At 60.9% G+C, this 57,671-nt stretch carries 49 protein-coding genes and 3 pseudogenes (1 of these 52 running past the window's edge); 20 read left to right on the forward strand and 32 right to left on the reverse strand.

Annotated features, from left to right (window positions below):
* The first annotated feature begins 337 nt into the window (after positions 1-337).
* On the forward strand, positions 338-745 hold the full coding sequence (locus DFO47_RS19730) for a cupin domain-containing protein (protein WP_133832811.1): 408 nt from the start codon (positions 338-340) through the stop codon (positions 743-745).
* A gap of 76 nt (positions 746-821) precedes the next feature.
* Here the strand turns inward: DFO47_RS19730 and DFO47_RS19735 are convergent, their stop codons facing one another.
* Positions 822-1,262 carry a VOC family protein gene (locus tag DFO47_RS19735; protein WP_133832726.1) on the reverse strand — a complete coding sequence of 147 codons (441 nt, stop codon included), beginning with the start codon at positions 1,260-1,262 and terminating at the stop codon, positions 822-824.
* A gap of 221 nt (positions 1,263-1,483) precedes the next feature.
* Here DFO47_RS19735 and DFO47_RS21455 point away from each other — a divergent pair, with 221 nt between their 5' ends.
* From DFO47_RS21455 to DFO47_RS19760, 5 genes are all read left to right on the forward strand, one after another.
* On the forward strand, positions 1,484-1,843 hold the full coding sequence (locus tag DFO47_RS21455) for an alpha/beta hydrolase (protein ID WP_133832727.1): 360 nt from the start codon (positions 1,484-1,486) through the stop codon (positions 1,841-1,843).
* Positions 1,844-1,864: 21 nt separating this feature from the next.
* A complete protein-coding gene (locus DFO47_RS19745) occupies positions 1,865-2,419 on the forward strand; it encodes a hypothetical protein (RefSeq protein WP_133832728.1) in 555 nt (184 codons plus the stop codon).
* Positions 2,420-2,686: 267 nt separating this feature from the next.
* The gene (locus DFO47_RS19750; RefSeq protein WP_133832729.1) at positions 2,687-3,250 is read left to right on the forward strand and encodes a TetR/AcrR family transcriptional regulator; all 564 of its coding nucleotides are present in this window, start codon (positions 2,687-2,689) and stop codon (positions 3,248-3,250) included.
* A gap of 38 nt (positions 3,251-3,288) precedes the next feature.
* The gene (locus DFO47_RS19755; RefSeq protein ID WP_166651760.1) at positions 3,289-4,734 is read left to right on the forward strand and encodes an MFS transporter; all 1,446 of its coding nucleotides are present in this window, start codon (positions 3,289-3,291) and stop codon (positions 4,732-4,734) included.
* Between the two features lie 146 nt (positions 4,735-4,880).
* Positions 4,881-5,336 carry a GNAT family N-acetyltransferase gene (locus tag DFO47_RS19760; protein WP_133832731.1) on the forward strand — a complete coding sequence of 152 codons (456 nt, stop codon included), beginning with the start codon at positions 4,881-4,883 and terminating at the stop codon, positions 5,334-5,336.
* A gap of 206 nt (positions 5,337-5,542) precedes the next feature.
* On the opposite strand, the gene DFO47_RS19765 is transcribed toward DFO47_RS19760, so the two are convergent.
* Entirely contained in the window at positions 5,543-5,779 is a 237-nt protein-coding gene (locus tag DFO47_RS19765; protein WP_081818936.1) for a DUF2188 domain-containing protein, read from the reverse strand.
* A 1,339-nt stretch (positions 5,780-7,118) separates the two neighbouring features.
* Here DFO47_RS19765 and DFO47_RS21370 point away from each other — a divergent pair.
* Positions 7,119-7,265 (forward strand): hypothetical protein, encoded by a 147-nt coding sequence (locus DFO47_RS21370; RefSeq protein ID WP_243835560.1) that lies wholly within the window; start codon positions 7,119-7,121, stop codon positions 7,263-7,265.
* Positions 7,266-7,285: 20 nt separating this feature from the next.
* Here DFO47_RS21370 and DFO47_RS19775 read toward each other — a convergent pair whose 3' ends face one another.
* On the reverse strand, positions 7,286-8,167 hold the full coding sequence (locus DFO47_RS19775; RefSeq protein ID WP_166651761.1) for a LacI family DNA-binding transcriptional regulator: 882 nt from the start codon (positions 8,165-8,167) through the stop codon (positions 7,286-7,288).
* Positions 8,168-8,291: 124 nt separating this feature from the next.
* On the opposite strand from DFO47_RS19775, the gene DFO47_RS19780 reads away from it, so the two are divergent.
* A complete protein-coding gene (locus DFO47_RS19780) occupies positions 8,292-9,560 on the forward strand; it encodes an ROK family transcriptional regulator (RefSeq protein WP_133832733.1) in 1,269 nt (422 codons plus the stop codon).
* A 38-nt stretch (positions 9,561-9,598) separates the two neighbouring features.
* Here DFO47_RS19780 and manA (DFO47_RS19785) read toward each other — a convergent pair whose 3' ends face one another.
* The 9 genes from manA (DFO47_RS19785) to DFO47_RS19825 all read right to left on the reverse strand — a co-directional run bounded on the left by manA (DFO47_RS19785) (position 9,599) and on the right by DFO47_RS19825 (position 21,178).
* The gene (gene manA / locus DFO47_RS19785) at positions 9,599-10,801 is read right to left on the reverse strand and encodes a mannose-6-phosphate isomerase, class I (protein ID WP_166651762.1); all 1,203 of its coding nucleotides are present in this window, start codon (positions 10,799-10,801) and stop codon (positions 9,599-9,601) included.
* A gap of 31 nt (positions 10,802-10,832) precedes the next feature.
* Positions 10,833-12,599 carry an ABC transporter ATP-binding protein gene (locus DFO47_RS19790; protein WP_133832735.1) on the reverse strand — a complete coding sequence of 589 codons (1,767 nt, stop codon included), beginning with the start codon at positions 12,597-12,599 and terminating at the stop codon, positions 10,833-10,835.
* Positions 12,596-13,582 carry an acetylxylan esterase gene (locus tag DFO47_RS19795; protein WP_133832736.1) on the reverse strand — a complete coding sequence of 329 codons (987 nt, stop codon included), beginning with the start codon at positions 13,580-13,582 and terminating at the stop codon, positions 12,596-12,598. The genes DFO47_RS19790 and DFO47_RS19795 overlap by 4 nt, the downstream gene beginning before the upstream one ends.
* Positions 13,569-14,537, reverse strand: coding sequence for a BadF/BadG/BcrA/BcrD ATPase family protein (locus DFO47_RS19800; RefSeq protein ID WP_166651763.1), 969 nt, complete (start codon positions 14,535-14,537; stop codon positions 13,569-13,571). Before DFO47_RS19800 ends, DFO47_RS19795 begins: the two co-directional genes overlap by 14 nt.
* Positions 14,534-15,508, reverse strand: coding sequence for a 1,4-beta-xylanase (locus DFO47_RS19805; protein ID WP_133832738.1), 975 nt, complete (start codon positions 15,506-15,508; stop codon positions 14,534-14,536). Before DFO47_RS19805 ends, DFO47_RS19800 begins: the two co-directional genes overlap by 4 nt.
* Before the next feature lies 1 nt (position 15,509).
* The gene (locus DFO47_RS19810) at positions 15,510-18,023 is read right to left on the reverse strand and encodes a glycoside hydrolase family 2 TIM barrel-domain containing protein (protein WP_133832739.1); all 2,514 of its coding nucleotides are present in this window, start codon (positions 18,021-18,023) and stop codon (positions 15,510-15,512) included.
* Between the two features lie 2 nt (positions 18,024-18,025).
* Positions 18,026-18,850 (reverse strand): carbohydrate ABC transporter permease, encoded by an 825-nt coding sequence (locus DFO47_RS19815; protein ID WP_133832740.1) that lies wholly within the window; start codon positions 18,848-18,850, stop codon positions 18,026-18,028.
* Positions 18,847-19,773, reverse strand: coding sequence for a sugar ABC transporter permease (locus DFO47_RS19820; protein ID WP_133832741.1), 927 nt, complete (start codon positions 19,771-19,773; stop codon positions 18,847-18,849). The genes DFO47_RS19815 and DFO47_RS19820 overlap by 4 nt, the downstream gene beginning before the upstream one ends.
* A gap of 79 nt (positions 19,774-19,852) precedes the next feature.
* On the reverse strand, positions 19,853-21,178 hold the full coding sequence (locus DFO47_RS19825) for an extracellular solute-binding protein (protein ID WP_133832742.1): 1,326 nt from the start codon (positions 21,176-21,178) through the stop codon (positions 19,853-19,855).
* A gap of 291 nt (positions 21,179-21,469) precedes the next feature.
* On the opposite strand from DFO47_RS19825, the gene DFO47_RS19830 reads away from it, so the two are divergent.
* Positions 21,470-22,465 carry a LacI family DNA-binding transcriptional regulator gene (locus tag DFO47_RS19830; RefSeq protein WP_133832743.1) on the forward strand — a complete coding sequence of 332 codons (996 nt, stop codon included), beginning with the start codon at positions 21,470-21,472 and terminating at the stop codon, positions 22,463-22,465.
* A 537-nt stretch (positions 22,466-23,002) separates the two neighbouring features.
* Here the strand turns inward: DFO47_RS19830 and DFO47_RS19835 are convergent.
* From DFO47_RS19835 to DFO47_RS19895, 13 genes and pseudogenes are all read right to left on the reverse strand, one after another.
* Positions 23,003-23,575 (reverse strand): annotated as a pseudogene (locus tag DFO47_RS19835) (recombinase family protein).
* A 261-nt stretch (positions 23,576-23,836) separates the two neighbouring features.
* Positions 23,837-24,601 carry a sugar phosphate isomerase/epimerase gene (locus DFO47_RS19840; protein WP_133832744.1) on the reverse strand — a complete coding sequence of 255 codons (765 nt, stop codon included), beginning with the start codon at positions 24,599-24,601 and terminating at the stop codon, positions 23,837-23,839.
* 457 nt (positions 24,602-25,058) lie between these two features.
* Positions 25,059-25,199, reverse strand: a pseudogene (locus DFO47_RS19845) (6-phosphofructokinase); the annotation flags it as partial.
* A 26-nt stretch (positions 25,200-25,225) separates the two neighbouring features.
* The gene (gene manA, locus DFO47_RS19850) at positions 25,226-26,419 is read right to left on the reverse strand and encodes a mannose-6-phosphate isomerase, class I (protein WP_133832745.1); all 1,194 of its coding nucleotides are present in this window, start codon (positions 26,417-26,419) and stop codon (positions 25,226-25,228) included.
* A gap of 36 nt (positions 26,420-26,455) precedes the next feature.
* Entirely contained in the window at positions 26,456-26,908 is a 453-nt protein-coding gene (locus DFO47_RS19855; RefSeq protein ID WP_133832746.1) for a hypothetical protein, read from the reverse strand.
* Between the two features lie 17 nt (positions 26,909-26,925).
* Positions 26,926-27,609: a ThuA domain-containing protein gene (locus tag DFO47_RS19860; RefSeq protein WP_133832747.1), complete on the reverse strand. Its 684-nt coding sequence runs from the start codon at positions 27,607-27,609 to the stop codon at positions 26,926-26,928.
* 129 nt (positions 27,610-27,738) lie between these two features.
* Positions 27,739-28,890, reverse strand: coding sequence for a lactonase family protein (locus DFO47_RS19865; RefSeq protein ID WP_166651764.1), 1,152 nt, complete (start codon positions 28,888-28,890; stop codon positions 27,739-27,741).
* A 67-nt stretch (positions 28,891-28,957) separates the two neighbouring features.
* Positions 28,958-29,938, reverse strand: coding sequence for an acetylxylan esterase (locus tag DFO47_RS19870; protein ID WP_133832749.1), 981 nt, complete (start codon positions 29,936-29,938; stop codon positions 28,958-28,960).
* 125 nt (positions 29,939-30,063) lie between these two features.
* The gene (locus tag DFO47_RS19875; RefSeq protein ID WP_166651765.1) at positions 30,064-30,855 is read right to left on the reverse strand and encodes a carbohydrate ABC transporter permease; all 792 of its coding nucleotides are present in this window, start codon (positions 30,853-30,855) and stop codon (positions 30,064-30,066) included.
* A 101-nt stretch (positions 30,856-30,956) separates the two neighbouring features.
* Positions 30,957-31,946, reverse strand: a complete 990-nt coding sequence (locus tag DFO47_RS19880) for a sugar ABC transporter permease (protein ID WP_133832751.1) — start codon at positions 31,944-31,946, stop codon at positions 30,957-30,959.
* Positions 31,947-32,008: 62 nt separating this feature from the next.
* Complete coding sequence (locus tag DFO47_RS19885) at positions 32,009-33,358, reverse strand: extracellular solute-binding protein (protein WP_166651766.1); 1,350 nt, start codon at positions 33,356-33,358, stop codon at positions 32,009-32,011.
* Positions 33,359-33,565: 207 nt separating this feature from the next.
* A complete protein-coding gene (locus DFO47_RS19890; protein ID WP_243835561.1) occupies positions 33,566-34,597 on the reverse strand; it encodes a LacI family DNA-binding transcriptional regulator in 1,032 nt (343 codons plus the stop codon).
* A 26-nt stretch (positions 34,598-34,623) separates the two neighbouring features.
* A complete protein-coding gene (locus DFO47_RS19895) occupies positions 34,624-37,131 on the reverse strand; it encodes a glycoside hydrolase family 2 protein (protein ID WP_133832753.1) in 2,508 nt (835 codons plus the stop codon).
* A 148-nt stretch (positions 37,132-37,279) separates the two neighbouring features.
* On the opposite strand from DFO47_RS19895, the gene DFO47_RS19900 reads away from it, so the two are divergent.
* From DFO47_RS19900 to DFO47_RS19925, 6 genes are all read left to right on the forward strand, one after another.
* Complete coding sequence (locus DFO47_RS19900) at positions 37,280-38,170, forward strand: NAD(P)-dependent oxidoreductase (protein ID WP_166651767.1); 891 nt, start codon at positions 37,280-37,282, stop codon at positions 38,168-38,170.
* Positions 38,167-39,135, forward strand: a complete 969-nt coding sequence (locus tag DFO47_RS19905) for a mannonate dehydratase (RefSeq protein ID WP_133832755.1) — start codon at positions 38,167-38,169, stop codon at positions 39,133-39,135. The genes DFO47_RS19900 and DFO47_RS19905 overlap by 4 nt, the downstream gene beginning before the upstream one ends.
* The gene (locus DFO47_RS19910; protein ID WP_133832756.1) at positions 39,132-40,172 is read left to right on the forward strand and encodes a hydroxyacid dehydrogenase; all 1,041 of its coding nucleotides are present in this window, start codon (positions 39,132-39,134) and stop codon (positions 40,170-40,172) included. Before DFO47_RS19905 ends, DFO47_RS19910 begins: the two co-directional genes overlap by 4 nt.
* On the forward strand, positions 40,169-41,104 hold the full coding sequence (locus tag DFO47_RS19915) for a BadF/BadG/BcrA/BcrD ATPase family protein (RefSeq protein ID WP_133832757.1): 936 nt from the start codon (positions 40,169-40,171) through the stop codon (positions 41,102-41,104). Before DFO47_RS19910 ends, DFO47_RS19915 begins: the two co-directional genes overlap by 4 nt.
* Before the next feature lie 63 nt (positions 41,105-41,167).
* The gene (locus DFO47_RS19920; RefSeq protein ID WP_133832758.1) at positions 41,168-41,836 is read left to right on the forward strand and encodes a bifunctional 4-hydroxy-2-oxoglutarate aldolase/2-dehydro-3-deoxy-phosphogluconate aldolase; all 669 of its coding nucleotides are present in this window, start codon (positions 41,168-41,170) and stop codon (positions 41,834-41,836) included.
* Positions 41,833-42,807: a sugar kinase gene (locus tag DFO47_RS19925; RefSeq protein WP_243835562.1), complete on the forward strand. Its 975-nt coding sequence runs from the start codon at positions 41,833-41,835 to the stop codon at positions 42,805-42,807. The genes DFO47_RS19920 and DFO47_RS19925 overlap by 4 nt, the downstream gene beginning before the upstream one ends.
* Positions 42,808-43,289: 482 nt before the next feature.
* Here DFO47_RS19925 and DFO47_RS19930 read toward each other — a convergent pair whose 3' ends face one another.
* Positions 43,290-47,084, reverse strand: coding sequence for a polysaccharide lyase 8 family protein (locus tag DFO47_RS19930; RefSeq protein WP_166651768.1), 3,795 nt, complete (start codon positions 47,082-47,084; stop codon positions 43,290-43,292).
* A 368-nt stretch (positions 47,085-47,452) separates the two neighbouring features.
* Here DFO47_RS19930 and DFO47_RS19935 point away from each other — a divergent pair, with 368 nt between their 5' ends.
* The gene (locus DFO47_RS19935) at positions 47,453-48,565 is read left to right on the forward strand and encodes a LacI family DNA-binding transcriptional regulator (protein ID WP_166651769.1); all 1,113 of its coding nucleotides are present in this window, start codon (positions 47,453-47,455) and stop codon (positions 48,563-48,565) included.
* Between the two features lie 284 nt (positions 48,566-48,849).
* Here the strand turns inward: DFO47_RS19935 and DFO47_RS21375 are convergent.
* Positions 48,850-49,241 (reverse strand): annotated as a pseudogene (locus tag DFO47_RS21375) (integrase core domain-containing protein); the annotation flags it as partial.
* 25 nt (positions 49,242-49,266) lie between these two features.
* On the opposite strand from DFO47_RS21375, the gene DFO47_RS19945 reads away from it, so the two are divergent.
* Entirely contained in the window at positions 49,267-50,259 is a 993-nt protein-coding gene (locus DFO47_RS19945; protein WP_166651770.1) for a zinc-binding dehydrogenase, read from the forward strand.
* A 253-nt stretch (positions 50,260-50,512) separates the two neighbouring features.
* On the opposite strand, the gene DFO47_RS19950 is transcribed toward DFO47_RS19945, so the two are convergent.
* Complete coding sequence (locus DFO47_RS19950) at positions 50,513-51,169, reverse strand: flavin reductase family protein (protein WP_133832762.1); 657 nt, start codon at positions 51,167-51,169, stop codon at positions 50,513-50,515.
* A complete protein-coding gene (locus DFO47_RS19955; RefSeq protein ID WP_133832763.1) occupies positions 51,166-52,608 on the reverse strand; it encodes a cytosine permease in 1,443 nt (480 codons plus the stop codon). Before DFO47_RS19955 ends, DFO47_RS19950 begins: the two co-directional genes overlap by 4 nt.
* Positions 52,609-52,712: 104 nt before the next feature.
* Here DFO47_RS19955 and DFO47_RS19960 point away from each other — a divergent pair, with 104 nt between their 5' ends.
* From DFO47_RS19960 to DFO47_RS19970, 3 genes are all read left to right on the forward strand, one after another.
* The gene (locus DFO47_RS19960) at positions 52,713-53,366 is read left to right on the forward strand and encodes a GntR family transcriptional regulator (protein ID WP_133832764.1); all 654 of its coding nucleotides are present in this window, start codon (positions 52,713-52,715) and stop codon (positions 53,364-53,366) included.
* Positions 53,367-53,600: 234 nt separating this feature from the next.
* On the forward strand, positions 53,601-54,362 hold the full coding sequence (locus DFO47_RS19965) for a hypothetical protein (RefSeq protein WP_133832765.1): 762 nt from the start codon (positions 53,601-53,603) through the stop codon (positions 54,360-54,362).
* Positions 54,363-54,690: 328 nt separating this feature from the next.
* Complete coding sequence (locus tag DFO47_RS19970) at positions 54,691-55,290, forward strand: recombinase family protein (protein WP_133832815.1); 600 nt, start codon at positions 54,691-54,693, stop codon at positions 55,288-55,290.
* A gap of 83 nt (positions 55,291-55,373) precedes the next feature.
* Here the strand turns inward: DFO47_RS19970 and DFO47_RS19975 are convergent, their stop codons facing one another.
* From DFO47_RS19975 to DFO47_RS19985, 3 genes are all read right to left on the reverse strand, one after another.
* Positions 55,374-56,105: a hypothetical protein gene (locus DFO47_RS19975; RefSeq protein WP_133832766.1), complete on the reverse strand. Its 732-nt coding sequence runs from the start codon at positions 56,103-56,105 to the stop codon at positions 55,374-55,376.
* Positions 56,106-56,199: 94 nt separating this feature from the next.
* Positions 56,200-57,117, reverse strand: a complete 918-nt coding sequence (locus tag DFO47_RS19980; RefSeq protein ID WP_133832767.1) for a hypothetical protein — start codon at positions 57,115-57,117, stop codon at positions 56,200-56,202.
* Between the two features lie 230 nt (positions 57,118-57,347).
* A protein-coding gene (locus DFO47_RS19985) for a hypothetical protein (RefSeq protein ID WP_133832768.1) crosses the window boundary here: on the reverse strand, positions 57,348-57,671 show its 3' end. The gene runs 450 nt beyond the window's last position; only the last 324 of its 774 coding nucleotides appear in the window; the start codon falls outside the window, past its right edge; it ends in the stop codon at positions 57,348-57,350.

Consider the following 57,671-nt stretch of genomic DNA (forward strand, 5'->3'; position numbering starts at 1 on the left):
GTAACGGACATCGCCCTGCAGACCGGAGACATCACAAGTACCTGGCGATGGACCCTCATGATCAGCAGCGACATCATCCTCCTCACCTACGGGCTCGTGCTGCTCAGTCCGAAGCGCCGACAGCCCTTGGCCCCTACCAGCCGTCCAACGAGAACGACTTGCAACCGGGTCTGAACAGACGAAAGGGATGCGGGCAGCGCAGCAACACAACGCACTGCCAAGCCGCCCGCTCCAGCAATGGACCAGATTTTGGCGAAGCTTGCAATTACTGTCGCTGGCGTTGCTTTCCAGCAGCAAAATCCCGGATCGCAGAAGAAGAAACAGGAAGGACAAGAACGTGAAATATACGAAGAGCGGCGGCCGCACTGAAGCGGGCCCAAGCGATTGGTTCACCGGAGCGGTGCAGATCGATGCTATCCGTTCCCCCGACAAGCAGTCGGCCGTTGGTTGCGCACACGTCAGGTTCGGCCCCGGCGCCCGCACTGCATGGCACTCCCACCCCCGCGGCCAAACTCTCTATGTCACCGACGGAATTGGGATAGTCGCGGTACGGGGAGGAAGAATCCAGGAAATCCGCCCCGGTGACGTTGTCTACATCGAGCCCGGAGAGGAACACTGGCACGGGGCCACTCCGGACCGCTTTATGGCACACGTTGCAGTGCAGGAAGCCGACGGGAACGGAATCTTCATCACCTGGCTCGAGCATGTGACGGACGAAGAATACGCAACTCCTCCATCTCCGTAGGACTACCACGCGCCCAGCCAAACAGTCTCGAGTCGGTTACCGAAAACAAGCATCTCCAGAAACGGCTCCGCAGCCACTAGTAGATGCAGAACTCGTTGCCCTCGGGGTCGGCCATGGTGTGCCAGGAATGTGTTCCCTCAACGGCTGTATAAAGAAACGTCGCCCCACGGGCTGCAAGTTCATCACGAACGATGTCCTTGTCCCGGCCAGCAACGTCAACGTCCCAGTGGATTCTGTTTTTGGAAGTCTTGACCTCCGGAACACGTTGGAAGAGTACTCGGCCGGGCTGCACCTCAGCGACAACCTCCTGCGGAGGGAAAATCGCAGCACCGGTGCGCCACACAACCCTGCCGTTGTAGATCTCCACATCCGCCGAGCTGGCCCGCCCCTGCTCGACCAAGGTGCGGACCGCCTCGGGATTCGGGTAATCCACCACCCACCCCAGAGTGTCGGCCCACCACTCCGCCAGCTGATACGGAGACCTGCAGTCGACTGCAAGATGAATATTCAGATGCATGAGAGAAGGCTATGACAAGAACACCATCTTTCCCATGAATTTCGGGCCCCACTACGTGTGCGCTATTGCAGGGTCGTTCAGAGAACCAGCATCAACAGATACTCTGTCCGGTGCGCCACGCACCGGTCAGCCCACCGGGGCGTCCGGCAACTCGCGGGCTCGCTCCGACACCTGCCGTCTGCACGTGCACCCTGCCAACTCCCAGAAAGCCAAATCGAACCATGGATCACCCGTCAGCACACCCACAAGATCAGGCGGCACCAGTCGAGAAAACGATCCGCCATGAGGGTCGAAATCTTCTTACCCGCAGTTCAGGAGAGGCAAGCGCTCAAGCTCCCACGATCATCCTCCTCACCGGTGCTGGTGACACGGACGTATCGTGGGCTGCCGTGAGGGCGCAGCTCCATAGCCATGCCAACGTCATCAGCTATGACCGCAGCGGGATGGGAAAGAGTGACCCGGGCGGTGAACGCTCATACCGGGGCTACATCGCCGAACTCCATGCCGTGGTGAGTGCGCTCAGCACGAACCCGGTTGTCCTGGTTGGTCACTCCTTGGGAGGCCTGATTGCCCTGTGCTAAGCCGCTCAGCACCCAAACTCAGTGGCCGGCCTCGTGCTTATTGATGCCACACCCAAGGAAATCTGCAGTAACAAGGCGGTCCAGGCAGGCTTCACGCTCTCGGCAATGCTCACCCGCCTGTTCAAGGTGCTTACCCCCATCGGTGTCGTGTCATTTTTGTTGGCGATAGACAATCTGCCGTTTTACCCGGAACAAGCCGCATTCCGCGGCAAAGTTTCGCAGGAAGACTATCGAAACTGGGTATGGGCGGTCGGACGAAACCTAGCCGGCAACGCCGGCGACGAACTGACATCCGTGCTTGACCTGGCGGCATCAAGCAAGCACATCGACGCAGCCCGTAGCCAACAGCCGGAGCATGCATTGCCAACAACGGTTCTTACCAGCCACGCCTACGGTCGAAAGTGGGTGGCGATGCAGCAACGGATGGCATCCCAGTTCCAAAATGTGTTGCACCTGATTCTTCCCGACCGGTCGCACAACATGCATATGTCCCAACCGGAGCTTGTGGCAGAGGCAGCCATGAAGATGGGTTTGCGGCATGACACTGAGCCCGCAGGCACATTGCGATTCATCTGAGTGCTACGCGCGAACCAAATGCTGCCCGTTAATCCAAGGCTTATAAGTCTACTTTTCAGCACGGAAGTAGTCTGGGTCATCCCGTGTTCAGGGGCGCGGGAAATCAAAGCCCTTCCGCCATACTCGTAACTGCGCGTCACGGTTGACCTGCGGCACCAGGTGATGCCGGCTACCCGGGCTCTCCCTCGAAGTCGTCGCTGAGCTAACGGGACACAGAAGAATTACAAGAAGTTCGGTTCTGTACCTACTAGTATGTACAATACATCCATGAACACACGAGACATCTTGGTGGAGGCGACGCGGGAGTTGCTGTGGGCGAAGGGCTACGCGGCGACGAGCCCTCGCGCGATCATGGATGCTTCCGGTGTCGGGCAAGGCAGCATGTATCACCACTTCCGCGGCAAAGAGGCATTGGCCTACGAGGCCATCGAGCGCAACGCCGAAGAAATGCGCGCTCAAGTGGTAGCGGACCTGGCAGCTGAGGGGAGCTCGCTGGAGAAAATACGGACCTATCTGGGCCGCAAGCGGGAAGTGCTGAAAGGCTGCCGTTTCGGAAAACTCGTGCAGGATGCAGACGTCGTCAAATCCCCGAGGCTGAGCAGTCAGGTCGACGACACGTTGGCGTGGGTCCAGGCCCAGCTGGCCGCAGTTATCTCAGACGGCGTAGAGCGTGGTGAATTTCCTAGCGAGCTGAACCCGATACGCACAGCGGCCGCGATCGCAGCAACTCTCCAAGGCGCCTACGTACTTGCCCGTGCCGCGCAGGATCCTAACGTTTTCGAGAACGCGGTTGGAGGCGTACTCGACCTACTGGCTTTCGCGCGAATATGAGAGCCCTAGCCCTACATTCGGAGACTTCCTGGTCTGCAGTGGCCTGGGCGATTTACCTCGGCTGGATAGCCATCACTCTAGACGCTGGCGCCCTGAACCTCGCCCTGCCGACGATCGGCAACCAGCTGCACGCGGATACCGGCAGTATCTCCTGGGTAATTGACGCTTACACGCTGCCGCTGGCTTCACTGCTACTCCTAGGGGGAAGCCTCGGTGACCGGATTGGCGCCGAACGCATGTTTCGCATGGGAGCAATCGGCTTTGCGGTGGCCTCCGTCATTTGCGCCCTTAGCCCCTCACTGGGACTTCTCATCGCCAGCCGGGCAGCGCAAGGCGTGTCCGCCGCACTCCTGCTTCCTATGGTGCTCGCCCTGGTTAGCAAGAGTTTCATTGATCCCACGCAGCGGTCCCGTGTCGTGAACATGATGACCGTATTCGGGGGAGCCGGCATGGCCGCAGGACCGTTCCTTGGCGGACTGATGACAGATACGGCCGGATGGCGTGCCGTGTTCTGGCTCACGGCACCCATCGCCGTCGCCGCCGCGATATTGGTAGGCAAAATGCCGGCCAAGACAGCCGGGAAGCCACACCGCGTGCAGTTCGACGCCGTCGGACAGGTCACCGGATCAGCGGGCCTTATCGCATTAGTGGCCGGGCTGGTCGAGTCAGGTCGAGATACGAGTTCTGCCATCACCTTGACGTTGCTAGTCGCCGGGGTAACCCTGCTTGCCGCCTTCATACTGCTGGAGCGCCAGTCACATGCTCCAATGATGCCCATGAGCGTTTTTCGTGCGCCAAATTTTACCGCTGCCGTCACTGGAGGCTTCGCATTCCAGTTCGCCGCCTATGGGCTGCAGTTCTTCCTTGCCCTTTACGTTCAAGGCGCCTGGCAGCTCTCCGCGCTGGCCGGAGGAATGCTGCTGGCGTCCTTCGCGATCGGCGCTGTCTTGGCAAGTGTGCTGGTGAACCCGTTCTTGCTACCTCGAGGTACGCACCCAATGATCATCATGGGCGCCAGCGCAGCTACTGTCGGGACATTTACACTAATGGCTGCAGGGGCAGCCGATCGCTGGTGGCTGCTCGCAGCGGCCGAGCTAGTCATTGGCGCTGGCACTGGAATTTACTCCACCGCCCTGAACAAAACGGCAAGCGCAGCTCTTGGCGCACAATCAGCGGGTTTGGCTTCCGGCATCTATAACACCGCCCGGCAGGTCGGGCAAGCCGTTGGAATCGCCGTCCTGGGAGCCCTCAGCGCGCTAGGGGACCAATCCATCGGATTCCTGATCGCCATAATCCTTACTGCCTGCTGTAACGCTGCAGTCGCTGGCACGGCCGTCCGCTCACATATGCTCGAACGGTTGGGATCAACCGGCAAAACATCTGCTGCAGAATGGACGGACTGGACCCAACGGACCTCCACGCTCATTGACGACACCTCGCTAGGGTCCGCACCTTCTACCGGTGACGTGACTGCGAGGGCCTGACCGGACTGCCCCTCCAGGGACAACAGCACGTACCTTCCTGGGCGTACCCCTCAGAACCTGCGAACGTCCCAGGAAACAGCGAACATGGAAACTGTACTTCTGCGTAGGCAAACATACGACACAAGGCATCCTGGAAAGGAACCGACTTGCAGAACCTAGAAATTCGCCGCGCCACTTGGAGGGACGCGTCCTCGCTTGCAGCCCTGTTTGACGCTTATCGCGTCTTCTATGGGCAATGCTCAAACGCAAAGGCCGCCAAAGCCTTTATCGAATCTCGTCTCAAACATGATGAGAGCGTGATCTTTCTAGCCACATGTGGTGCCGGCGTGGCTCCAGTCGGCTTTACTCAGCTCTACCCGACCTTCTCGTCGATTTCTATGTCGCGGAGGCTGATACTCAACGACCTTTTTGTTCAACCCACTGCCAGAGGCCGCGGCATCGGACGACTCCTGATCACTGCTGCACGAGATTTTGCGGTAGCGACTGAAGTTCACGGCATGCAGCTTGAGACAGCCGTCGGGAACGTTGGGGCCCGAGCACTATATGAATCCGAGGGATGGAAGCTGCAGCAGGCGTTTTGTTCCTACGAGCTGATGACCTGAACTCGGATCGACTACGACCTGCATCCGCCCGCAGGGTCAAACGAAACAGCCGTCCACTTCCCGCTACCGAGAACGCCCATGAAGAAGATTTCGTAAACCAAGGCTCGCCTCTGAGCGGGGGCAAGGCCGAGGCGAGTCCGATGGCACTTAGTGCTTCGCCGGACGTGAGCTCGAGGTCCCCGCGTTCCGGCGGGGACCTCGATACTCTATCCAGGCGTATTCCGTGGATCGTTACCAGGAGCAATGGTGTCCTTTGCCCTGATCTTGTTGTCCTTACCGTGGATGTTTAATTCGCCGCCACCAGAACGGGACAGATAGCCACGAGCAGCATCGATAGCCGCAGATTGGGTGTCGTGAACAGACGAAGCGCGGGACGAGCCCTCGCGCTCGGCCTTCCAGCCGTCTTCACCCGGAACCACGTGGTAGGAATTTCGTTCAGCCATGTTAATCACCCCCAGACTTTTGCTGATGGAAGCAAAGTACCAAACGGGACCGACAATTCGGCCGCGTCTTGTGGATGCCCAGACGACTAACGAAAACCAACCACTTCTGCAGCTGCGCAAAAGAGACGACAGTGGACCTTCCGTCAAGCTACGACCGCTGGGGCTAGGCACAACGACGTCGGACGATAGCCCGCTCACCCTTACCGTCGACGCTCGTGGTACCGCTGCGAGCCGGCCCTCGAGGCAGGGCTGACCGCGTGGTAAGGGAAAGCATTGTGAAGGCGAAACCTCCGCCTATTGGGGGACCTGCGGAGGCTTCGCCAGACAACGGTACCCCTTGAACAACGGCGGTCTTCCCCCGCAACGGGCGGCCGGCCTGTCTCTGCCAAGATTCCTGTTGTTACTGGACGCCAGCCAGCGTATTTCGTCTGCTGCTAAACCCCCGGCTGATCGCTATGACGGCAGCGGCTGTGGCGGCGTCAGGATAGTACGAGGTCCTGTTTTATTGACACCAGTTTTTGGCCTCCTCAGATCTCACCCTGACAGTGGCTGGCAAGGAAATACGCGTGGCTAAGCTTGAGAATGATCGGAAAACTCCTAAGATTCCTGCCCTGAAGAGTCCGCCTGGCGCATTTGGTTCATCCGTCACCAATTGCAACCGGGACAGGCATCGGAGAACGAGTGGGAGCTCCATCCGCCGGCCAAGTCCTCCCTTGTCAGGCGGTAACGACGCCAAGTTGGGGTGTACTCGGCCGGACCACGAGGGTGTGTCGGTGACCAGGGCCAATCGGTGAGCGAGACGCCTCTTACTGACTTCCCGTTGTCGAATGTGGGTCGGCGGGTCGTTCCCCACCTGAAGTCCCAGCCACTCCGGACTCACGTCGAGATACGCGCGGCTATCACCATTGACTCCGACGATTCTGCATTTTCCGGGGGATATCGGCGCCAAAATAACCGCGGGGAGCCCCTGGCCTCCCGATCCCGACTATCGGCACTTGATGCATTGCTTAGATCGGCTTTGCGGCCCCGAGGGGGCGTCCGTCGGAGTAGCAGCGCAGGTCAGAACTAGATCCGCTACAGGCCGCAGCCTGCGCACTGCATAACGTGGAAGCCAGGCAACCGAATGTCCAGGTCCGAGCGCCGAAAGACAACTGGCGTGTGCGTCCGCGGAGATCGCTGGTAACGATCCCGGCATCAAGCAGCACTTTTATCTGATGCGAGCGAGTGGACTTCGGGTTGTTAGGTCCAAGCGAAGAGCATTCGACCATGTCCAGTGGGCCCTGAGACAGTTGTCGGACCAACGCAGTCGCGCCTCATCACTGAGTGCGAAGAGCTTCGCGTGCGGGCCGATTCGCACTGCATCCACGGCGACACCCCCGGCGGGGTGGAACTCGCGGCCTCGGTGCGGCGCGGACTCGAGGACGCAGGCATGGAGATCACGCGGCGTTTGCCCGATTTCCGCGCGGTTTGTGGCCCCCCTGGCTGAGGATGCGCGCTTGGGGCGGGTCAATCCCGGAGCGGGGGCGGGGCGGTAGTGTCCCTGACCACCAGATGCGGAACCTCGCCCGGAAGCCGTTTGTCCGGCGAGCCCTCAACGCCGCCCAGCAGGACCTTGGCGGCGAGTTCGCCATAGGCGGCAATGTCACGGCTCAGCACGGAAAGCCCGGCACGCTGGCAACGCAACGAGTCATCCCAGGCGAGGAGCGAGATGTCCCCGGGGACCAGATATCCCGAATCGAGGGCTTCGCGGCGGCCACCCAGCGCCATCAGGTCGTTGTCGTAGATAATCGCAGTTGGCTGGTTGCCGCGCGGCTGCGCCAGGAGCGCCGCTGTTTCCCTTGCCCCGCCGGCCGCTGTGTAATCGGCGTGGACCGCGCGGCCATACATGCCGTGCACCCGCGCGGCGTCAAAAAAGGCCGCGTTCCGTTCCTGGGTGTGGAAAAGCCTTTCAGGTCCGCCCACGTGGGCGATCTGCTGGTGTCCCAGTGATGCCAGGTAGTCCACGGCGGAACGCATCGCTGAACCGTCGTCCGTCCATACAGCGGGGAAGCCTCCGCCGAGGGACGGATTACCCAGGACCACCGCCGTGAGCCCCAGTTCACGGACCACGCCCGGCCGGGCATCGGCCCGCTGGAGGTCCACAAGGAAGACGCCGGCCACCGCTTCCGTTCGGGACCAATGCCGGTAGCAGTCGATCTCTTCCTCTATGGATTCCCGGACCTGCACCACCAGGTTGATTCCGGCTTCCAGGAGCACGGTCTCCAGGCCCCTGATGAACTCGACGTAGAACGGATCCAGACTCCCCTCGCCAGGGTGTCGCTGCACCACCATGCCCACGGCCCGGAACGCCCGACTACTTGCACCGCCGTCAAACAGTGGCTGGTTCACGGCAGTTCCTTCCGGCGTCGTTTTTCGTTGCTCGGTTCGAGGCGGCCGCCACAACGGCTGCCGCGGTACCGCTTGATTGTTTCTTGGGACGGCCTGTTTTGCCAGCCGGGCTATTGTTAGTTCTATGCCAACAGCAGCCAAACCGCCGCGCTTCGGCGCCCGGGGACGGGTCCTGGAACTCGTCCGGTCTGCGGGACCGACAAGCCGGACCGAGCTCGCGGAAGCATCCGGGCTGACCCAGGCAGCGATCTCGAACATCGTCAAGGAACTCCTGCGCGATGGCCTCATCTCCGAGGTGGGGCAATCGGCATCCACGGGAGGCAAACCGCGCACCCTGCTGCGGCTCAACCCGGATTCCCGGCTCGGCATCGGGGTGCTGCTCGGTGCGGAATCTATAACTTTCGTGGTCTGCAATCTCGCCGGAGAGCTGGTCTCCCGGATGAAGACCAAGGGCGCCAAAGGCCTGACTCCCGGTGAAACCGTGGCCTTCATAGTCGAATGCGTGCGGTTCCTCGTCGAAGATGCCGCCGCGCTGGACGCCGGCAGCATCGTGGGGATCGGGGTGGCCATGCCCGGGCCGATCGACCTCCGGGCCGGCGTCATGGCAAGGGTCTTGGCCCGTGACACCTGGCAGGAGTGGGCGGATTTCCCCTTGCGGGAGGAGCTGGAGAAGGCCACGGCCCTGCCTGTGGTGATGGACAATGACGCCACGGCGGCCGCCGTCGGCGAGTACTGGCTCGGCGCAACAGGAGGCGTCCCCGCCTATGCCTGTGTCTATGTGGCCGGCGGAATCGGCGCCGGACTGGTTGTGGACGGCACGCCCTACCGCGGGGTCAGTTCGAACGTGGGCGAACTGGGCCATATTAGCGTGAATCCGGGCGGTGCGCTGTGTCCGTGCGGGAACCGGGGCTGCCTGGAATTGGCCGCGTCTCCGGCGGCCGTCGTGGCGCGGGCGGAACTGGAAGCCACCGCGGGCAAGCTGGACATGTCCTTCTCCGGGAACGTTGAGGAAGACCTTGGCCGGCTGGGCGTCCTGGCCGCGCGTGGGGACGCCGTCGCCAACAGCATCCTTACCGATGCCGCTGACCTCCTGGCGGCCGGTGTGCTCACCTTGGCAAACCTCTTCGACGTCGGGCTGATCGTCCTCGCCGGGCCCGCGTTCGTCTCCACCGGTTCGGTCTACCTGGACCGGATCGGCCAGGCCCTGCGCCGCTCGGCCCTGGCCCGCGACATCCATCCGGTCCGGCTCCACCTCTCTGTCAGTACGCGGGATTCCGCGGCGCTGGGCGCAGCCGTACTGGTCCTTCAGGAACAGCTGGATCCGCGGAAGCTGCGTTCTGTCAGCACTTCCGCGGATCCGGAACCGTCCGCTCCCGTGGCCAGCCCGGCGTGAGCCAGGAACCAGCGTGAACCGGACACTGGCGGAGACACTCAGGGCACGAATGCCTGGGCCGCCGAGCCGCCTCCGGTGACGATCAGCGTCCCGGCCGAGGCGGGAACGTAGACGGCCTCGCCCCGTTTGAGCGCCTGTTCCTGTGCGTGTTCCTGCGCCCCCGTTGAGGTGGATACCCGCAGTTCCCCATCCAGGCAGATAAGGATGCGGGGACCCCTGCCTGGCAGCTCAACAGGCAGGCCGGAGGAGATGCCGGTGCGGCAGACGGCCAGCGCGAAATCGGGAACCGGCGGGGTGAAGACATGCGTGGCAGCGCCTTCCGGAACGGACTGCAGCTCGTAACCGGACGTGCCGAAATCCACGGATTCGAACATGGCGTCGCTGTCCACATGCTTGGAAGTCAGGCCCAGGCGCAGGACGTTGTCCGAATTCGCCATGAGCTCCAGCCCGAAGCCACTGAGGTACGCATGCGGCACCCCCGCGCCCAGGAAAACCAGCTGTCCGGGCTCCAGCACCACGCGGTTCAACAGCAGCGAGATCAGTGCACCTACGTCTCCCGGGTAGAACGCTGCCAATTCGTCAACCGTCGAATAGGCCGTGGGTGCCGCAGGATCGGAACCGGAGGTGGTCATTGTGCGGCACCGTGCCACGGCCTGTTCGACCTCGGCAGCTGGCAGGCGCAGGAGCAGCTCGAGTGCTGCCCGCATTGCCTGACCGGAAGGACTGGACCGGAGTGCCTCGCAGGCGGGCCGGACGGTTCCGCCCAGGCCTTCGAGCAGGCGTGCCGCTTCGGCTTGCCCGCGGAACCCCACGAGTCCTTCGAAGCGGGACAAGGCGAAGACCATTTCCGGCTTGTGGTGCTGGTCCTTGAACGTGCGCCGCGGATCGGAGAGCGCAATTCCGCGGCTCTGTTCGTCCTCGTAGCCGGCCCGCGCCAGGAGGGGATCGGGGTGCACCTGCAGGGACAAGGGCCGGGCCGGAGCCAGGAGCTTGAGCAGATAGGGGAGCCTGCCGAATTCGGAGTGGACCCGCTGGCCCAGGTGGCTGCCCGGGGAAATGGCGATGAGCTGGTCCAGCGTCGTGGCTCCGCCTTCCGTGTGGACGGTGGAAGGCCCCGTGGGGTGGGCACCGAACCAGAGTTCGGCGAAGGGTTCCCCGTCCGCTTCGCTTTCGAGGAAGTCGAACATGGCGGTGTCCGATCCCCAGTCGTAGGAACGGCGGGATCCGGTGAGTTTGTACATGTCATTCCTCAGATCAGATGGTGCTGGGTGATCAGGTGTTTTGCAGCCGATGCATGCGGGCATAGGCGCCATCGTGGTCGAGCAGCTCTTCGTGCCTGCCGGTTTCCACGATGCGGCCCTGCTGAAGCACGATGATCCTGTCGGCGGAGCGGATGGTGGAAAGCCGGTGGGCCACCACCAGGGTTGTCCTTCCCCGCATGAGCCGGGCCAGGGCGTCGCGCACAAGCGCCTCGGATTCGATGTCCAGGGCGCTGGTGGCTTCGTCGAGGAAGAGCACCCGCGGGTCCCGGACGAGTGCCCGGGCGATGGCGAGGCGTTGCCGCTGACCACCGGACAACCCGGCACCGCGTTCGCCGATCCGGGTATGCCAGCCGTGGGGGAGCGCCTGCACAAAGTCGAAGGCGTTGGCTCCGATCAACGCGTCCCGGACTTTTGAATCCGGCACATCGTCCAGCCCGTAGCCCACGTTCTCCAGGATGGTCCCTTCGAACAACACGGGCTCCTGCGGAACGATCGAGACGAAGTTCCGGTAGCTGCGGAGGTCCAGTGATTCCATGTCCTGGCCGTCCAGCAGGACCCGCCCGGAACCGGGACGCAGGAAGCCCAGCGCCATGTTCAGGAGCGTGGATTTTCCGGATCCGGTGGGACCCACGAATGCCACTGTTTCGCCGGGCTTGATATGCAGGGTGATCCCGTCCAGCGCGGGCGATTCGGACGCTGGGAAGGACAAGCGAACCGTCTCCAGGCGGAAATCGCCCAGGACATCGTGGGCCGGGGTCTTGCCCTGGTTGCGTTCGATATCCGGGTCCTGCATGACCTCGGCCACGGAGCGGATGGATTCGCCGCCGCGCGCCAGGATCGGCGCCATGCCGAGTAGCGAAAGGATGCCGCCGGTCAGGATCGCGAAATAGCTGCTCATCAGCACCACTTCGCCCGGCGTCACCGGGATGAAGCCGGTCATGGAAACGGCTGCGGCCAGGACAAGGCAGCAGAGTCCCAGCATTTGGTAGGCAATCCACGCGGCGGCGTTGAAGCGGCCATTCAGGCGGTCGAGTTCCAGCCCGGCGGCACGGACGTCCTCCGCGCTGCCCGCTACCCGCAGCGCCGCCACCTGTTCCAGGCCGTGTGCCCGGGTGAGGGGAATCATGGCGGCCATTTCGCCGACCTTGCTGGACAGCTTTTCCACCTGGCGGCGGAACTGTTCATTGCGTTCGGCTGAGCTCTTCCGCAAGGTCCGGACGAGGACGACGCCGATCGGGACCGTCACGGCGAAAACCAGGACGAATGAGGGGACCCGCACAGCCGTGGTCACCAGGGCTCCGATGAGGACGATGATCGCGGACATGCCGGGTCCTACGCACTGCTGCAGCATCAGTTCCACGTTCTCGACGTCCCGGACAAGCTTGGTCTGGATGACTGAGGAACTGCTCCGGTTGTGGAAGCCGATGGACAGTTCCTGCAGCCGCTTGGTGAGGACGTTCCGGATTTCCGCCGCAACCGAGCGCACGGTTGCGCTGAAGCGGTGGACGAAGGCGAGTGAGGTGGGGTAGTTCAGGGCGAGCAGCACGGCCCCCGTCGCGAGGTTCATCCACAACTCCTCCATGCCCCGGCCCAAAACCACCGCGTCAATTATGTTGCTGGTGACGATCGGCAGGATCCACAGCGGGCTGTCCTTGATGACGAAGAAGAATCCTGCGGCCCCGAGCTGCCGCCAGTGGGGACGCAGGATCCGCAGCAGGGAACGGAAAGGGCGCTTGCCGCCGTCGGCCAGTGCTGCTTCAAGGCCGGAAGCTCTCATGCGGCCGGACACGGGTCCATCACACCGGCGAGCCAGGCCATTTGCTTCCTGCGCTGGTGGCTCTGGCCGCCCTCATGGTCGTTGAACGGATAGTTGACGATGTGCTTGTGTTCGGCGGCGCAGTGGTTGTACGCCGCATAGACGGTGGACGGAGGGCAGATGGTGTCCATGAGCCCCACCGAGAACATGGCCGGTGCGGTTGCGCGCTTGGCAAAGTTGACCGCGTCGAAATAGGAGAGCGTACCGAAGACCTTTTCCGCCGAGCCCCGGTGCACGGAGAGGTACCGGGTGATTTCGGCAAAGGGATCCGTAGTGCAGATCTCAACGCCCCGTTCGAAGTGGCAGAGGAAGGGAACATCGGTCATGACCGCCGAGAGGTCCGGGACCAGGCCACCCACGGCCAGGGCTATTCCGCCGCCCTGGCTGACGCCGTGCACCGCTGTACGTTCCGGGTCCACACCGGGCAGGGCACGGGCGGCCTGTACCGCGCGGACGGCGTCGGTGAAGACACGCCGGTAGTAATAGTGCTGCGGATCCTCGATTCCCCTCGTCATGAACCCGGCAACACTCGGGCCGGAGCCGTGCGGATCGGGAGTTGATCCGCCCCCGCCCCATCCCGAGCCCTGGCCCCTGGTATCCATCTGCAGGTGGGCATAGCCTGCGCTGGCCCAGTGCAGGCTCTCGCCCGGAAGGTCCCGGCCGCCGTTGTAGCCGATGAATTCGACGACGGCGGGCAGCAGGCCGGGCACGTCCCGCGGGACGGTGAACCAGGCGTTGATGCGGTCACCGCCGAATCCGCGGAAGCTGACGTCGTGCACGTCCACGGTGCGGTACGGGGTCTCCACAGGTGTGCACCGCAGCTCGATCCCGGCGGCGCGTGCCTCCTGGAGCGTGGCTTCCCAGAAGGCCTCGAAGTCCTCCGGTTCACGGACCGGGGGAAGGTAATCAAGCAGTTCGGCCAGGGGTTTGTCAGTGTGTGCCATCTGTATCCGCAACGTGGATGAGGGGGTAGAGGGGATGGCTGGCGGCCAGTGCGGGGAACAACGCGACGCCGTCCAGCGGTTCGCCGCGCGGCTCAAGGACCTTGGCGTTGGGCCACGCCTGGGAGAGCTTGTTCTGCAGGGGCCTGGCCATGCGGGGGTTGGATAGGATCTTTCCCGCCCAGCTGATCGCGGGGCTGTCCGTTGGCTCCCAGCCCGTGCGCCTCAGGCTGGCACCGATGGACAGCGCGAGCTCGTCCGTGGCGTGTTCAACGATCCTCGCCGAAATCAGGTCGTGGTCCGAGAGGTCGATGATCTTGCGGGCGTAGGAGGCAACGAAGGAGATCCGCTCCGGGTAGGACTGGATCTCGATGTAGGCGGCCTCGACGTCGGGGAAGTCCCCGTAGAGCAGGTCCAGGATTTCCGTGGCCTCGCCCCGGCCGTCGTGCGCGCGCATCGCCGCGTTCAGTCCGGCCCGGCCAATCCAGTAGCCGCTGCCGGCGTCGCCCATGATGTTGCCCCAGCCGTCCACCCGGGCGAAGCTAGTTGCGCCGGTGGCCAGGGTTACCACGCCGGTGCCGGCCGCGACGGCGGAGCCCCGGAGGTCTCCGAGGCAGCCGAGGTAGCCGGAGATGGAGTCGTGGGCCAGCCGGACCTCACGGACCCCCAGGTCATAGACCGCTTCCAGGACCGCGTGCGGGTCGGCGTCGGCCGGAGTCAATCCGGAAAGGGCCGCGGCCACGCGGATGCCCGGCTGCGGCGGCACGGAATCTTCCGTCAGCGCTGGTGTCTCCGTCAGCACGGCGCGGACGACGGCGACAAGCTGGGGCAGCAGTGGAGCATCGGTGAGCAGCGGCGGAAAGTCGCGCTGGGAAGCGACCGCCGCACCGTGCTGCACCCGGGCACGGATGGATGACTGGCCGGCGTCGATGGCGATAGTGGCGGGAGCGGAGGTCACTGTGCAGACCTTTCTGGGGTTGTTTTGGCGGCCTGCGCGTACGTCGCGGCAATGAGAGGTGCGGCGGCTTTGGCGTAGACGCAGTAGTCGGTGTCGGCGGCGGCGTCCGCTGCGGAATAAAGCCGTGCGGGCCAGTCCCACAGCATGAAGCCACCTACCCAATCGCGCCGGAGGGTGTGGTCAAACATGTCCTGGTAGTAGCCCAGCTGCGCCGCCTCGGAGGGGCCTCCGGGCAGGGACCAGTCGTTGGGCAGCGCCGGCGAGCCTTCGCGTGACGGGCAGCCTGCCTCAAGGAACAGGAACGGTTTGCCGTGATCCCGGACAACGGCCTCGATCCGGTCCAGATGCTCCGGCCACGACCCCTGCGGGTAGTAGCCGCTGGAGGAGATCACATCCACGGCGTCCCACCAGCCGAGGCGGTCTTCCTGGTATTTGTCGCAGTTGTAGGTGACACGGCCGCTGAATATTTCCCGGACCTTGGCGATGGTTTCGCGCCACTCGGCTTCGCGGTGGTCGGACTGCACCATTTCGCAGCCCACGCAGAACAGCTCGCAGCCTTCCTCCTGGGCGATCCGTGCGTAGTGGACCAGGAAACGCGTGTAGTTTTCGAACCACTCACCCCAGCTGGGCTCGTTCGGGACATCCTGGTCGAAGAAGCCGATGAAGGCCCGCCAGGTGCCGTCCGCGCAGTTGATGACGGGCTTCAGGCACACCTTCAGGCCGAGCGAACGGGCCTTCCCGATGGCCCAGCGGACCTCGTCGTCGCTCACGGTTTCCTCGCTGCCGAAGTCGATGTCCGTGGAGTGCGCGGTGCTCTGGACGGCCTGGAAGGCGATGGTCACCCAGTTGACGTTGAGCTCCGCCATGGCTTCCATGCTCTGTTCGGCCTCCGGGGTGGCCCACGAGCCACGGGTCCCTACCCAGCCCCAGGTCATGCCCCCGGCAAAACCGGCCATGGCGTCCGTTGGCATCTCAGGATCCCTTCACGGTCTGCTGTGCGGAGGCTGCACGTCCGGCAGCCACCAGCTGGTTGGCGCTTCGGAGGACCAGAGGGTCCACCAGTTCGGAAAGGGTCATCTCCGCGGAGGTGCTGATCCGGAACACCGCGGATTCTCCGGGGAGCAGGTCAAGCAGCATGGTGTCGACCCTCGCGTCGGGGTCCACTTTGTCAATGAGGAGTGAAAGGTCCCGGGTGAGGTCCTGGGCGGTGACGGTCAGTTCGTATCCGGCGTCGATCCATTCCAGGGTGTGGCCCAGCCGCGGTTCAACCAGTTCCGAGTCCCTGTACTCTGCGAAGAACCACAGGGCCCTGGCGCCGTCCAGTGTGACGGCAACGAGCTCGTTTTCCGCCGCGCCGGGCGTGGACAGCGCTGCCGGGATGTCGACAAGCAGGTTCCCGCGTGCTTCCACGGACACCTCCTGGCGCTCTTCCCGCAGGACGCGGCCGGCAAAGTCCAGGCGCTGGATCCGGAGCTCGCCGTTCCAGGCGGTGCCGGCGTCGTTCACTGCGGACAGCACCAGACCGGTTCCGCGCGGCTGCACGGTCAGGATCCGGTCCGCGTAGCTGGACTGGATGGCGAACAGTAGCGGCTTTTCGCGGCCATAGCCGTCGACGGCGGCCCAGGACGTTACCGGCCAGCAGTCGTTGAGCTGCCAGACGACGGCGCCCATGCAGTGCGGTGAGAGGTGCCGCATGTGCTCGAGTCCGGTCTTGATGGCGTTTGCCTGGTTCAGCTGCATGGCCCAGTGCCAGTCGGTCATGTTGTTGGGAAGTTCGAAGTGGTTAACCAGGCCGTCGTTGAGCTTGTCGTTGCCGAGCATGGCCTTCTGGTGGACGATCATCCCGGGAGATTCGGGCGTCAGGGGCGCGTCGGACAAGGACCCGGTGAGGGTCGACCAGTTGGGCGGCGCCTGCCAGCCGAATTCCGCTACGAAGCGGGGAGAGTAATCCCGGTAGTGCGGGTAGTCCTTCTCGTTCCAGAGGTCCCAGATATGCATGGACCCGTGAGAGGGGTCGTTCGGTGCGTCTTCCGGGTCGGGGGAGAAGGGGCTTCCGGGGGTGTAGGGCCTGCCGGGGTCGAGTTCGGACACCAGCGAGGGGAGCAGGTCGTAGTAGTAGCCTGCCCCCCAGCTCTTGCCCTGCAGCCGGGTCTGCCACTTCCAGTCGGCGTACCCCCAGATGTTTTCGTTGTTCCCGTTCCACAGCGCAAGGGAGGGATGGGTCATCAGCCGGAGGATGTTTCCCCGGGCTTCGGCTTCGACTTCGCCGCGCAGTGGCTCCTCCTCGGAATATGCGGCGCAGGCGAAAAGGAAGTCCTGCCACACCATGAGGCCCAGTTCGTCGCAGAGTTCGTAGAAGTCGTCGCTTTCGTAAATCCCGCCGCCCCAGATACGGATCAGGTTGATGTTGGCCTTCTTGGCTTGGGTGAGGCGTTCGCGGAGGCGTTCGCGGGTCACGCGGTGCGGGAACGCGTCGTCGGGAATCCAGTTGACGCCGCGGACGAACACGCGTTCGCCGTTGACCTCGAAGAACATGGCGGTGCCGTGTTCGTCCTTGGGTGTGCGGACCTCTACGGTCCTGAAGCCGACTCTGGAGGACCAGGCATCCGCTGCCTCTTCCCCGACGAGGAGTTCAACGTGCAGCTCGTAGAGATGTGCCTCGCCGTGCGTGTGGGGTGCCCATTTACGGACGTTCCCGACGGCGAACTCCAGCTTTACTTCGCCCGTTCCGGTGGTTGCCTGGGCCGTGAGGGTCTGGTCGGACAGGCGGGCCTGGACCTGGACTTCCTGGCCGGCTTCGCCGTCGAGCTGGACGAAGACGGTGGCCGTGCCCGTGGTTCCCTGGACGTCCAGTACCGGACGGACAGCCTGGATCCGGGCCGTGGACCATTCCTGCAGGTACACGTCCTTCCAGATGCCGGCAGTGGACGTATCGATACCCCAGTCCCAGCCGAAGCTACATGCCATTTTCCGGATGGCGTTGTACGGGTGGTGGTTGACGTGGGGCCGGTAGCCCAGGTCAAGGCTGGCCTGGTCCGCGTACTTGATGGCAGATCGGAAGGTGACCTTGAGGGTGTTGATTCCTTCGCTGAGCAGCGCCCTGACGTCGTAGGAATAAGAGCGGTGCATGTTGCGGGTCTCATCGAGGAGCACGCCGTTCAGGCTGATCGTGGCCACCGTGTCGAGGCCCTGGAACACCAGTTCAGTCACGGTCTTGTCCGTGCGGTGCCAGGGAAAGTCGAGGCTGTACTCCCAGTCGCACTGACCGATCCACGCGAGGAGGCGTTCATTGTCGTCCAGGTACGGGTCCGGGATGAGCCCGGCCGCCAGGAGGTCCGTGTGGACCGAGCCCGGTACGGTGGTGGGAATGCTGAGTCCGGTGAATTCTCGGGGTGCGGGGCCGTCGACTACGCGGACGTTCCAACCGGTGGACAGGCTGCGGCGTTCCAGCGCGGCCTGGGTGGTGCTGTGGGTAGTGGAAGTCATGGTTATTTCACTGATCCTGCGGCGAGGCCGCGGTAGATGAAGCGCTGGAGGAAGAGGAACATCACGAGCGTGGGGATCATCACCAGGATTGCTCCGGCGGACAGGACCTCCCAGTGGGCTCCGAACGGTCCCTTGAAGCGGAACAAGGACGTGGAGATGACCCCCAGGCCCGGATCCGGCATGTACAGGAACGGGATGTAGAACTCGTTGTAGATGGCGATTCCCTTGATGATCACGACCGTTGCGATGGCCGGCTTCAAGAGGGGCAGGATGATGCGGAAGTAGATCGTGAAATGGTTGGCACCATCGATCCGGGCCGCTTCGTCCAGGGCTTTCGGGATGGTCGCCATGAACTGGAGGAAAATGTAGATGGCGATGATGTCGGTTCCGGTGAAGAGCACGATTGCGGCCCAGGGGCTGTTGAACAGCCCGAGCCCGTTGACGATCTGGAACGTGGCCACCTGCGTGGTGACACCGGGAACCAGGGTGGCAAGGAGGAACAGCGCCAGGACGGCACCCTTGCCCCGGAAATCGAAGCGGTCAATGGCATAGGCCGCCATGGTTCCGATGAGGATGGTTCCGGCGAGGCTCACCAGCATGATGAAGGTGGTGTTCACGAAGCCCTGGAGCATGCTGCCCTTTTCGAACGCCTGCAGGTAGTTCCCGAAGTTCAGCCAGTTCTGCGGCGGGTCGAAGGCGCCGGACCCCGCGTACTCCTCTCCGGTCTTGAAGGAAGCGAAGAGCAGCCCCGTCATCGGCAGGAGCACGGCAATGGATGCGGCGATCAGGCTCGCATACTTACCCACGGTAGGAATTGAAGTTTTCATGCCACGTCCACATCGTCTTTGATCAACCGCCGCTGGATCAGGGTCACCACGACCACGATGATCAGCAGCACTACAGCCATCGCCGAGGCGAGGCCGACTTTTCCGTTGGCGAATGCCATCTTCACGGTCTTGATCACGAAGGTTTCAGTACCGTTGGCGCCGCCCAGCATGATGAAGGGGATCTCGAAAACGGACAGGCTTCCGGAGATGGCGAGGATGGCGGTGAGGCCGGTAATCCGCTTGATGCTCGGGGCGATGATGTACCGGAACTTCTGCCAAGGGGAGGCACCGTCCAGATCCGCGGCCTCGAAGAGATCCGGGTTGATGGACTGGATTGCCCCTATGTACAGGACCACGTTCAGGCCCAGGTAGCGCCACACTGATACCGCCGCCAAGGATGAGTTGGCGGTGGCTGGATCACCCAGCCAGGGCCGCGCCAGGTCTCCCAGGCCGAGGAACTGGAGCGTGAGGTCAAGGGAGCCGCCGGGCTGGAAGAAGAAGAGGAACACAAAACCGATCGCGACGCCGTTGATCAGGTAGGGGAAGAAGATGACGCCCTTGAAGAAGTTCCTGAATTTGAGGTTGAAGCTCAGGAGCGTCGCGAAGTACAGGGCAAGCACAAGCTGCACTGCTGCGCCGGCCAGGTAATAGAGCCCCACGAAGAATACGCTGAACAGCTCGGGGCGAGTCACGATGGCGATGTAGTTGTTCAGGCCGACGAACTTCTTTTCCTGGTCGATGCCGTCCCAGGAGGTCAGGCTGTACCAGAACATGTTGGCCACCGGCAGGTAGGTGAACACCAGCAAGAGGGCCAGCGGAACCAGGAGGTACAGCCACGGGATCAGCTTGGCAGCCATGGATTTGGGCCGGGACGGGCGGACTGAAGTCGATACCGCCGTCGATGGCGGGCGGGTAAGAGTCATAGCGCACACATTTTCTTTGGCATGGCCGGGTGCGGGCCCTGAAGGGCGGGCCGCACCCGGCCGGGATGGGGTCCGGCGCTTAGAGTCCGGCTGTGGAGATGCCGTCAGCCCAGCGCTTGTTCAGCTCTGAGAAGTACGAGTCCATGGTCCCCGGGGCTGCACCACGGGCGATGTCCACGAGCTTTTGGCGATAGGTGGGATCGGTGAAAGTGATCTCGGCGGCCTTCTGGACATCCGAGAGGAGCGCTTCCTTGCCTTCGGGAGCCGGGTTGAGCTCGACGTATTCGACGCCCAGCTTCTTGAAGGTGGCCAGGGTGTCCGGCTCGGGGCCGTCCAGTTTGGGGGAGAGGCCGCCTTGTTCCGTGGCGTACCCGGATTCGCCCAGGAAGAAGTCGAGCCATTTACGGCTGGTCTCCTGGCAGCTGGAGTTCTTGTTGATGGCTACCCGGTAGTCGCCTGAAGCTACGGAGCGGTACTTTCCGTCCTTCTGGACCGGGAGCGGCCAATAGTCGATGTCCGCGGCCGCGCCTCCGGCCTTCACGGCGGCTTCGCGAAGCTGGGTTACGGACCAGGAGCCGAGGAACATTGCACCGACTTTGCCCGATCCGATCAGGGTCTTGCTGTTTTCCCAGTTGGTGGTGGTGGGGTCGCTCTCCGTCAGGTCCTGCTGGACTGCCTTGAACAGGATTGAGTCTGCCAGGTAGTGCTCCTTGCCCTGCGCCCAAGGCTCCTTGTCTTCGGCCAGGATGTTGGAAGCGTCCGGCCCGTCCACGATGCCGGTGAAGGTTTCCACTTGCGTCAGGGGCCAGCCGTCCTTGTAGTTGGTGTACAAGGGGACAGCCTGGGTGGATCCCTTGATCTTCTCGAGGCTGGCCAGGAACTCTTCCGGCGTGGTGGGAGGCGTGGTGATCCCCGCGGCCTCCCAGACCTTCTTGTTGATGGCATATCCGCCGACGTTGCCGGTCTGGGGAATGCCGTACACCTGCCCGCCTGCAGCCCCTTGGGTCACGAAGCGGTAGCTCTTGGCCAGCTCGTCCGTTGCGCCGAGGGGCGTGAAGAACTGGTTGAACTGCTTGGGCGAGACGGCGGCCGGAATCAGGAGGACGTCGCCGTAGTCCTTGGTATTCATCCGCGTCTTGACTTCGTTGTCGTAGTCAGTGATGGCCTGGAACTTGACCGTCTTGCCGGGGTTGCCGGCTGCAAACTTCTTGGCGTAGCCGGCCAGCGTAGTGTCAACGATGTCCGTCCTGTTGGTCAGTACGGTGATCTGTTCACACTTTGCCGAATCAGTGGCCGGCCCGGCCGCGGACGGGGCCGGCGTACCGGAACTCCCTGCGCATCCCGTTGCACCCAGTGCCAGGGCGCCGGCCACCGCGACGGCGGACGTCAGCTTCATTGCTCGCATTGCACATTCCCTTCATTGCAGACGTGGGTCGCGGAGTACTTCGCCTCAGGATCGCCACGGACGCTTCTTGTGATGCATGACACGATAGACGGCACTACTGTCTATGACAACGATGAACTCTTGAGAGTCGAGTCTGGATAGCGTCATACTTCCCTTTGTTTTCAAGCATTTTTGGCTTAAGTAAGCTACTTAAAAAAGTTTTTTAGATGGTCATATGTCCATCGATTACCTAGCGTGATTTAATGATCATCACCAGAGAAGCAGCCCCCGGGATGGACGGTAGAGGTAAAGATGAACACACGTGCCCGACTCATCGACGTCGCCCGGCTTGCCGGCGTCAGCACGAAGACCGCTTCCAGGGCGTTCGCTGACGATGCCAAGGTGTCCGCTGCTACTAGGGAAGCCGTCCGTGAAGCGGCGGTCCGGCTGGGCTTCCGGCCCAATCTGCTGGCAAAGAACCTCCGCACCGGGGCTTTGCCCAGAACGGTGGGGCTGGTGATCGGCGACCTCGCGAACCCTTTCTACTTCAAGCTCGCTGCGGGAATCGAGCGCGAACTTGCCCTGAGCGGAATGACGCTCATCCTGGGGATTACCGAGGATGCTCCGGGGGCCGAGATGGACGTCGTCAATGCCATGCTGGAACAGCAGGTCAGGGCACTGATCATTGCGCCGGCGGCACCGGACCAGTCCTACCTGGAACGCGAGCGGCCATTTGGCCCTCCCATGGTCTTCGTGGACCGACCCCCGGTGAACTTCATCGCGGATACGGTCCTGATCGAGAACCGGGAGGGGATGGCGAAAGCCGTACGGGACCTGATCAGCCGAGGCCACCGGGACATCGCCTTCGTTGCCAGCAGGAGCTACTTGTTCACCATCAAGGAGCGCCTCGCGGGGTTCCGCCAGGCGATGCTGGAAGCGGGCATCACGGGCTGCCAACGATGGGAGCGCCTGGTCGAGCCGGACGAATCATCCTTGGACGAGGCGATGGCCGGGCTGCTCGAAGGGGAAAACCGGCCCACGGCCATCGTTGCGGCAAATAACCGTGCCTCGTTGGCCTTCATCAAGGCTACGTACCGCTCGCCAAGCGATGTCGCGTTCATTGGTTTTGACGATTTCGAACTGGCGGACACCTTCGGGGTTACGGTCGTCGGATTCGATGTCGCAGAAATGGGCAGGGAAGCCGCGCGGCTGGCCGTCGCCGGGATCGAAGGCAAGAGGCCGCCGAGCCATGTCGGGATCCCCACCCAAATGATCCTTCGTGGTTCCGGCGAAAAGCGACCCGCCTAAAGGCGTGTCTCTTTATTGGCGTAGCCAGATCAGGACTGCATAGATGCAATGCCGGCCCGGTAGGTTTGGGCGAGGCTGTCGTAGCGAGTGGCGATTCCTCGCCATTACTTGAAGAGGTTGAAAGATTGCAGGCCAGCGAACCGACGACCTTGGTATCTTCACGCGCCCGCCACCGCCACGTCACCGTGTCACCAGGCACCGCTGCCGCCGGAGATTCCAACGTGAGCGCAGGCAGCTCAGGGGCACCGGGACCACTTGAAGCCGCTTGGACGTTGAGTGGCAGCCCGACGACAACGACCAATGCCACGACGACCGCGGCAAGCAGACGCGTGAAACGAAAAAGACAGAATCAATAGATTTCCCCAGCAGCTGCCGCCCAGCGCGACATTTTCGCAAAAGCGAACCAGCCAGACAGCAGATTTGCCCCATCACTTCGAAGACCGACCGTGAACCTGCCGTAATCCTGCGTTTTGGGGTTGGGGTTCCTGCTGATCCAGATCAGTCTCGTCTAGCCGACCTGCTGTTCCAGCCACGGCGTTAGCGGCTGCGCCGGTAGGGGAGAATGCGCCATGCCGGCGTGGCCTGGCGCAGGTACTGGTATACAGTTTCGCGGCTGATGCCGTAGTCATTGGCTAAGACGGATTTGGGGATCTCACAGGCCGCACGCTGCACCAGCTCGGCGGCCCGTTCCGGCGTAAGTATTTTCTTCCGTCCGCGGTAGGCCCCTCGCTGCTTGCCCAGGGCGACGCCTTCACGCTGCCGCTCCCTGATCAGGGACCGCTAAAATTCCGCAAAGGCCCCCATGACGGAGAGCATGAGGTTGGTCATGGGGGGAGTCCTTCAGGGTGAAGACCAGACTCTCTTGACGAACTGCACCCGCACTCCTTTATGGGTCAGGTGTTGGACGAGGGCGCGCAGGTCATTTAGGTTGCGGGTGAGCCGGTCCATGCTGTGCACCACGACAGTGTCCCGTCACTGGCGAAGCCCAGCAGCTCTGCCAGCTTGCGCCCCGCCCGTGTCCCGGCCGGACGCCTTGTCCGTGAAAACCTGGTCCAGAGCCACCCCTTCGAGCCGGCGTTTCTCGTTCTGGTCCAAAGTGCTCACCCACACTTACCCGATCCGCCGTCCGCCCACCGCCGCCTCAAAACCAACACTGTCAGCTGGAGTGGTGGGGCTTTCCCAAAAGAACGTCAAGACACCAGAATCGACGATGTCAGGTTGGGGTGTACTACAACTGGCCTCGGTATATTCCTTCTTCGCTAGAGGGTTGCGGTGTCCGGGACCCAGTCTTCGGGGAAGTGCTGCTTGGTGATGTTGCCGGCGCCGACCGGTCCCTTGCGGGAAGACGGCGCGGATGCTGCGTTGGGGTGTTCAAGCTGAGGTTCCCTCGGTGTCGTTGTTGTTCCTGGCGTTGTTGTTCAGGTAGGTCAGAGACTGGGCGATGCCGTCGAAAATGTCGCCGGAGTAGTCGTCGAATTCCACCACGCCCACCTCGAGGGATTTCGCCGCTGCGATGACGTCCAGGACCGGGACCTTGCCTTGGCCGGCGGGCTGCTGGGCCTTCGTGTCCGTGGTCAGGTTGCCGTCCTTGATGTGGATGAACTTCACTCGGTCACCCAGTCTGGTGAGAATCTCCACCGGGTCCTGTCCGCCGACGGCCACCCAGTAGGTATCGACCTCCAGCACCAGCTCCGGGTCCAGCAGGGAGGCGAAGAACTCCAGCGCGGTCCGGCCCTCGATGCTGGACTCCAGTTCCCAGTCATGGTTGTGGTATCCCACGCGGATGCCGTAGCCGGCACCCTTCTTCGCGGCGGCGTTGAGCTTCTCCGCGGTGGCCCGGATATCCTCGGGGTTATGCCAGTACTCTGCCGGAAGGTAGGGGTCGATGACGGTGGTGATACCCAGTTCCCTGGCGGCGGCGAAGATTTCATCCTGGTCCTGGCTCAGCAGCGGCGCGTGCCCGGACGGGGCTGTGAGGCCGTTCTCTTTCAGGGCCGCGGCCAGTTCCTTGGCTGTGGCCACGAAGTTGTACGGCTCAACCTGGGTGAAGCCGATCCCGGCAACCTTCCTGATGGTGCCGGGCAGGTCCTCCGCGATTGCGTGCCGGAGGGTATAGAGCTGGAGAGAATACGACATGGAGCTCCTTATAAGGGTGATATTGGGATGGGGCGTGAACATTACTGGAACGCAGTGGGAAGCAGCAGGAACTACCACTCTGTCCGGACTGGCTTTGGACCTTCATCTTGACCTCTGTTGCGGGCCGGCGAGTGTGCAAGATGCGCTGAGACGGACATAGGTCCCTAGCGCGTTTTCTATGATTCGTCGGCTTGTTGCTCCTTCGTGCTTCAACCAAAGAATGGACCCGTCCGCCATAACGTCATCCACGCGCCCGCGGTCTACGACCTTTCCACCGATATAGATCTCGACGTCATGCCCGGTGAGTATGGACCAGTCATCAACGGGATGCCAGGATGCACTCTGAAGAGCGCTGGGTGTATCAAGGGCAGCGGACACGTTGCTTTCTGACATGCGTTCCTCGAATTAGTGGGTTGATGAGAAGACGTGTTGATTCCATAAGTAAGTGGTGACACCCGCCCTCCACCACGCGGCGCCAGCCGTCGAAGAGCCAGACGAATTCGTCGCCGTCGATGGCGATGCCTTGCGGTACGGCGCCGCTGATGACTGCGCTCAGAACGGGACAGTCACCATCGCTGGTAAGGATTCCAATTTTCATCGGGTTGTCCCTTCCAGATCCTGGAACTAGTTTTCGGGGACGAATGTTTGGGCCATTGAGCCGCAACCGCCGACCCGTATTGCTTTTTCGGTGGCCGGTACGAACAGGGCTTGGCCCCGGGAAAGCTTCTCGTTGTTACCCGCTGTGGTTTGCACCGTGACCTGTCCACTGAGGCATACGAGTACCCGGGGGCCGTGGCCGGGAAGTTCGGTTGTCCCACCGGGGGCTAGGTGGGGGTGGGTGATACTGAGTGCGTATTCCGGGGTTGGGGGTTCGAAGATGTGGGTGATCTGGTCGCTGGGGGCTGTCTCGACCGTGAATCCGGAGGCGGTGAAGTCCAGTGCCTTGAGCATGGACGCGACGTCGATGTGTTTGGTCGTCAGGCCTAGTCGAAGGACGTTGTCTGAGTTTCCCATCACCTCCAGGCCGAAACCGCCCAAGTAGGCATGGGGGACACCGTCGGCGAGGAAGACGAGTTGCCCGGGTTGCAGTTTGACCCTGTTGAGCATCAGCGAGATTATCGCGCCGATGTCGCCGGGGTACAGCTGTGACAACTCCTCCATGGTGGCGCAGGCGGAGCGGATAAGCGGTTCCGGGTGTGAGCCTGCCAGGTGTCCGGCAGTTTGGAGGATCTCAACTACCTGCGGGGTGTCGAGGTTCAGCATCAGTTCCAGGGCAGAGCGTAGGCCTTGTTCGCCGGGTTCCTGTTGGAGCGCGTTTCGGGCTGGGTCAAGAGGTCCGGCGATTGTGTGGAGCAGAAACGAAACTTCCTCCCGGTCCCGGAATCCCACTAGCCCTTCAAAGTGGGTGACGGCATAAACCATTTCGGGTTTATTGTGTTCGTCTTTGAAGCTGCGCGTGGGATCAGTCAAGAGCACCCCGCGGCGTTCTTCGTCACGGTATCCGGCTGCCGCCATATGGCGGTTTGGGTGGACTTGCATGGAGAGGGGGCGTGCGGGTGCGAGGAGCTTAACGAGGTAGGGAAGTTGCCCGAATCTAGCGGAGACATCTTTTCCGAGAGTTTGTTCCGTGTCAGTGGAGATGACGTGGTCCAGCGGTTCAGGCCCGCCGGGTGTTTGGGCTGTGGCAGGACCTGTGGGGTGGGCACCTAGCCAGAGCTCCGCGAAGGGGGCTCCGTCGGGGGTGGTGTCGAGGAACTCGAACATCGCCGTCGCGGATCCCCAGTCGTAAGAGCGCCTTGTTCCTGTCAGTCGGTACATGTTGATCGTTTTCTCTTTCGACGGGTGGGCGTGAAGTTATGTCGTCTGAAGCAGCGGGTCAAGGGTGGGCTGGGTTGAGATTTTGAGGTTGTTTAGGCCGTGAAACAGGCGGGATCCGATATCCCACAGCCCGTTGTCAGGGTGTTCCACCTTGCCCAGGGCGTGCCCGTTGATGTGCACTTCAACTACTGCTCCGTGGGCGCTGGTAACGAGTTCGGTAGGCGAGACGGTGACCTTCCGAAAGGGGAAGTCGAGGCTGTACTCCCACAAACAGTCTGCGATCCATTCCGGTGTCGCCTCTGCCTGGCGGCCAGGAAGGATACCCGCTGTGGCAAGGTCCAGAGCGATTGAACCGGGGATGAGGGTCGGTATGAGCCGCCCAGCGATACCGAGGGGCGCCGGTCCATCTATGAGGCGTAGGTGCCACCCGTTGTTAAGTGCCCGGTACTTTCCGCCTGCTCTGAGCTCTGCGGTGAAGTGGTGTGTCATGGTCTTCTTCGTATGATTCAGCCGGCTTCCTGAATGGGATGTAGCCACCTGAGCGCTGACCGGATGAGGCGAGTATGGGCCTCTGATTGATATGAATTGCTGTCATGGCCGAGTGCATCGTAGACAGTCTTCCCTCCTGAAACGCGGGTGAAGGCCCACATAGTTGGGTGTTCCACGCTGTCGTGCTCATGGGCGGCGAGGACGCTTACACGTGGGGAGAACCTGAGGTAGGCGTATCTTTCGTCCTGAAGTTCAAAGTCGCGGCTATTGAGCGTTATGGGATGCTCGTTGGCCTTGACTTGAATAGTCGCATTTCCATAATCGGGGTGCATGGACACATCGCGTATCCACCTGCCTCCGAGCACCTCTTCCCATTCAGGGGAATCGGTAAAGCTGGTTGAGCTTGAGTGCATAGCCAGAACGGGAACCTTGGACCAGAGGATTCGCTGGATACCAGCGGCGGCACCATAGGAGTGGGGGGACGGTTTTCCGTCGCGTGGCAACCCGATATTGAAGACTACAAGGTCCGGCAGGAGGTCATCCGTGGCCAAATTTGAAAGGGCCGGCTCGATGTCCCCCGTTACGGTCACGTCATGGCCTTGAGAGGCAAGTATCCCAACCAGCTTTTCTGTCGTGTCCGTGAATGGGTGCCAGGCGTCGGCGTAACGTCCTTCACCCGAGAACAGAAGGGCGGTCCTCATCTCAATTACTCCTTGAAGTTTGGCTACTGCACGATGTGCGTAAACGGGGTCTGATGCAAGTGGCTGATGCTGGGTCTCTACCGGCCAACACGCAGTCAGGCCGGGAATGAGCGAAGGTCGTTGCGTCCACTAGACGAAGGCCACGCAGGTGGGTGTTTCTGCCGAACATCTTGAAATCTGGGTGAGGCGGCCGGAAAGAGTGTCGAACGCGAAGGAAGCTAGTTCGTCGTCATCCTGATTTGCCACGACCACGTGCCGCCCGTCTGGCGACACGGCGAGATCACGGGGCTCTCTGCCCCCTGTTGGTTCTGTACCAAGGAGGGTCAGGGATTTTGATTGCCTATCAAATTTGAGAACAGCGATGCTATCCATCCCCCTGTTCGTGACCAGCACGAATTTTCCGGAGGCTGCAACCTTGATGGCTGCGGTGTAGTTGCTTTTGTCGAATCCTTCGGGAAGGGTTGAGCAGCGGCCTATTATGCGGAATCCCGTTGATGATCGTTCGGCGACCGCAACAGTGCTTGTTAGCTCGTTGTTGATGAAGAGTATGTCCTCATCCGGGCTGAAGACTGCGTGGCGGGGACCGCTGCCGGCAGGCAGCTGAATTATCCGGTCGGCCCGTTCTCGCAGGATGCCGTCGTGTCCCAGGCTGTAAACGAACACTGCATCCGCTCCGAGATCCGGGACCAGTAAGTCCCCGGTCTTGGGGTCGAAAAGTGCCATGTGTGGGTGGGGGCTGGCTTGGCGGTCTGGATCAGAGCCTGTGCCTGCATGTCGAACGACTGATGAGGATTCGCCCAGCGATCCGTCGGGACGAATTGGATAGACGGAGACAACGCCGTCCTGATAGTTGGTGGCGACAAGATGACGTTCTGAAGGACTTACAGCCAGGTGGCAGGGTAATTCGCCATGTGAGGGACGGGAGTTCAGAACGGTCAAGCCTTCTGCCCCCGCCTCTAGGCGGTAAGCAGTGATGCCTCCGCCCGCGCCGCCTTCGAATGTGGTTGTTTCATTGACGCTGTAAACGCACCCGAGCTGATCTGCAAGGGCCAGAAACGAAGGATTCCGCGCAGCAGCCAGTGTCGCAGCCGGCTCTAACGACCCGTCTGGCAAGTCGAAACAAGATGTCTGTATCCCGGACTCGGGACTGTATCTGACGGAGGTTTCGGTATAACTGCCGATAAGCAGACGGACCGGCGTAGTCGCGTTCTGTCGCGCTCGTGGAGTGTCTTTGCTGGATTGGAGACCAGATGATGACGACCAACCCGGGTGACTGTTCACTGGGGCTCCACGTAAGGCCGCCGCAGGTCCAGCTTGGTGACTGTTGAATAGGAAGCCAGGAGCATGCTCACCTCGCAACGTTTCCTAGCGTCTCGGCTAACCAGGTTGCCTGTTTCCTCCAGTGATGCGCTTGGCCGCCCTCATGTTCGTTGTAGGGGTATACCTCGATATTGGATGGGGCCTTGTAATTGTTGTGAGCTGCGAAGACGGTGGAGGGCGGACATACCGGGTCAAGCAGACCAACGGAGAACAATGAGGGGGCTGAAGATCGGGCGGCAAAAGAAACACCATCGAAGTACGACAACGTGTGAAAAGCCCGGTCTGCCAGGTGCCGGTGAACGCTCAGGTATCGGACGATTTCGTTGTACGGGTCAGCATCGGTCATAGCGACTGCCCGTTCAAAATGGCAGAGAAATGGAACGTCGGGCATGACCGCCACAAGACCCTCGGCGAGTCCTGCGGCGGCAAGCGCGATTCCGCCGCCCTGGCTGGCCCCGGCCACGCTGATTCGCTCAGAATCCACCTGTTCGAAAGTTCTGACCGCGTCTATGGCTCGTACAGCATCGGTGAAAACTCGCCTGTAGTAATAGCTGGAGGGATGCTCGATCCCTTTGGTCATGAAGCCTGGTGATGCAGGCCCAGCTCCAAAGGGGTCAGCCGTCTCCCCCCCGGACCCCCACGCGCTTCCTTGGCCGCGAGTGTCCATGAAGAAGTAGGCATATCCGGCTGCTGGCCATACCAGGCGTTCCTGAGGTAGCCCGCGACCGCCTCCGTACCCGTTGAACTCGACGATGGTTGGCAATTTTGAGCTGGTACCCGCCGGGACGATAAACCAGGCCTTCACAGGGTCGCCAGCAAAACCGGGAAACTCGACGTCAAAAACATCAAACCCAGTAAGGAGTGCGTCGTAGGGAACGACGACTGGGGAACGGTCCACTGACCGTGACTCTTTCAGCGTAGCTGCCCAGAACGCATCAAAATCCTCTGGTTCCCTGACTGTTGGGTTGTAGCTGCGGAGTTCTTCGAGGCATAGATCGAAGCGGGGCATCCTGATCCTTCTTGGGTGGTGTCAAACCACCAGGGGTTCGTCGTGTTCATTGGTCTGCTGGGTCCACGGACTCGTACTCCGAGAGGCCGGGTAGGTCACCCGCGTCCCTGGAACCGACTTCTCGTTCAGCCTTTAAAAGCGCCGCTGAGCGCTCCGGCTTGGAAGTACCGCTGGAGTGACGAGTACAGGATGATGATCGGCAACCCGACGATGATGGTTGCTGCAGCCAGCAGGGGCCACTGGCTCGAATATTCACCCTGGAAGCCGCGCAGCCCGAGCGAGGCCGGGAACTTACCGTCGTCGCTAAATATCACTGTGGCGAGGATGATCTCGTTCCATACGCCGAGTGCGTGCAGGATGAAAATTGTGACAAGCGTGGGCGCCGTGAAAGGGACCACGAAACTAAAGAGGTAGCGGAAATAGCCAACCCCGTCCAGTGCAGCTGCTTCGTCAAGTTCCAATGGAACCGAACGCAGGGAGCTTACGAGCAACAGGGGTCCGATGCCGACCGCCGATGCCAGAAGAAGAATATAGCCCATCTCTGTGTTGTAAAGTCCCAGCCTGAGCAAGAGCTGAAACTGGGTTACGAGGGCAACAGGCAAGAAAAGCGAAAGAACAAATATGCCGTTCCACATGCTGTGGTGCTTCATAATCCGCCGCGCTACGGGGAAAGCCACCAGCAGGGACACGAACGTTCCCAAGACGGAGCTCGTGAGGGTATAGAGGACCGAGTTGAACATATATTGGCCGAAGTTGGCCTGATCCCACGCTTCAGCGAAGTTGCTCAGCTCGAAAGTCTTGGTCACGCCGGCCGGATCCAGGTAGAAGCCGGCCTGGCTCTTTAGCGCCGTGTTGAGCACAAAGAGCAGAGGAAAAGCGAAGGCGATCAGGACCAGCAAAATTCCCACGAAGATCATTAGGCGAACCCCGCGGCTGTCCCCAGCTGGTGATCCTCCTTTTCGCCGGAGTTCCGTTTGGAGGCGGCGTGGTTTCACCTCATTCGTCTCCAAAGTCGTTGTCATAGCTGGTTTTCCCTTCTGCGAAGATATGCGAAAGCTAGAAGCGCGATGATGCCCACAAAAACGAACTGGATGATCGATACTGCCGACGCCAGGCCTTGGTCCGGGCGCTGTGAGCCCAAGCCGAACGCGATCTTGTACAGCAAGAGCGACAGCACCGAAGTGGATTGGTTCGTCACCCCGGTCAAGACGTAGATCAACTGGAATGACTGAAGGGATCCGATGATCGAGATGAGCATGTTGGCGGTGATTGAGGGAGCAATCATCGGGACGGTGATGAAGCGCAGGCGCTGCCATCCCTTTGCCCCGTCGATTGCTGCGGCCTCGTAAAGTTCTTGAGGGATGGCTTGAAGCCCAGCTGTGTATATGAGCGCCGCGTAGCCGAGCGTCATCCAGATTTGGACAAAGATGCAAAGGCCCAGGGCAAGGTTTTGGTCGCCGAAGAAGGCGGAATTAGCGCCGAAGAGCTTCAGGAACGACTGGGCGGGGCCACCAACGGGGTTGAAGAACAAAGTCCACAACAAGCCCACTACAACGACGCCCAAAACCGACGGTAGAAACACTACAGATCGGGTGAAACGGGCAAATCGTGAGTTTTGGTTGAGCAGAATGGCCACCAGGAGGGCGAGTACGTTCTGTATCACCGTTACGGCGACAGCAAAGACCACGGTGTTCTGAAAAGACGTGAGGGCTTGGGACTGAAGGGTGGGCGAAAAGAACGCGAAGTAGTTGTCCAAGCCCACCCAGTTGATCGGGATGCCCGGTACGGGGGAGATGTCTGTGAAAGAGAGGGCTAACGTCGCCACGGCCGGCACCAGCGAGAAGAACGCAATGAAGCCGAAGGCAGGTATGAATCCGATTCGTGGCGCCCAGGGGCCGCCGAAGATATTGGTCGATCCAGGGCGCCGATTGACCTTCACTGCAGGGTCAGAGGTTGGATGTACCTTGTTGTTGCGGCGTTGCTTCCGCAGCGTAGTGCTGGTGCTCATGGCATTCCTTCAGCTGGTTCCGGGTGGGCGGCGTGGGCCGCCCACCCGGGATAATGACGGGTTTACTTGGGGAGAGCAGCCGTCCAGTCCTGTTCAGCTGCCTCCTGGGCGTCCTTGCCGGTTGCGAGTTTGCCCATTGGAGCGAGATTGGCGAAGTTCAAGCCGATCGCTCCGACGTTGGGGCCTGCGCCCGGGTTCGAATGGAAGACATCGCCCCAGCCGGGCTGGAACTGCTCGTCCAGTGCCGGCCCAAGAACGTCCCGCAGCTGCTGGGAGACCGGCGTATTGGGCTGTGACGGGATAATTCCGCTGTCGTTGGCGAACTTGGCATAGTTCTCTTTGTCTGAGAAGAAGGCAAGCCACTTCATTGCCGCGTCCTGGTTCTTGGAAGCGGTCGGAATCGCCAGCGAGAAGTCCAGTTTTCCGCCGAGGTTCTTATTGTCTTCGGCGCGCTCGGTGCCAGGCATGGGGAAATACCCGAACTTCAGGCCGGGGTTCTGCTGGGAAAATTGCTGTGTCGCCCATGATCCATCAAACGTCATGGCCGCTTGTCCACCAATGAACTGGCCTTCGGCCGTGGCGTAGTCGATTCCCGTGAAGTTGGGGTCCGCATGATCGAAGATAGTCTTTGTCTTCTCCATCACCTCGGCCAGCTTGGGGTCGCTGAGTTTGGTTTCGCCGCCCCAAAGTGCCTTGTCGAGCTGCGTCTTCTGCTCGGGGGTGGGGTACGTACCCTGCATGATGGACATTGGAATGAGGCCAACAGGCCATCCATCCTTGCCGCCGATGGACACCGGGGTAATGCCGGCCGCCTTAAGTTTGTCCATCACGGCGACGAACTCACTCCAGGTAGTCGGGACATCCAGGCCCTGCTTCTCAAAGATGTCCTTGTTGTACATCACGCCCGTGTAGTAATTGAGGCTGGTAACTACCTGGTACGACTTGCCTTTGAACTTGACCGTGTCCACAACCGCCGGGTCAAAGTTTTTCATGAACGGCTGATCACTGAGATCGACCCAGTTGCCAGCCTCGACTCCCTTTACCCAGTCGGATACTTTGACCCTCTTCACATAGCTGGGATCCGGGACGCCGGCCACTGTTGTGTTGCCTTCGACGATGTCAACGGCCCCTGCGGCCAGCCTGGCTGTACGTGCAGCCGGGTAGTCGTTCGTGGAAAGAAAATCGAGGTTGACCTTGACGGAGGGGTTCTTCTTCTCGAATTCCTTGGTCATGTTTTTGAGGGCTTTTGTTGTACCGGGGCTGTCGTGCAGCAGGATGTTTAGTTCCTCCGTGGCGCCCGAAGCCGCCGAGCCGCCACTGCATGCACTGAGCGTTCCGGCCGTTAGGACGATGCCGCAGAGCGCCGATGCGACCCTGAGCTTTCCTCTGAATGACGTTTTCCTGATTGACAAGTTTCTCTTTCCTCTCTGAAAGCTGTCCTGTGGGATCCCTCGGGACAGTGAACGTGCACCCAAATCCTTGAGGCCTTTGGCCGTCAAGAGTTGGCCGCCGCGGGCCAGTACGCGCGCTTGCGAACAATCTGTGACAATCATAACTTAAGCGCTTTAGTTAAGCCACGACGATTATGGGTTTATTGGTGGTAATAGTCGGGTGTCTTGCTAAGACGTCTTTGGACGTTTGGGGGGCGCTGTCGATCCCCTCACCTTGAGGGTCGGCACTGAATCGCGGTAGGACCCCGGAGGGCGCCCGTCGATGAGGTCGAAAAGCCGCCTGGCGACGTGGGCTCCCAATGCGACAACGTCATGACTCACCGCCGTCAACGGAGGGTAGGTCAATTCGCACAAGGCGGAGTCATCCCACGCCACCAGCGAGATGTCGGTCGGGACAGAGAGGCCCATTTCGGAGGCAACCCCCAAGCCGCTCATGGCCATGATGTCGTTGTCATAGACGATGGCGGTGGCACGGTCAGGCTTCGACAGGACTGCTCGCGTGGCCCTTGCACCTTCCTGTATCGAATAGTCCGTCGAGAATACTTCGCTCAGCAAACCGAGCTTTTTGGACTCTTCCCGGAACGCAGCATCCCGGACAGAGGTGTGCCCCAGTTCCGAAAACCCGGAGACCCTGGCTACTTTCCGATGGCCCATCGCAGCGAGATAGCTTAGGCATTCACGCATGGCTGAGGCATCGTCTGTCCAGACGTTCATAAGAGAACCCGCGATGGATGGGTCAGCGCTGAATACAGCAGGCAGTGCACCCGGGCGGCTGAGTGCCGTCAGTCGTGGATCTCCACTGCGAAGATCCACGACTATGAGCCCGTCAACCCTACGCGAAGCCTGCCACTTTCGGTGGGTCTCCACTTCGGCGGCTATGTCCGGCACCACCTGGAGCAGGAGAGCATATGACCTTTTCGTAAGTTCACTCTCTATGCCTGCGATGAACTGCATGAAGAAGGACTCCACGCCCAATGCAGAGGTGTCCCGGGCCAGCACAAGTCCGAACGTCTCCGATTTTGCCTCTGTGAGGGAACGCGCTGCACTGCTCGGCGCCCATCCGAGTTCCTCTGCTACGGCAAGTACGCGCGCTGTCGTATCGGCGGACACGCCTTTTCGGCCGTTCAGTGCGAAAGAAACGGCGCCGATGGACACTCCGGCCCGTTCGGCTATGTCCTTGATCGTGATGCGAGCAGCCACGAGTTCTCCCTATGCTTTGTCTCTTGTCACTCTATTGCCATCGATACCCTCGCCTCAGCGAGGACTTCTTGAAGGTGGGTCAAGACGTAGGGCAATTCCAGCGCTTCCTTCCCGGGCCGGTACTCGGAGAGGAGCCGAAATACGACTGATTCACCCGGGAGCAAAGTCGTGAAACCCCTGTCCACGGTCGCGTCCGGTGCGATCCTGTCCGCTTGCAGGAGAAGGTCCCGCACGAGGCCGGCCGCCGTAACCTTGACCTCAAGGCCGCCTGGAATTTCGACGACCTCGATCGCTGGAGCTGCCCCGGGGTACCTGAACTCCACGTCTTCGACTGGGAACCAGAGCGCCCGCGCGTCGCCGAGATCAGCGACCACGAATTCTGTTGTCGGATCACCGAACTCGGTGAGCGCCTCCGGTAGCGCAACATGCCCGACAGCGTAGGGGGCCACAGTGGCCTCCACGTGGTCAGTGGAGAGTACGGTGCCGCCGGCGTGCAGCCTCCGGAACGCGACTGTGCCTTCCCAAGGTTCGGGGGAGTCGTTTACGAGCGTCAGGGTGGGAGCGTGTTCGGTCTCCTGAATAGCCAGGACTCTCTGTGCGTACATTTCCCGAAGCGCGTGGTACAGGGGCTTGAACCGGCCGTCACCGTCGATGGCAGACCATGAGGTCACCGGCCACAGGTCGTTCAGCTGCCACACGATCGTGCCTGCTGTATGTGGCCAGTGCGCCCGCCAGTGGTCAACGCCGGTGCGGATGGCACGGACTTGGTTCAACTGTGTGAGGTAATGCCAGGCATTGGTGGAGACCGGCGCGGGAAAGTGTGGTTCCAGTCCGCGAGCGAGTTTCCCGTTTCCGTCGTCTGCCTTTTGATGATGCAGTACGCCGGGAGAGTCGGGCAGGATCGGATTGTCAGTGACAGCGCGCCGTAGAGTCGCCCATGTCGGCGGGGCCTGCCAGCCGAATTCGGATACAAAGCGCGGGGCAGAGTCGAGGTAGTGGCTGTAGTCTTCTGCGTTCCAAACGCCCCAGGAGTGGAAGGTCTGGTGATCCGGGTCATTCGGATCGAGGTCCTTCGATCCTGACCAGGGGCTGCCTTCCGTGTACGGACGTGATGGATCCACGGATGCCACGACCTCCGGGAGGACATCCAAGTAGAATCCTTCGCCCCAGCTCAGCTCGCCGCCAGGCTTGTCGGCCCAGGACCAGGACTTGCGCATCCACAGGTTCTCGTTGTTTCCGTTCCAGATCACGAGGCTCGGGTGACTGGAGAGGCGTGCAACATTTTCCCGAGCTTCCGCGATCACCTCGCTTCGAAAAGGTTCTTCCTCTGGATACGAAGCGCAGGCGAATAAAAAGTCCTGCCAGACCATTAGTCCGAGTTCATCACAGGCGTCGTAAAAGGCGTCATCTTCATAGAGTCCGCCGCCCCACACCCGCACCATGTTGCAGTTAGCTTCCGCTGCCTGCTCCAGTCTCTTGCGGTATCTTTCCGGCGTCATTTCGGACGGGAAGATATCGTCAGGAATCCAGTTCACACCTTTTGCGAATACTCCGACCCCATTGATCCGGAAGAGGAACTGGCTCCCTACTTCATCGATCTCACGGTCGAGTTCGACGTGACGGAAGCCGATGCGGCGTCCCCAGATATCGAGCTCTGTTCCTGTCCCGGCATCCAATATCCGGACAGAGGCATGGTAGAGCTCCTGGCTGCCGTAACCGCGGGGCTGCCAAACGCGTGCGTCCTCCACCGTCAGCGTGAGTACTGTTGAATTCTGACCGGCTTTGAGAATGGCCCTACCCGAGGGGCCGCCTTCCAGGGTAACCTCGATGTCGATCGAACGGTCGGCACCTTGATGTGTGCGCTCGATGTCGACATGGAAATCAACGGTGCCCACTCCGTCGGCCACGTCTGTTAGCGGGCGTACGGAGGATATGCGGGCCGTGCTCCACCCTTCAAGACGTGCCGGCCGCCAGATTCCCGCCGTGACCAGTGTCGGACCCCAGTCCCACCCGAAACTGCACGCCATCTTCCGGATGAAGTGGAATGGCTCGGGGTAAGCATTCGGACGGTCCCCAAGTGCGGCCTGCCACTTCTCCGCTTCGGTGTAGGCCGAGGTGAATCTCACGGCGAGGTCGTGGACGCCGGTCTTCAACTGCCGGGTGACGTCGAATCGGTAGGAGCGGTGCATGTTTCTGGTCTGCCCAACGGTAACTCCGTCCAGCACGACGTCTGCAACCGTATCGAGTCCGTCGAACACCAGGTCGATTTGTTCGCATTCTTCACTGTCCCAGCGAATGGAGGTCTGATATGACCAGTCGCTCCGACCTACCCAGGCCACGTCCAATTCGTTGGCATCAATGAACGGATCTGGGATGATTCCCTGCCGCAAAAGATCGGTGTGGATAGATCCCGGAACTGCGGCCGGGATGGACTCGCCGATAAGAGCTCGGGCCTGTGCCGGGATCAGGCTGGTTCGTCCGGCAGTCTCCACCGCGACCGTCCATCCCTCATGAATCTTTTGAGTCGTTAGCATCAGTCGCCCTTTCTCGAGTTGCCCCGGCCAACTCCGGCAGGCGGCAACTTCGCCTACGCGCTACCTTAAGCGCTTTAGTTTGGACTATAGTTCACAGCATTGTCTGTTGGGAAGCGATAGACATTCTGCTAGCCAGGGGAGTGGTCAGGTGCGTGTCGTCGTTACCGGTGGCAATGGAAGAGTCGGAAGATCCACAGCTCAATGTCTTGTTGCAAGGGGTCACGAGGTGTTGGTGGTAGACCGCAGCCGGCAGGACTTCAGTGTGGAAGGCGCAGCTTTTGCCGCGGCAAATCTGTTGGATCCGGAGTCGTTCGAGGGGGTGTGCGCGGGAGCCGACGCGTTGGTGCATCTGGCTGGTTATCCCGCTCCGACGCCCGCAGCGCCCTGGCAGTCCTTTGAATTGAATGTCATGACGTCATTCAACGCCCTGGCTGTGGCGGCTCGGCTGAGGATTCCTCGCTCGGTCCACGCTTCCAGCGCCTCGGCACTGGGCATGGCTTGGGCTGAGGAAACACAGATGCCGCGCTACGTTCCCATCGACGATAACCACCCGCTAACACCGGCGGAACATTATGGCCTCAGCAAATGCTTCACCGAGCTCTCCGCACAGTCCTTTGTCCGGGAGACGCATCAATCCGCGATAGTCCTGCGTTTTCCCCGCGTGATGACCACAGCCGATCTCGAGGCAACGGTGCCACTCGTTGCAGAGAATCCCGCGGACAGGACCTCAATGAGAGACCTATGGAGTTACATCCATCTGGACGATATCGGCTCATCCTTCGCTGACGCAGTGGAGTCGCCGCTGGAAGGCTTCGGGCGGGCAACAGTAGTCGCTCCCGATACTTTGTCCAGGACTCCCACGTCCGTTCTGCTATCCGAACATTATCCGGAGGTCCCTGTAGTGCGGCCAATTATCGGTCGAGCACCTGCCTGGGACCTTGAATCGGCACGCAGTGTCCTGGGCCGGGTACCCCGCCTTAGCTGGACCGGCCTTCCCAGTTTCACCTCCGCTAATGATCACACCAGGAGTTTTTCATGAAGCTTACTTTTCAGCTGTATCAGAACTTCACTGACGAAGATCTTGAGTACGTTCGTCAGCTCGGAATCAGGCACGTCGTCGTGGGAACGACCGGCGGAACGCGCGATTTCTTCCAGGCCGCTAAGAAGCGGGTGGAGAGCGCAGGGCTTGAGCTGACGAACATCGGAAATACCGACGTACACAACATGCCGGCCGTCACCCTCGGACTGCCCGAACGTGATGCGATGATCGGCCGGTACATCGAATACCTCCATGACCTCCACGCCATCGGAATGAGCTATACGACGTACGCCCACATGGCTAACGGGTTATGGTCCTCACCCAATACGGCGGGCCGCGGAAACTCTGTCGCGCGAACCTTCAACGCGGACACTGCGACTGGCCGTTGGCTGGACCAATCCTTTGCTGCCGGGAACGTGCACGGCCGGGCGTACAGCGAAGAGGAGCTTTGGGAAAACTTTGCCTACTTCACCGAGCGCGTCGTCCCAGTCGCGGAGGAACTCGGCATCAATATCGGCCTGCATCCGGATGACCCGCCCGGGCTCACGCTTGGGGGAGTTCCCCGCTGTATCGCAAGCTCCTATCAGGGGTACCAGAAGGCATTTGAAATCGCCGATAGCCCTAACTTTGGTGCTTGCCTTTGCATCGGAAGCTGGCTCGAGGGCGGCTCCTCAACGGGCGCGACTCCCGAGGAGGCTATTCGCGGCTTTGCCGCCGCAGGGAAACTATGGAAAGTTCACTTCCGAAATGTCTCTGCCCCGGTTCCAGTCTTTCGGGAGACATTTTTGGACGAAGGGTACGGGAGCATGGTGAAGTACATGGCGACGCTCGCGGAGGTCAACTTCGACGGGATTCTCATTGCTGATCACGTCCCCGGTATGGTCGGAGACCCGCGAAACCCCTGGAGCCTGAGCATCGGTTACATCCAGGGAATGATGGACGCTTTGGGGATCGAACGGGCATGACCAGCGCAGCCCTTCCAGCTACGCGTGCGGAATCTGCCGTGAGGACTGCAGCCTTCGCCATGACCCCAGGACTTCAGGACAAGCTGTTCACAACCGCTGCCCTGACGAGACTGGCTCAGCTTGTCGCCGTTGACACCAAGACGGTCATTAGAGATTTTTCCACAGCGGATCAGACCATGCTGTCCGGGCTCGAGGTGCTGGTCACCGGCTGGGGCTGCCCTCCAATCGGCCGGTCTGAACTGAACCTCATGCCGCAGCTGAAAGTGATCCTGCACGCCGCCGGTTCCATCAAGGGGCATCTCTCACCAGAGGTATGGCACCGGGGGATCCGGGTGTCATCCGCAGCCGAGGCAAACGCCCTTCCAGTCGCGGAATTCTCGCTGGCAATGATCCTGCTCGCTGGCAAAGAAGCGTTCTGGATTTCCAGAGAGTATGACCGTCGCGAAAAGGGCATCGACCTCCTCCGCGAATACCCGGACATCGGAAACTTCCAAAGGACAGTTGGGATTGTTGGGGCGTCAAAAATTGGCCGCCGGGTGATGGAGTTGCTCACCCCGCACGATGTCGAGGTTCTCGTTTACGACCCCTATCTGGACAATTCCGAAGCTTCCAGGCTCGGAGCCCGTTTGGTCGATCTACCAGAACTCATGACTGAGTGCTCCATAGTGAGTCTGCACGCGCCTAGTCTTCCAACGACTACTCATATGATCGACGCCGCCGGCCTGGCATCTATGCATGATGGAGCAACGCTCCTGAATACAGCCCGGGCTAGTCTTGTGGATCAGGATGCCTTGGTGGCTGAATTGCGCAGCGGCAGGCTCAGGGCCGTACTGGATGTGACGGAACCCGAGGTTTTGCCTCCAGATCACGAGCTGAGGACCTTCCACAACGTCTTCATCACCCCGCACCTCGCGGGTGCACAGGGCAACGAGCTGATCCGCCTCGGGCAAAGCACCATGGCCGAGCTCGAACGTGTACTGACCTGCCGGGGACTTCGATTCGAGGTCGCTTTGGAACAGTGGGAGCGCACCGCATGAGCAGCTTTGCGCCTAGTCCCGCAGACGTCGCCAACCGGTATAAGGAAGGAACCCTGATAGGCCTCGATATAGGAGGGAGCAAGACCAGAGGCATCAAAGTTGCCAACAATGTGGTGGTTGCTGACGGCCAGGTAGGCAGTGCGAACGTTCAAAATACCAGCCGACGCGAAGCCCGCGAACAGCTTGCAAAGCTCTTCTGCCAGCTGGACACCCGCGGCGTCACACGGATCATCGCAGGTGCAGGCGGAATTGATACAGACGCGGACAAAATCGCGTTGGCCTCCCTTATCCGTGCCTGCGTGCCGAACGCCAGCATTACGGTGGTCCATGACTCCCGGTTACTACTCGCCGCCGCGGGCGCGCCCACTGGAATCGCTGTAATTGCTGGCACCGGATCAGCCGCGTGGGGCATCAATTCTGTCGGCTTGGAAGCCCGCGCCGGTGGGTGGGGATATCTGCTGGGTGATGAAGGAAGCGGGTACTGGTTCGGCCGCGAGGCAGTCCGTCTCGCCCTGCACCGCATGAACCTTGGAGCGGAACCCGACCAACTCACCCAAGCACTACTCGCACGATGTGAATTAACGGCCCCGGAGCAACTCATCCACCATTTTCACTCAGACCTGGGAAGAGATTTCTGGGCCTCTCTCAGCCCTGTTGTATTTGAAGCGGCAACCCTCGGTGATGACCGCGCCAGCGAATTGATCGACCGGGGCGCCAAAGAACTAACCCAGATCGCCGTCCAGGTTGCAACCCGGCTTGAACTCGACGGTCCGGTGATCGTCGGAGGCGGACTCGGGCTTAACCAGCCGGCGCTGATGGACGCCTTCGCAGGACACGCCGGCGCGGCCGGCCTGACAAACATCAGGGCTCTTGACACCGAACCCGTGTTCGGAACTCTCACTATTGACGACCGCTCAGCCTCCGCGCCTTGAAACTGCCCCGCCCGGGCGGTCGCCCACAACTCGTTCACATGCACGACAACCTAGGCGGAAGAATTGCATAAACCTGCCCCCGAATCATGCCCTCCGGCTCTCGACGGCCAAGTCATAGCGGTCCTGCGCACCAACCATGCCGACGACTATCTGCCCGTCATTGAAAGTATCGTTGCCGGGGGAGTGCGCTTCATAGAACTCACCCTCACCACAAAGGGCGTATTTGATCGACTCCCGGAGATCAGACGTACGTTCGGAGAAACTGCCGAAATAGGGATCGGAACAGTTACCAGCCCAGACCAGGCTCATCGCGCGCTGGATTTGGGAGCGCAGTTCATTGTCACGCCCTCGATGAATCTGGACGTGGTCCACCTGGTTGTGTCCCGCCAGGTCCCCATAATCGCAGGGGGACTATCGCCAACGGAGCTTCTCGCGGGGTGGAGGGCGGGGGCGACGGCCCTCAAAGTTTTTCCGGCTTCGACGGTGCAGCCGGACTACCTCAGGCAGTTGCACGGTCCCTTCCCGGAAATGCAACTCATTCCTAGCGGAGGAGTCAGCATCGAGGACGTTCCTGGATGGTTCAGAGCCGGAGCACTGGCAGTCAGCCTTGGCGGTCCCTTGGTCGGAGATGCCTTCCGGGGCGGAAGCTTGGCGGCGCTGACTGAACGAGCACGACGAGTCACAGATCTCGCCCGTGCTGCAGCCACGGAGCACAGAAGAAGAACCTCGTGAACGCCGGGCCGGAAGCGCACACGAACTGCACCGACGTCGTCACCCTAGGCGAAACGATGGCACTGATGAGAGCAGACGCACCAGGGCCGCTGGCCCATGCCTCGTCACTCAGCCTCGGGGTGGGTGGGGCCGAAAGCAACTTTGCAATAGCCCTGCGGAGGCTGGGGACCTCGGTCACTTGGGTGGGGCGGCTCGGGGCGGACAGTCTGGGTGACTTGGTACTGCGCGAGCTGCGAGCTGAAGCCATCCACCCGATAGCAATCCGCGATGAGCTGCGCCCCACCGGGCTGATGATCAAAGAACGCCGCACCACAGAAACAACAAAGGTCTGGTACTACAGAAAAGACAGCGCCGGAGCCGGGCTATCCCGCAATGACATCCCCGTAGGTCTCATTGCAGGTGCCCGCCTGCTTCACCTCACAGGTATCACACCGGCCCTTTCTTCCGGCGCAGCCGAGGCCGTGCGGTATGCGATCGACTGCGCTCATGCCAATAACACCCTCGTCTCCTTCGACCTGAACTACCGGGCCGCCCTGTGGTCCCCGGAAACTGCGGGGGAATACTACAAAAGCATCATTCCACTTGCAGACATCGTTTTTGCAGGGGATTCGGAAGCAGCCCTCGCTGTAGGTGTTGCTCCCGACGCATTAAATCTCGCCCAGCGCATATACGAGCTCGGTGCGCCTCAAGCCATCATCAAACTCGGCCCCGATGGATGTGTCGCGGTCATCGACGGCAACACCTATCGACAGGAAGCCGTGCCTATCCGGCCCGTTGACACTGTCGGTGCCGGTGATGCCTTCGTCGCCGGCTACATCAGCGAGTTCCTGGACGGCAGCGACATCCCCCAGCGCCTCCAAACCGCTACACGCAGCGGTGCCTTCGCCTGTTTGGTCCCCGGCGACTGGGAAGGTATGCCCCGTCGAACCGAACTTAGACTGCTCGATTCAACCGAGCCGGTCCTCCGCTAAATCAGCCAGACCGCCTGGTGGCTGGCGATGCAGCGGTTGAGGTTGTCCAGGGAATCATGCCGCAGTTGGGGGGGAGTTGGCATGGGTCTCCCGGTGAAGGGGAGAGGCAAAAGCTGCAGCAGCGAAAATCATGCGGTCCCATCTGGGTTAAACTCGGCCGGGCGAGTGTGCGGAGGAGAACGACGCCCAACTCCTCCACCACGGCACACGGCGCATGTTGTAGCGAACCGCACGGGGAATTCGGACGATGATGATCCAGCTCGGGTATGCCATGCCCCGTTCTTGACCCCGGCAGGACGCATGTTCACTCGAACCTAGCGCGGCACAGTGGAGTCTGTTCCAGAAATCGTTAAACGAGCCAGCCTCCGTCTGACATTTCCTCTGAGAGGGTCCGACGGAGGCTGGCTTTGTTAGTGTCGTGCCCGGGTGTACTGGCAGGAGACCCGCGTACACTCAGCCACTATCACCGCCAGGGCGACGTATCATTTTCCGCGAATGGTAACCTCCCGTTCCCTGGGCGGCAACAGTGCTCCATCCGCGGTGATCGCAATCCCCAAGGTGTGCTTGCCAGGCGGCATATCTGCGGTGGGCCATAAGGCTTGATAGCTTTGGCCGCTCTTTTCGAATTGCACCGTGCCGGCACCGGATCCGACGCGAAGAGTTGCATCGATCTGCGGTTGCCCCTCTGGTGCCTTCACATGGAACCGGACTGGTAGCGTCGAGCCCTGCTGCACGGTATCTTTCATGGGCGGATCCTCGGCGAACTGCAATGCGCTGTAGCGGACTATCTTTTCCGTGCTGTTGCCGGCTTTGTCTGTTGCAGTCACGACGTACTCGTGAACCCCGAATTCCGAACTGAGAGGAATTACGCCATTCGTCGGGACTGGTACGGATTGACCATCTGCTGTGACTTTGAGGGAGTACGCGCCGCTGTCATCGTGGGCTGAGACTGTCATCGACGAGTCGACGTCGTCCCAGACGGCACCTGGTGCCTCTACGCTCAATTCGGGTGCTTGAGTGTCGTATGCGAACCGGGTGTGTATGGTCGAACCTTTTGCATTTGCAACGTCGATGCGAAGTCTGACCGGGTCCATTGACAGCACCTCCACCCGCGGGTCCTTGTCGAGGACTGCCGCGACGGAGCGAGCCACTTCCACGTCCACATGTGCTCCTTCAGGGGAGCCGCTTTTAATCTGGACGTGCCGAATCTGCGGTGACCAGATCTTAGGATCGTTGTCGAGGACCTCAATCCGTACATACTGGCTCCCAGCTGGAAGAGCACCCGCGTTAGTGACGTCGGCCGTATTATCAAGGCCGCCTCCGTCGATCGGCGTGTACGGTTCGGTGAACTTGGCCTGCACCGGGCTCCATGTGGCATTGTCTGGGGATGTGGAGAAGCGGACGCGGTCGAGAATGGAACTGGTGTTGTTTCCGGCCTGCTGATGATTCCAGCGGAGCGTGACCTGGAAATTTTCTGCTTGATCGACCTTGTAGGTGAGGAATTCATTGGTCGGGGCCATGCGTTTGAAGCCCCCGCCGGGTTCCAGACCCCAATGGTCGGATTTTTGGAAGATCTGAGAAAATCCATTTGCGGGGTCATCGATTGAACCGGCACGGTCGGCGCCCTGCGTCGGGTCACTCACCGCGATAGTCAGCCCGTCTTTCGTTTCCTGTGTCATGAGGGCAGCTCGGCCGGTCACCGTGAGGAATCGAGATCCGTCGACGTCAATCGGGGTCGGTTTGTCTGTCCAGACTGTCGCACCGAGAAGTCCCTTTGCGGCTTCCCGGACCGCGTGCACTTCGGTGGTCTGCGAGAGCACCTCAGCCTGGGGAGCTTTAGCATAGGACGCAGTCTTTTGGGCGTCAGCACCCGGGAGGAGGACGTACGAGTATGAAGCGTCCTGAGGGTCTTTGCCGTGGTTGATGGCGAGTGACGCGAATCGGTTCTGTGCTGCCAGGTTGCTGTTCCCAATTTCTGACCAGTTTGCTGACCGACTTTCGTGAAGAGCGGTTAGTGCTGTCTTTTTTGGAAAGACATACCCGAGATCTGATCCGCTTACCCCGCCACTGAGGGCTGCCCAGCTGACGTCCCCAAGATCACGTTTGCCGTCGTCAGCGCCCAGTTCCTGTCCATCCACGGTAAGGCGTCCTGGAAACGCATCCGAAAGACGCCGGTTCTCCACTATCGTCTCAACTTCGCGGCCTTTGTTTGCAGTGATACCGCTCCCGACTGCGACAACTTCATCGTCCATGACGAACCATGACTTCTGCGCGTCGAGGGTCGTCCCGGGGGAGGCAATCTGCATGCCAGATACGCCGTATTTCCCGTTGAGGTCAGCACCCCCAGCCCAAGCCGAGTCTCCGTGCGCCTGCGGAACGCTGGGTAGCAGCTGAATCCGCACGAACCGTGTTCCTGCGGGGAGCGCACCGGAGGGGCGGACTACTGAGGTAGTCCAGCCGTCTGCAGTGACTGTGGGAGTGGCGGTAACTTTGACGGCGGAGTAGCTGCTGTCGTTGGAGGACACCATCACGACTAGGCGGTCGAGACCACTCGCGGCAGTGTGATGAACTTCCAGCGCGAAAGACGAAGCACCGGAGGGAGCCGCGTATGTAAGTTGTTCTTGGGAGTTCTCGGTGCGCCGAACACGGCTCGGGTCGCCGTTCGCTCCCTTCGGATCCTTCTCTATGATCCACCGGGGAGAACGGTAGTGCACGTGGGAAAGGTCATCCAGCTCGTCGACGATGGTTTGCGGGCCCACGATCTCGACCCGTCCAAGCTGCGGGGCAATTACGTCGTCGTCAAGGTGCTTCACCACGGTAGTTCCCGGAATCCGGGCTGAGTCGATTGTCGGCCAGTAGTCATTCCCGTACTGATCGACGTCTGATGTGAGCAAAGTGGTACGGCCGTCGGCTGTGTGCCATCCGCGGACATTCTCGTTATTAATGGACTCATAGTTCTGCGTTCGGCTGGAGTGCATTGCCACACCAAAGGACCAGCCGTCCCGACGAGCCACGGCTCGGTCCATTGCCGGGAACTGTCCGTAAGAGTCGGTCGGTTTCAGGGCTGGGATGCCTGAGTCGTTCAGGATTCGTCGGGCCTCAACAATGTTCGGGATTGATCCCGAGCGCCAGAAGCTGGATTGTGGATCCGAGACAAGGAGATATTTCACGAGGCTTGCCAGGTGCTCAGATTCCTCCTGGGTGCCAATGGAGCGCAGGTCCAGGGCCAAATTGATCAGCCCCGTTGCGCGATCCTGGCCCCGGGGCCGGGCAATGTTGCGGCCGGCAAGAGAGTCATGGATTCGGTTGCCGAACAGGAAGGGCTCAAAGGAATCTTTGACCCAGTTGACCAGGTTCCCTTTGTCCGGATCCTTAATTGCCCACGGTGAACCTTCGTAGAGCATCACGGCGAGAGTCGGTTCGATGATGTTGGACCAGCCGTAACCGGTGGTATAGGGAAAGCCCTCGTGAAACAGCACCGAGCCGTCACGGTTGAAGCCGTTCGCGCCGTCCGCGGCGTAGTCGAACAAGGGCGACAAGGCCTGCGTTGCGTTCGTGACGATGGCCCCGTCTTGGCCGAGGATGCCTCGCTTGCCCAAGACGGTCACTGCCCATGCAAGATTTGCGCCCTCCGACGCCAGGTTCCAGTTGACACTGTGGCCAAGTCGATCCGGCCGCGGTAGGAAATGGTCAATTGCGGCAAGGTATTCCGGGAGCAGTCCTTCAGGGAGGTCGTCGTACATAAGGGCGAGGACGTCCACCAGAGCCAACGGAACTCCGAGCTCCCACGCGAACCAGTTGTTATCCGGACTCTGCGGCGCAAAGGGCACGTCCGCGTTGTACCAGTTCTTTTCGAGCCATACGAGCGCGCTAATGATGTCTGCACGCACCGCAGGGTCATTGTGTAGGGGCGTGCCGACTGTCCGGTACGCCACAGCGATATCGCGCAAGGCAAGGTATGTCTGCGTAATGTTCTGATTCGGTGAAGGCGTTTTCAGGTCCGAAAACACTGAAGTACGGCTATCTGACCTGTCCAGACGGCTAAGTTTGTCCTGCGCCAGCTGCGTGACCGAAGCTACCTTTGCGGCAACATCAGGGTCAGCGAGATCTAAGTCTCCATTGCCAACGATCGTTGCAACCAATTTGTTGCGTACTGCGGTGTAGGAGTCTTGCTCGTCCGCGCTGGCCGGCGCACTCAACGGCACACTAACAGCTGTCAGCAGCATCAGCGCGAGAATTGCTGCCATCCAGGATCTTTGTTGTGCAAAAATGCGCACAGCGTCTCCTTCGACGAAAATAGGGGGTCGATGACGACGATATGCATCGCAAAGCAACGGCGGAAGGCTTTTAGCGTTCATGAACAGCCAAGATCATGAACAGGTGAAAGGATCGAGTTGATTGCCAGTCCGCTGGTCACACCAAACCGTGTTTTCATGAACAACACCGGCCATTTTGACCCACTAAAAGGTATTGGTGCACGACGCTCAACGTCCCCAAATGCTGACCCGCACGGGTTGTAATCTAGGGTTCGGATGCCCTGCACGAAGACAAATTCACGGTGGCCCGTTGTCGTTGACCATTTGCAGTTCACCAGGGATGCTGCATGAACATTCATGAATCCATGAACGCAAGGAGCGCTCGAGACATGAGCAAGACCGTGACAGTGCGGGACATCGCCCACCGCGCAAATGTGTCCAATGGAACCGTTTCGCGTGTGCTTAACGGGCATGTCAATGTCGCCGACGACCTCCGCCGTCGTGTGATTGAAGCGGTTAACGAGCTCGGTTACACACCTAGTCGGCGACAGCACGCGACTGAGGTCCTTAGATTGAGATCCATCGGATTTTTGCTCACGCTCCCGCACCTGGAGCCGGCACAGGATTTCATGGCCCCCTTCTGGGCGCACCTGTTGCACGGAGCTGAAACCCAAGCTGCCCGAATCGGAGCCCAAGTTACATACTGTTCTCTACCCGGCCGTCACCTTGCCTCGGCTGACATTCTGCAGCGCATTGCCGACCTTCGACTCGACGCAACTTTGCTGGTAGGCGCGCCCTCCCCAGCGGTTGTGGAGGCCGTTCAAGAACTGCGCATACCCGTCGTGGTCCTCGACTCGATCCTTGATCCAGATGACTCCGGCGGCAAGCCTCAGGACGCTGTCGTACCCGACTACTTCCGGGGAACTTATCTCGTAACGCGCGAGCTCATTTCTGCCGGCCACCGCCACGTGGCTTTTATCGGCGGCCCAATGTGTCCGGATTTGGTGCGCAACGCCGTCCCGGCCATCGAGATGCGCGCGCGCGGCTTTAGGGAAGCGCTAATCCACGCAGGATTAGCGCCTAGACCGGAGCTCATCGCGGCCTCCGACCTGACGCAGCAGGGAGGCTACGAAACTACACGCGACCTGCTCGCCATGCACCCATGCATTACCAGCTTGGTATGTGCGAACGATGCACTCGCATCGGGTGCTATTCGAGCGCTGCGGGACCAAGGTCGGCGTGTCCCAGAGGAAATCTCAGTCGTAGGCGGCAGCGACGAGCTGGGCGAACACACCTTCCCGCGCCTCACGTCTTATCGGTTTGATCAATCCGCGCTCGGGGCGCTTGCAGTGCAACGCCTAGCGAGGCGTGCAAAAAACCCAGGTAGCCAGGCAGTAACCACAATCTTGCCGGTAGAAATCGTTGGCCGTCAGTCAGTCCTTCCACCGCCTGAGGGCCAGAAGACGGGAGTTCTCGCAGCCACTTCTACTCCCGGTCTTTAGGAGCCTGATAATGGCGATTCCGTAAAGCTGGGGGAGTGAGTGACGCTGAAGAGTCCCGTCTGGCACCGGCGCGTGGGGCTCCACCGTAGCCGACTTAGGTCGCGATCGCCGGCCAGCACTATGGAAACTCATCGGGCAAACCCCAGTGGAACCCGCATGGAACCAAGCGTAAGCATACAATCTGCGGGAATATCGGGCGTAGCCCAAAAAGTACCACTGCTTGCCACAGGGGTGTTTTCTTTTCCAGACGCGGATAGCAGCACTGCTATTGACGTGCGTCCGCGGTTGTGAACGCGGCTGATGGTGGATTTGCCTCCGATGCCGGTGTGGTTTCGGTGATGATTGTAGTGGTGGAGCCAGCCGTTGTAGGTTCCGGCGGGTTCGGTTTCTGAGGTGTAGGGCCGGGCGTAAGCCCATTCGATGGCGAGGGTGCGATTGAAGCGTTCTACCTTGCCGTTGGTTTGAGGCCGGTAGGGGCGGGTCACTCGCGCTTGAGGTGCGGTCCCAGGGCTGCCGCAAAGGGGGCAGCCCCAAGGCCCGGGAGCAGCAACAGGATCCGTTGTCGGTGAGCAGGGCCTTGACGGTGATGCCGTAGGCGGCGAAGAACGCCGCGGCGCGGATCCAGAAAGCGGCGGCAGTTTCCTTTTTCATCGCCGAGGATTTCCGAGTACTCCATGGGAACTACACCTAGGATTGGTGGAATGATGAGAGCACTCCTGCTGGACCGGCCCGGACCACCGTCGTCGCTGCACGTGGGTGCGGTGGCCCGGCCGGTTCCCGCCGCCGGCGAAGTCCTGGTGCGGGTCCACGCGGTCGGCCTGAACCCGGTGGACTACCAAGTGGCCTCCGGCGGTCACGCCGAGTGGGAGTACCCGCACATTCCAGGCCTGGATATCGCAGGCGTGGTGCACGACGCCGGGCCGGGACCGGACCCGCGCCTGCCGGTGGGCACCCGGGTCGTCTGGCACCAGGACCTGCGCCGGCCGGGCGGCCTGGCTGAGTATGTCACCGCCCCCACCTCTGTTCTGGCGATCGTGCCACCGGAAGTCAACATGACCGTTGCCGCGAGCCTGCCGTGTGCCGGCATGACGGCCTACCAGGCCGTCGTGCGCAGGCTCCGGGCGACGGGAGGCCAGTACGCGTTGGTACAGGGAGCCGCCGGTGGCGTCGGCGGCTTTGCAGTACAGCTACTGGCCGCCGCCGGGGCCACAGTCGTGGCAACCTCATCACCACCCAACCACCCCTACGTTCGCGGTCTGGGGGCCGAGACGGTGCTTGACTACCGCAGTGCGGAGTTAGCCTCCGCCTTGCGCGCCGCCAGCGGGGGTCGAGGTTTCGACCTCGTGGTGGACGCAGTGTCGCCCGCGTCGGCGGCGCAGGGACTGCTGCTGCTTCGCCACGCCGGCGGCCTCGCAGCAGTTGCGGGTCGGCCGTCACTGGACGCAGTGCCGCCATTCGGTATTGCCCCAAGCCTGCATGAGATCGCTCTCGGGGCAGCGTACACACACGGGGACGTCGCGAGCCGGAGTGACCTGGCGACTATGCTCACGGAACTGTTACGTCTCGTCGCCGAGGGCAAGTTGGCGCCGCTGCCTATCGAAACCGTCAAGCTCGATGATGCTCCTGAGGCGCTTGACCGTCTCGCCGGGCGCCATGTGCGGGGGAAGATAGTGGTCAGATTGGAAGGACCGTAGCCGATCTGACACGGCACGAACAGCAGGCACGGCGGCCCATGGTCAACCGTGTACGGAAAGCGCACTTTCCTTCAGCGGTCCTTCCGTCTGTGTGGCTTCTTCTACTCCCGTTGTTTAAAGGCCGATAATGAAGATTCTGTAAATCTGTACCGGCTGGGCCGAGCCGGGAGTAGTTTGTTCGATTGGGTGACTTCCGCTGTGTAGCCGAAGACCCTGCAGGGGGAGTGCAGGGTCTTCGGGATCGCGGGGTTTGTTAGGCGGGTTGGCCGGCGAGGCCGTATGCCTCGTCGTCGGACGCTTGGGGGATTTTCAACTCGAAGGTCTCTGTGATGGACGTGTAGTCGTGGTATCCCATTCGGGCCAGGGGCCGGATTTTCGGGATGTCGAGTCGGCCGTCGGGGGTGAGGACTTCGTCGTTGATGTGGATCCGTTCGACCTGTGCGAAGACGATGTCGATGGTCCCGACGTTGGAGTTGCCTGTCATTCTGTGTGTTGAGAGGTACTTGCATTCGAAATGAACGGGGCTCTCGGCAACCATGGGTGTGGGGGAGAGCTCGGCGTATCGCTTGCTGATGCCGGCGCGGTCGAACTCGTTTTCCTCGAAAGGCAGTGCCATGGCGCTGATGTTGACGGCCTCACGGAGGTCGTAGGTGGCCATGTTCCAGACGAACCAGCCGGTCTGCTCCGCGTTGAGGACGGTGTCTTTCCGCCGCCCGTCCGGGTATTGGTTGGCGGAGAACATGACCATGGGCGGGTCGAAGGTCAGGTTCTGCCACTGGCTGTAAGGGGCCAGGTTTTCCACGCCGTCCGGGCTGATGCTGGAGAGCCAGCCGATGGGTCGGGGAACGGTGCAGCTCTTGAAGGGCGAGTAGGGGAGGGGGCTGCGCTCGAGCGCGGGGTCGTATTTCACAAGGTCTCCTCAGAGGTGATAGTTGCCGTTGCGGGGACAGCGGTCCCATGCGGCTTTTCTGAAATTGATTCAAAGGTCCTGGCGCGGTTCCGGACGGCGCGGGAGGTGGCGTAGTACAGGCCGCCTGCGACGACGAGGCCAATGAGCCAGGCTACTTCTGCGCCTCCGAGCAGGTTGGCGATGGGGCCGACGTAGAGCGAGCTGTTCATGAACGGGATTTGGATGAGCACTCCGACGGCGTATGCCAGGAAGGCGCCTTTGTTGAAACGGCCGTATTCGCCGTTTCGGAGGAAGAGTTGGGCGATGCTGTAGCGCTCCTTGCGGACCCAGTAGTAGTCGACCAGGTTGATGGCCGACCAGGGGGTCATGAAGTAGAGCAGGAACAACAGAAAGTTAGTGAAGTTGGTCAGGAAGTTGTTGGTGGCCGCCAACGCGATGGCCAGTGAAACGACCGAGATCGCTATGACGTAGAGCGAGCGTTGACGGGGGCTGACCCGGTCTTGGCCGGTGAGGCTGGTGATGATCGTGGCGAGTGACATGTAGCCGCCGTAGGAGCTGAGGGTGTTGCCGGTGAGCTTGCCCAGGATCACGGCGAGCAGGACCAGCGGCCAGATGGCGCCGCCGAGCCCGGCGAGGTAGCCGACCTGGTCGTGACCGAAGGCTTTGCCGCCCAGGGCTGCGGCGAGAGCGCCCAGGCTCATGGCCAGGGAGCCGCCCAGGACGCTGCCCAGGAAGGTCCAGCCGATCGTGGCGCGCTTGGGGGTGTCCTCGGGTAGGTACCTCGAGTAGTCCGCAATATACGGTCCGAAGGTCAGCTGCCATGAGGCCGAGAGGGAGATGCCCAGGACGAACGCGGCCCCATCGAACGCGTTGGTCTCCACGACTGGGCCGATGTTCCCGTCGGCGATGATGCGGACGAGGAGGATGACGAACACGACGGCACTCAGGACGGCGGCGATGTGCGAAAACTTGTGGATGTAGCGGTAGCCGATGATGGCCAGTGTCGCCGACATGAGTGCGAAGACCATGGCGCCCACCTGCGGCGGGACGTGGAGCAGGGTGCCGATCGCCTGGCCGCCAAGGACCAGGCCCGTGGCGTAGAAGCCGACGTAAATCATCAGGGCCAGGACCAGCGGCAGGATCGCCCCGAAGTAGCCGAATTGCGCCCGGCTCTGGATCATCTGTGGCACACCGAGTTTGGGGCCCTGGGCGGAGTGCAGGGCGGTGAAAAACCCGCCTACCGCGTTGCCCAGGATGATGGCCGGGATCGACCAGAGAGCGCTGTTGCCCAAGATGACAAACAGGGCACCTGTTACGACTGCGGTGATGGATGTGTTGGCAGCGAACCATACGAAGAGCAGGCTCCTGGGCTTGCCATGGCGCTCTTCAGGTGGGATGTAGTCGATGGAACGCCGTTCGACGGTAAGGGTCTTCGCCATTGCAGACCTCAAATCTGTTGAAAGTGGGAAGGGGAGGTGAAGCCAGTCACACCAGTATGCGACCGATATACCGGTTGTGCAAGGGGTTCGGCTAAAGTGGGAGCATGATGCAGCAAGGAAAAGCCGCCCAAGCCTACGAGGAGATTGAACGCCTCATCGTCTTCCAGGAACTTACTCCCGGCTCACTTGTCTCCGAGGCGGTCCTGATGGAGAAGACCGGCCTGGGCCGGACCCCGGTGCGGGAGGCCCTGCAGCAGTTGGCCCGGAACCGGCTCGTGGAGATCCACCCCAACAAAGGCGTACTCGTCCCACCCGCCTCGGTAGAAGCCCAGTTAAGGATGCTCGAACTCCGGCGGGTACTAGAAGCCCTGGCGGTGCGTCTGGCCTGTGAAGCCGCAACCAGCCTTGAGCGCAACGCAATGCAGGAAATGGTTCAGCTGCTCGAGGCAGACCGCTTCACGCTCAGGCAGTACCTGGACACAGTCAAGGAAACCCACCAGATGATCGTCGCCGCGAGCCATAACGAATACCTCGCCGACGCCATGGCCCCCCTCCAAGGACTCTCGCGCCGATTCTGGATCACCCACGTCCGGGACGAACAAGCCGAAGTCAGCCAGGGATCACGCCTACACGCCCAAATCCTCCGCGCCATACTCAACAGCGAAACAGAGGACGCCGAAAAAGCAAGCCATGCCCTCAACGACTACCTCGTAGAGTTCGCCTACCGAACTGTGCGCGCACGCGTGGAAAGCCGCTAGCCAGCACCAGCCTTCGATGGCAGAGGTCGGGGAAGCCTGGCGAATCGCTCGAAAGCACCGCTCTTAGGGCTCCTCCCGGGCCGATTTGCGAACGCCGATAATTGACCTTATGTAAAGCTGTACTCTGCGTCTCCCACGAAGTGCAGCATTCCGGCGGTTTGCGCAGGTTCAACGCATGCGCTGGGTTCTGACAACTTACCTTGGTTTTTCCGCACCACCATGTACACTCTCGACGTGATCAGTGCGGTAAAGGAACTGGGGAAACGCTATCTTCCGATAACGCCTAGTGCTGCGCTCGTCTGGACTGTTTTGATCCTCTCAGTGATCTGCGGATTTGGCTTACTGATCAGCGTCGGCGGTGGCATGCCCAATCTTTTCAGTGGCTTTTTGGGTGCAGCGTTGGGAGGCGCCGCTGCGCTTGTTGCCGTAATTGCCTCTCTACGCTCGCTTAGGCGACAGCTGGCTCACCAAGAGCAGGAAAATGCCAAGCAACGGGAGCGTGACGGCTTGGTTCGTCTAATGGCAGCCTTTGGTGCGTTGGAAGGATCTATTGAGCAGGGCAACTTTGCCGATCACCGGAAAGGCCGACGTGACAGGACGATGGATGGGGTTGAGCTGGCCACCGCACAACTGCACATGCAGCTTCTTTACCCTGACCCCCCATTTTTGTATGTAGTAAGGCTTTGGCAATGGTGGTTGAGCCAGCGCGCCTACCACTATTGGCGTCTCCGTGACGGCGATGTTCAGGCGAAATACGAGTACGAAACGAGTAACGCTTTATCTCATATCGGGTCTATGGCTGGCTTTGTGGCCGAAAAACTCGCCGCCTACGGTCGCAGTACTGATCAGGGTGCCCGTAAGGCTATCGTCCGAGAACTAGCCGAAGAAGTGTCTCGTGTCGGACTGCGAAAGAGCCGATGGGATGTTCCCTCTAATCGGCCCTTCAGGGCGGACGACTGGATTTGGAAGGACATTCAGCATCCCCCTGTCGGTTGAACCTCTTGCGGTCGGCGATCCTTGCTCATGCACATCTTTGGCGAAACGCTCGACTTTAGAGCAGGTATTTAGTTTATTGCGATGGCCGTCGCCTACACGTAGGGCTGCGCGCATTGCGTCCGGCCCAGGGGCATCCCTCTTGTTCAGCCGCTGCGGAACCGCATGCAGAAACTGACCAGCTTCCACGCATCCACCGGCAAACCTCTGCGGGGACGGGGCTCACAAGACTCACAGGGACTCACAGCGTGATCCCGGCCAGCAACGAGTCTTGACGGCTCTGCCGGATGCCCGGACACTCAATTCCACGCAGCAAGGGTTGGAGGCGGCCATGGTTGGTCAACGGATCGGTTATGTACGGGTCAGCACACTTGAACAGAACGAGAAACGCCAACTCGAAGGCCAGGTTCTCGATCGAGTATTCACAGACAAAGCTTCCGGCAGGGATACTGCACGGCCCCAGCTGACAGAACTGCTTCGGTTCGCCCGCGACGGGGACACAATCGTTGTGCACAGCATGGACCGTTTGGCTCGGAACCTCGACGACCTGCGTGCACTCGTCCAAGGACTCACCCGACGAGGGGTACGAGTCGAGTTCATCAAAGAGCAGCTCGTCTTCACCGGCGAGGACTCCCCCATGGCCAATCTCATGCTCTCGGTTATGGGTGCCTTCGCTGAATTTGAACGCTCCCTCATCAGAGAACGCCAGCGGGAAGGTATTGCCCTAGCCCAGCAGCGCGGCGTTTACAAGGGACGAAAAAGGACTCTGACGCAGGAACGGGCGGCCGAGCTGGTTCAACGCGCCGCCAGCGGGATCCCTAAAGTGGTCCTCGCCCGCGATTACGGAATCAGCCGAGAAACGGTTTACCAATACATCCGCCTCGCGAATGGAGTGACCCCAAAGCCTCTTCCTCCTACGCAGCTCCTATAGCTGGGATACTCGACCAACAAAACGTCGGTTATTGGCTATTTGCACGGACGGGGGAGAACCCCGAAAGGCCCTGTTTCCGGCAATTACCCGTGCTCGTCGTTTGCCGCCGCCCGTCGCCTAAGCGTTTCGATGTAGTCCCCACGGATTACGCTCCGGGTGCGCGGCCGCTTACCGCCATTGATGTCTCGGACGTACTGTGCCAGGCGCTCCGGGTTCTTCCCGGACCAGCCATGAGCGAGGGCCCAGCCCTGGATCGCGTCCGCGTCCATGGGGATGCCAGCGTCACGTAGGGCAAGCAGGACGCCGACCACCTGGTCTTTTTCGAATCCCGCCGAGATCGTGTTGTTGTGGTTGACAGTCAGCGTCAGACCTTTGAGTGCCTCGATCAGGACGGGGTCGAGGCCGGGGCCCGCCTCTTCGTCCGCCCACGCGGAGCCGTCGCCTAGGATGACTGGCTTTGTGGCAGCGACCCAGGGACGCAGGCGGTCGTTCCAGCTGATGACGCACAGGGCCTTTACTCCACTTGAGTAGCGCACCAGCTCGCCTATTTCCTGCATATCGGGCCAAGCCATGAGCACCGGTCCGACACCGGCAGGTACGCCTCCCCCGCGCCCGGTGATGTGCTCGACATCTTGGTGCCTCTGCACAAAAGAGTCCAGAACCGGCCGGTTTTTGAGGTTGGACTTGAGGTGGGTCCATACGGAGATCGTGTCGCCAGCCTTCGCGTGCTGCAAACACCAACCAATGGCCGCCTTGATGCCTTCGTCATCGTTACTGGCAACAGCGGTCGGGTAGTCAGCGTTTCGGTCGAACATCAATGCCCCCTCGTTAAGTTCAGGGCACTATCCTATGAGTCCGAACCGGAGCAGTCGCCGTATGACGCCTCACGCCCTGTCACCTTAACGACAATCAAACTTCGTCCCACACTGGACTGTCGTAAAGGCTGGCTATCCGCCAACACAAGGCGTTAGCTTCCGACACCGGAAGATGGTGGTCGGTGTTGTGCGCAAACTTATTCCGAACGAACGTATACACCGTACGCAAGCGGGTGACCACGATTCTCCGATAGGTGGAGTCGATGCCGGCTTGCTCCAGGCGTGAATCAATTAGGGAGATCAACGCCCTTCCGTACTTGTCTGTATTTAGCCGACGTTTGAGCATTGACTCGAGCTTGACAGTGGCCTCCCTCACTGCCGTATCAGCGAATCCCAGTTTCAAGAGGGTAGAAATGCGGCTCAGATCCGGTCCTAAGGTCAAGGCGTCCCGAAGGAATTCCTCCATCCTGGCCCAGCCTTCGTCGGTAACCCTGATCCGGGTCGCGTCCTCTCTGATGAGAGGCCACGTCGTCTCGTACTCGCTAAAGGAATCCTCGGGATCACGCGGCTCCACAACTGACTCCGGGATCGGCACTAAAGTGCCATCGGCCGCCTCGAAAAAGAGCCCTTCGCCCTCACCAACAGCGTTCATCCATCTGCGATGGCGCCACTCGTCAATGCTTCCCCAGGAGAGTCCTTCGCTTTCGATGAGGCCTTTATCCTGTAGGGATTTCAGGTCATCATGCCACGCAGCAGCGTAAAGATCGTGCGCTATATCCCGGCGCCGCGGCTCCACCACGAGCAGCAGGACCTGGTCGATGTCGTCAACAACGAGTAGGTCCGTACCGTGCGGGTACTGGCAGAGATCGAGCAGTGCGTTCAATTCGCCTGGTGGCCCTTGGTAGTAGGGCCAGTCAGCGTGATGGCCGTCGGCATCTCTACCGTCAGCAAGGGCCCATTCAGCCCCATTTCCGCTGTAGCCTAGCCAATATTTCGAGGGCGCGTCATCCATGGGATACAGCGTATCCGCGTCAACTCGGTTCGAAGCGGCAGGTTGACGATGGTCAATTATCGGCGTTTGAAAATGTCCGGGGGAGGGCCCGAAAAGGGGCCGGTTTTACCTGTCGAATAGGGTCCCTGCCGGCCCCAGATCTACCGGCGCGAGGAAGGCCAATAGAAGGTCTCCCACCGCCACGGCGGGCGATACAGGGACTCCCTGACAGTGGCATGAGTCCATCTCGTTCATGGCAACGTGTTGTCCCAATGGTCGCGCCAGTTTCCGAACAATCCATAGGTCGCGTTTGCAGACGGATCACGCCAATGCCGACTGCTCGTCGGTAGGGTCGGCAGCCGGTCCTCGTCCTGGGCGGACGTGGAGGTGCCTTGGCGCTGGTTTGCCGAAGGATTCGGGCTTTTCCCCTGTACGGAAGTTGGCTTCACACATAGCGGTTGCTCCACGGCCTGCACAGGAGCCAGCCTCTTCGGAAGATCCTTTCTCAGCCACTTGATGTACTCAAGGTCCCTGCCGACATCTTTGAAACCCGGTGTGCCTTTGTGGATCCGGGA

The organism is Arthrobacter sp. AG258, assembly GCF_004364695.1.
GTDB lineage: Bacteria > Actinomycetota > Actinomycetes > Actinomycetales > Micrococcaceae > Arthrobacter.

What these genes read in the sequence shown, in the direction of transcription:
- DFO47_RS19975 (WP_133832766.1), bottom strand. Translation starts at nt 56,105, where the DNA reads ATGTTCGACCGAAACGCTGACTACCCGACCGCTGTTGCCAGTAACGAT.
- DFO47_RS19805 (WP_133832738.1), bottom strand. Translation starts at nt 15,508, where the DNA reads ATGCCAACGGACGCCATGGCCGGTTTTGCCGGGGGCATGACCTGGGGC.
- DFO47_RS19875 (WP_166651765.1), bottom strand. Translation starts at nt 30,855, where the DNA reads ATGATCTTCGTGGGAATTTTGCTGGTCCTGATCGCCTTCGCTTTTCCT.
- DFO47_RS19790 (WP_133832735.1), bottom strand. Translation starts at nt 12,599, where the DNA reads ATGAGAGCTTCCGGCCTTGAAGCAGCACTGGCCGACGGCGGCAAGCGC.
- DFO47_RS19945 (WP_166651770.1), top strand. Translation starts at nt 49,267, where the DNA reads ATGATGAGAGCACTCCTGCTGGACCGGCCCGGACCACCGTCGTCGCTG.
- DFO47_RS19895 (WP_133832753.1), bottom strand. Translation starts at nt 37,131, where the DNA reads ATGCTAACGACTCAAAAGATTCATGAGGGATGGACGGTCGCGGTGGAG.
- DFO47_RS19810 (WP_133832739.1), bottom strand. Translation starts at nt 18,023, where the DNA reads ATGACTTCCACTACCCACAGCACCACCCAGGCCGCGCTGGAACGCCGC.
- DFO47_RS19795 (WP_133832736.1), bottom strand. Translation starts at nt 13,582, where the DNA reads ATGGCACACACTGACAAACCCCTGGCCGAACTGCTTGATTACCTTCCC.
- DFO47_RS21455 (WP_133832727.1), top strand. Translation starts at nt 1,484, where the DNA reads ATGGATCACCCGTCAGCACACCCACAAGATCAGGCGGCACCAGTCGAG.
- DFO47_RS19765 (WP_081818936.1), bottom strand. Translation starts at nt 5,779, where the DNA reads ATGGCTGAACGAAATTCCTACCACGTGGTTCCGGGTGAAGACGGCTGG.
- manA (WP_166651762.1), bottom strand. Translation starts at nt 10,801, where the DNA reads ATGTACAAACTCACCGGATCCCGCCGTTCCTACGACTGGGGATCGGAC.
- DFO47_RS19960 (WP_133832764.1), top strand. Translation starts at nt 52,713, where the DNA reads ATGATGCAGCAAGGAAAAGCCGCCCAAGCCTACGAGGAGATTGAACGC.
- DFO47_RS19780 (WP_133832733.1), top strand. Translation starts at nt 8,292, where the DNA reads ATGCCAACAGCAGCCAAACCGCCGCGCTTCGGCGCCCGGGGACGGGTC.
- DFO47_RS19830 (WP_133832743.1), top strand. Translation starts at nt 21,470, where the DNA reads ATGAACACACGTGCCCGACTCATCGACGTCGCCCGGCTTGCCGGCGTC.
- DFO47_RS19825 (WP_133832742.1), bottom strand. Translation starts at nt 21,178, where the DNA reads ATGCGAGCAATGAAGCTGACGTCCGCCGTCGCGGTGGCCGGCGCCCTG.
- DFO47_RS19855 (WP_133832746.1), bottom strand. Translation starts at nt 26,908, where the DNA reads ATGACACACCACTTCACCGCAGAGCTCAGAGCAGGCGGAAAGTACCGG.
- manA (WP_133832745.1), bottom strand. Translation starts at nt 26,419, where the DNA reads ATGTACCGACTGACAGGAACAAGGCGCTCTTACGACTGGGGATCCGCG.
- DFO47_RS19750 (WP_133832729.1), top strand. Translation starts at nt 2,687, where the DNA reads ATGAACACACGAGACATCTTGGTGGAGGCGACGCGGGAGTTGCTGTGG.
- DFO47_RS19870 (WP_133832749.1), bottom strand. Translation starts at nt 29,938, where the DNA reads ATGCCCCGCTTCGATCTATGCCTCGAAGAACTCCGCAGCTACAACCCA.
- DFO47_RS19980 (WP_133832767.1), bottom strand. Translation starts at nt 57,117, where the DNA reads ATGGATGACGCGCCCTCGAAATATTGGCTAGGCTACAGCGGAAATGGG.
- DFO47_RS19970 (WP_133832815.1), top strand. Translation starts at nt 54,691, where the DNA reads ATGGTTGGTCAACGGATCGGTTATGTACGGGTCAGCACACTTGAACAG.
- DFO47_RS19860 (WP_133832747.1), bottom strand. Translation starts at nt 27,609, where the DNA reads ATGAGGACCGCCCTTCTGTTCTCGGGTGAAGGACGTTACGCCGACGCC.
- DFO47_RS19880 (WP_133832751.1), bottom strand. Translation starts at nt 31,946, where the DNA reads ATGAGCACCAGCACTACGCTGCGGAAGCAACGCCGCAACAACAAGGTA.
- DFO47_RS19735 (WP_133832726.1), bottom strand. Translation starts at nt 1,262, where the DNA reads ATGCATCTGAATATTCATCTTGCAGTCGACTGCAGGTCTCCGTATCAG.
- DFO47_RS19820 (WP_133832741.1), bottom strand. Translation starts at nt 19,773, where the DNA reads ATGACTCTTACCCGCCCGCCATCGACGGCGGTATCGACTTCAGTCCGC.
- DFO47_RS19955 (WP_133832763.1), bottom strand. Translation starts at nt 52,608, where the DNA reads ATGGCGAAGACCCTTACCGTCGAACGGCGTTCCATCGACTACATCCCA.
- DFO47_RS19910 (WP_133832756.1), top strand. Translation starts at nt 39,132, where the DNA reads ATGACCAGCGCAGCCCTTCCAGCTACGCGTGCGGAATCTGCCGTGAGG.
- DFO47_RS19840 (WP_133832744.1), bottom strand. Translation starts at nt 24,601, where the DNA reads ATGTCGTATTCTCTCCAGCTCTATACCCTCCGGCACGCAATCGCGGAG.
- DFO47_RS19905 (WP_133832755.1), top strand. Translation starts at nt 38,167, where the DNA reads ATGAAGCTTACTTTTCAGCTGTATCAGAACTTCACTGACGAAGATCTT.
- DFO47_RS19915 (WP_133832757.1), top strand. Translation starts at nt 40,169, where the DNA reads ATGAGCAGCTTTGCGCCTAGTCCCGCAGACGTCGCCAACCGGTATAAG.
- DFO47_RS19815 (WP_133832740.1), bottom strand. Translation starts at nt 18,850, where the DNA reads ATGAAAACTTCAATTCCTACCGTGGGTAAGTATGCGAGCCTGATCGCC.
- DFO47_RS19935 (WP_166651769.1), top strand. Translation starts at nt 47,453, where the DNA reads ATGAGCAAGACCGTGACAGTGCGGGACATCGCCCACCGCGCAAATGTG.